Source organism: Pseudomonas sp. 13B_2.1_Bac1 (genome assembly GCF_025466155.1).
Classification (GTDB): domain Bacteria; phylum Pseudomonadota; class Gammaproteobacteria; order Pseudomonadales; family Pseudomonadaceae; genus Aquipseudomonas; species Aquipseudomonas aylmerensis.
In genome coordinates this window covers 1-44,068 of the sequence record NZ_JANLOH010000048.1, presented here as the reverse complement: position 1 = coordinate 44,068, position 44,068 = coordinate 1, and the positions used below count along the sequence as shown (strand labels likewise).

The following is a 44,068-nucleotide window of genomic DNA, read 5'->3' as shown; positions in this document are numbered from 1 at the left end:
TGATTACAGGTGAGACCGCGGCGCCTCTATCGCAGGCAAGCCAGCTCCCGCACTTTGAAGTGTGAATACAGCCAAATGTGTGTGTGTGGCTTGCCTGCGATGGCGCCAGCTCGACCTGCTGCCCTACACCGAAAACCGCGCCACCATCGAATTCAGGTCCACCGCCAAGCGCGACAACTCCTGGCTCGCCGCGCTGGTCTGGTTCGCGCCGGTCGATGTCTGGTGCGCCAGGTCGCGAATGTTCATCAAATTGCGATCCACCTCCCGCGCCACCGCCGCCTGTTGCTCGGACGCACTGGCGATCACCAGGTTGCGCTCGTTGATCAGGGTAAACGCCGAGGCTATTTCCTCCAGTGCCATCCCCGCCGACTTGGCGATATCCAGAGTGGAACGCGCGCGACTGTTGCTCTGTTGCATCGAACTGACCGCCTGATCGGTGCCCTGCTGAATGCCGCTGATCATCTGCTCGATTTCCTGGGTCGACTGCTGGGTACGGTGGGCCAGGGCGCGCACTTCATCGGCCACCACCGCAAACCCGCGCCCGGCATCCCCGGCCCGCGCCGCCTCGATGGCCGCATTCAGTGCGAGCAGGTTGGTCTGCTCGGCAATCGAACGGATCACGTCCAGCACCTTGCTGATGCCATAGACCTTTTGCGCCAGGTCCTCGACCTGCGTCACGTTGTCGGTCACGTCAGTGGCCAGCGCCTCGATGGACACCACCGTCTGGTGCACCTGCTCACGCCCTTGCTGGGCAATGCGGTCGGACTCGCGCGAGGCCTGGGAAGTGGCCACGGCGTTACTCGCCACTTCCTCCACCGCTGCCGTCATCTGGTTGACGGCCGTGGCGGCCTGTTCGATTTCCTGGTTTTGCTGATGCAGCCCGCGCGTGGCATCCTCGGTGACACAACTGAGTTCCTCGGAAGCCGACGCCAGCTGGTTCGATGACTCGGAAATACGCCGGATGGTGTCGCGCAGGTTCTCCTGCATGCCCTTGAGCGCCTGCTGCAGGCGCGCCGGTTCGTCGTTGCCGGTGACGCTTATGTTGCCGGTGAGATCGCCACTGGCAACGCCCTGGGCGACCTTCAACGACTGCGCCAGTGGCAACACAATGCTGCGCGTCAGCCACACCGCCAGCCCGATGGTGATCAACGCCGTGAGCACGATCATGCCGATCACCCAACTGCGCGACTGGCTGAACACACTCTGCGCCAGGCTTGCCGCCAGGTTGGCGTTGGTCTTATTCAGGTTGACCAGGTCGCGCAGGGTCGCGGCCATCTCATCGGCGAGTTGATTCATCTCGCCGTTGACCACCTTGACGGCGTCCTCCAGCTGATTGGCCCTGGAAAAACCCATCACCTGTTCCTGGCGTTGCAGGTATTGCTGTTCCTGGACCTTGAAGCGGTCAAACAGCGTGCGCTCCTCGGGCAGCACGATCAGCGCTTCGTACAGGGTCTGCGCGTGATGCAAGCCGCTCTTGAGGTCATTGAGCTTGCGCTCGTTCTGCGCCAGCGCCTCGGGCTCGCGGTTAAGCAGCAAGCGCAAGGTCAGCGCGCGCACCCGCAGCAGGTCCTGGCTCATCTCCCCCACCGCCATCACGCTGGGCAGCCAGTTGTTCTCCACCTGATCCGATTGCTGGCGCATATTGGCCATCTGCAACAGGGCAAAGCCGCCCAGGGCAAACACCATCAATGCCAATACGCCAAAGCCCAAGCCGGCGCGTGGGGCGATATTCAAACTGCGAACATTCATTGCGTAGGTTCCTTCCAGAAGCGCTGCATCCACCTGCAGCCGGTCTCCTGAACGTTATCGGCGTCCTCGCCCGATTGCGTAAGACCAAAACGCGATATCAACGAGGAGGCAAATCGCGAGGCGCTTTAGGCAGGATGGCCAGGAAGTTATCCCGCGCCACCTTGTGGGCAATGTCCTCTGGGAGCGCGTCGAGGAAGGGCTCGAAGCGGTGCATTTCCTTACCCAGCTTGTTGAAACGCCCTACCACGTCCGACCCCAGCATAAAGCGCTCCGGGAAGCGCTCCACCAACGCTGTCCACTCTGGCCGAGGCTTGTCCGCGTCATCCAGCAAGTAAGGCGTGAGCATGCTCCAGGACAGGTCGATGTACAGGTTGGGATAGGCCTCCAGCAGCCGACTCAAGGTGGGCAGTAAAAAATCCATCTGCACTTGGTGGCGATGGATTTCCTTGCTGGTGCCGGCATGCGCCCAGATAAAGCGCGTGTGCGGGTGGTTGCGCAGTGACTCCTCCACCTCGGCCAGGTACAGCGGGTTACGTTCGCGCTTGGAGGTGATATTGGAGTGCAGCATCACCGGCAGGTCGTTCTCGGCCGCCAGGTGATAGATGCGGGTCATGGCTTCGTTATTCGCGCGCGGGGTATCGCCGGAGGTCAGGGCGGTCAGGTCGTCGTGGCGGGTGAACACCTCGCCGATGCCCTGCCACAGCCCGGGATTGAGGTCGAGCATGCGCTGGATGTGCGCGGCAGAGTTCTTGTCGTTGGGGTTGAAACCACTGAGGAAAGGATGAAAATGCTGGCGCTGTTCAGGCGTCAGTTTAGTCACCGCCGCCGCAACGATCACATCGGTGGCACTGTACCAATAGGCATCGGCGTCATCACCGGCGTAGTAGCGCGGGCGCTTGGGTTCGTCTTCGTGCCATTTCTTCGCCACCGGGATACCGGAAATCATCACGTGCTCGATGCGGTTATCGGCCATGGCCTTGAGCAGCTTGTCCATGCCTGCCGTTTCCTGGAAAAAATCCACGTAATGCAGGTGCGCGTCGCTGTAGGCATAGTCACGCGCGTGGACGGCCAGGCTGGTGGCAGCGAGTAACAGGGCAAGACTCAGGCGGGTCCAGGGCACGATAAAACCTCGATAGGGGCTGACTCTGGTAGACCTTGCGCGCCTTGCCGGGGTTCAGCCGGCAAAAATCGCGGAACACCGAAGTGCCAGCATGCTCTATAACTGCATGACCTTCATCCTGCCACCCTGTGAGGTTTGCCATGCCAGTTACCGTCAATACGTTGAACGCCGACAACTTCCGTCACAGCGTCAACATCAACAACCACGAGCTGTTTACCGACCTGCCCAAGAGCCTGGGCGGGGACGATTCGGCGCCCTCCCCCCACGACTACTTCGATGCCGCGCTGGCCTCGTGCAAGGCCTTGACCGTCAAGCTCTACGCCCAGAAAAAAGACATCCCGCTGACCGGCGTGACCGTGGAAGTCAGCCATGACGCCAGTGAAGAGCAAAAGGGTAAATACAAGCTCGCCGTCAAGCTGACCCTCAAGGGCGTGCTGACTGACGAGCAGCGCGACGAACTGCATCGCGTGGCGGATCGCTGCCCGGTGCACAAGCTGATGACCACGGCCGAAGTCACTATCGAGACAACATTGTCGGAAGGCGCCTTTAGCCAATAGCGGCAACCTCCCGTCGGGCGGGTTATGCTCAAAGCCACCTAACCCGCTCAGACTGGGATGCACCATGACCACCCTCACCGTGATCCGCCCGCGCCCCGAAGATGTCGAAGGCCAGCCCATCCTGCGCCCGCTGCCTTCGCGGGAATGCCGCAGCGTCGGGCCTTTTGTGTTTTTCGACCATATGCTGCCCACCCGCTACGCACCGGGCAGCGGCATGAATATCCGCCAGCACCCGCATATCGGCCTGTCGACCCTCACCTACCTGTTCGACGGCGCACTGCAGCACAAGGACAGCCTGGGTTCGGACCAGGTGGTGCAGGCCGGCGATGTCAGCTGGATGACTGCCGGCAGCGCAATTGCCCACGTCGAGCGCACGCCCGAGGCGCTCAAGGCCAGTGGCTTCAGCCTGCACGGGCTGCAAGTGTGGTTGGCCTCGCCCAAGGACCACGAAAGCGGGCCCGGGCACTACAGCCATCACCCAGCCGCGAGCCTGCCGGTGAGTAACAATCTGGGTGTGACGATCCGCATGATCGCGGGCAGCGGCTTCTGCCTGAAATCGCCGGTGCCGGTGCTGTCACCCACGCTGTATGCCGAGGTGCAGATGCAGACGGCCACCACCCTGCTGATCCCGGATGAGCATGAGGAACGCGCCGTGTATGTGCTGGACGGTGAAGCGCAGTTGGAAGGCGAGGTGCTGGAGGTCAATAGCCTGGTGGTGCTGGAGCCCGGGCAGGCAATGACGTTGTTTGCCGACAGTGATTGCCACTTGGTGGTGTTTGGCGGCGCGCCACTGGATGGGCCACGGCGGATCAACTGGAATTTTGTCGCGAGCGATCCGGCGCTGATCGAGCAGGCCAGGCAGCGCTGGGCGGCTGGGGATTGGCCGACGGTGCCGGGAGAAACCGACAGGATCGAGTTGCCTGTCAGATAGCCTTCGCAGGCAAGCCAGCTCTCACATTCAACTGTGTTGTGGGAGTGGGCTTGGCCGCTAAGACGCCCTGACAGGCGCTCAAGTTTTAGCCCTTGAACACTTCATCCAGCAAGTTATGCATCGACTGGAAAGCCCGCGCAGCGGTCTTCGCGTCGTACATCATCTTGCCCGGCACATTGGCATGCGGGTCGGTAAAGGAATGCACCGCGCCGCCGTAGCTCAGCAGTTGCCAATCCACACCGGCCGCGTTCATTTCATCTTCAAAGGCCGGCAGTTGCTCTTTCGGCACCAACGGGTCGGAAGCACCGTGCAGCACCAGCACGGAACCCTTGATGTTCTTCGCGTCCGCCGGGTTCGGCGTGTCGAGGGTGCCGTGGAACGACACGGCAGCCTTGAGCGGCGCACCGGTACGCGCCAGCTCCAGAGAGCAGCAGCCGCCGAAACAAAAGCCAAAGGTGGCCAGTTTCGAGGTGTCCACTGCTGCTTCGGTCTGGCCTTGCAGTTGCTCAAACGCTGCTTGCATGCGCTTGTTCAACAACGGGCGGTCATTTTTCAGCGGCATCATCGCAGCACCGGCTTCATCGCCGTTGGATGGGCGCACCGTTTGCCCGTACAGGTCGGCGATCAGCACCACATAGCCTTTGCTGGCGACGGTCTTGGCGATTTCTTCGGCCCCCGCACTCACACCCATCCAGTTTGGCGCCATCAGCAGACCCGGCAGCGGGCCTTTGTGGCTGGCATCGAATGCCAGGCGACTTTCATAAGACTGGCCATCAATCTGATAGACCACGGAACGCACAGTGACTTGGCTCATCATTTACTCCAGTTGAGGTGTGTAGGCGCACGCTTGCTCGGGAAGAACGTCAACAATAGCGCGAGCATCCTGAATGAACGCAGTGCCATCGAGCTTTTCATCGACAGGCGTGCACCTGCAGTGAAGCGCTACAAATGAAAAAACCCGCCGAAGCGGGTTTTTCTACAACGGTGTTAAACCGACAGTTCCACCAACAGCTTGTTCAGTCGGCGCACATAGGCGGCCGGGTCTTTCAGGCTGTCGCCAGCGGCCAGGGCCGCCTGGTCGAAGAGGATGTGCGACAGGTCGCCAAAACGCTCTTCGCTCTGCTCGCCGTCGAGTTTCTCGATCAGCGGGTGAGCCGGGTTGAATTCGAAGATCGGCTTGGAGTCCGGTACCTTCTGGCCGCTGGCTTCCAGGATCTGACGCATCTGCATGCCCAGGTCCTGCTCGCCGATAGCCAGGATCGCCGGGGAATCGGTCAGGCGGTGGGAAACCCGCACCTCGCTGACCGCGTCGCCCAGGGACGCCTTGATCCGCTCAACCAGGCCTTCTTTGGACTTGGCGACTTCTTCGGCTTCTTTCTTCTCTTCTTCGGAGTCGAGGTTACCCAGGTCCAGGTCACCACGAGCCACGTCGACGAAGGATTTGCCGTCGAACTCGTTGAGGTAGCTCATCAGCCACTCATCGATACGGTCGGTCAGCAGCAGCACTTCGATGCCTTTCTTGCGGAAGACTTCCAAGTGCGGGCTGTTCTTGACCTGCGCGTAGGTTTCGCCGGTGAGGTAGTAGATCTTGTCCTGGCCTTCCTTGGCGCGTGCCAGGTATTCGGCCAGGGCAACGTTCTGCTCGCCGTCGTCGCCTTGGGTGGAGGCAAAACGCAGCAGGCCGGCGATTTTTTCCTTGTTGGCAAAATCTTCCGCCGGGCCTTCTTTCATGACCTGGCCGAAGTTTTTCCAGAAGCCCTTGTATTGCTCAGGCTCGTTCTTCGCCAGTTTTTCCAGCATGTCGAGCACGCGCTTGGTCAGCGCCGACTTCATCGAGTCGATGATCGGGTCTTTTTGCAGGATTTCCCGCGACACGTTCAGCGACAGGTCGTTGGAGTCGACCACGCCCTTGATGAAGCGCAGGTACAGCGGCAGGAAAGACTCCGCCTGGTCCATCACGAATACGCGCTGTACGTAGAGTTTCAGGCCTTTTGGCGCTTCACGCTGGTACAGGTCGAACGGCGCGCGGGCCGGCACATAGAGCAGCGAGCTGTATTCCAGCTTGCCTTCGACCTTGTTGTGGCTCCAGCTCAGCGGGTTTTCGTAGTCGTGACCGATGTGCTTGTAGAACTCCTGGTATTCCTCGTCCTTGATCTCGGTACGCGGACGGGTCCACAGCGCGCTGGCGCGGTTGACCACTTCCCATTCCTGGGCAGGCGCTTCTTCGCCTTCGGCGGCCGCTTGTTCTTTCGGCAGCTCGATTGGCAAAGCGATGTGGTCGGAGTACTTCTTGACGATGTTGCGCAGGCGCCAGCCATCGGCGAATTCATCTTCACCGGACTTGAGGTGCAGGACGATGCGCGTGCCGCGATCAGCCTTGTCGATCGTGGCGATTTCGAATTCGCCCTCGCCTTTCGAGGACCAATGCACGCCTTCGCTGGCGTCGAGGCCGGCGCGGCGGCTGAACACTTCCACCTTGTCGGCGACGATGAAGGCCGAGTAGAAGCCCACGCCGAACTGGCCGATCAGGTGCGAATCTTTCTTCTGGTCGCCCGAGAGGTTTTTCATGAAGTCGGCGGTGCCGGATTTGGCGATGGTCCCCAGGTGGGTAATCGCGTCTTCGCGGCTCATGCCGATGCCGTTGTCTTCGAGGGTGACGGTCTTGGCGTCCTTGTCGAAGCTCACGCGGATTTTCAGTTCGGCGCCGCCTTCCAGCAATTCAGGCTTGGACAGGGCTTCGAAACGTAATTTGTCGACAGCGTCAGAGGCGTTCGAGATCAATTCGCGAAGGAAGATTTCCTTGTTGGAATACAGCGAATGGATCATGAGGTGCAGCAGTTGCTTCACCTCGGTCTGGAAGCCCAGGGTTTCCTTTTGAGTTTCCACACTCATGGTCATCAAACTCCAATTGGATGGCAGTGGCCGCGCCCTTGAGGGTTGGCGGCGGGTTGTCATCAAAGTTGGGGGCTAAGAGCGGGATTTCAAGGGCGGTCGACTTCCTCAATCTTGAAATGCGCGCGGGCGGTGGCGATGGGCTCTGCCTGCGTGCTTTGCCAGGCGGTGATCGCCACATTCGCCACCCGTCGGCCCTGGCGCCACACCTGGCATTTGGCGTAAGTGTCGCGAAACTGCCCGGCACGCAGGTAATCAAGAGAGAAATCGATGATTTTCGGGAAGCCCGGCGCGCCGGTGAACACCAGCAGATGCAACGCGGCAGACAACTCCATGAAGCCTGCGATGACCCCGCCATGCAGCGCCGGCAATATCGGGTTACCAATATTGTCCTTGTTGGCCGGCAGGCGGAACAGCAACTCATCCCCAAGCCGGGTGCATTCGATACCGATCAGCTTGGCGTAGGGGATCAGTTCGAGCAGCGCTGCGTAATCGCCGCGTTCATGGGCCTGCTCCAGGCGCGTCTTGAATCGATGGGTCATGCCTGCTCTCCCTTGATTGTGTTGCTCAACCCTTGCGCCCCTTTGAGGCGCTTGCCCATGCGCATGAACGTGCCGACGACATGGGCGATGGGCTGCTGTGGATCATCCTGGTAGGCAAAGCCGCGCGTGAAGATCACATCGGTGGTCACCCGGTAGCATTGGGCAAATCCATAGACGGGCTGGTGCGGTGCGGCGGGGTGCATGTAGTCGATACGCAGGTCGAGGGTCGGGCACACCTCGAACTCCGGCAACACGCACAGGGTGGCCATGCCGCAGGCGGTGTCCATCAGGGAGGTCAATGCGCCACCGTGAATGACGCCGGTCCGCGGGTCGCCGACCAGTTGTGGCGCATAGGGCATGAGCAGCGTGATGCCCTCCTCGCTGGCCTGATGAGCGGTGATACCCAGCACCTGACAATGGCGCAAGGCTGATACAAAGCGCGACGCACGCTCTAACAAGGGATTTTCGGTCATTCGTTGAAGACTCTTATTAGTGATGATCGGTGCAATAGCCGGCGGGCAGGAAAGTTCCTTTGCGCCGATGGTTTATATATCTGTGGAATTAAAGGAACTAATGCAGAACGCCCATGCTCGAAAGGCCAGTAGATATCTTCAATAAGGAGAAACACCCCATGCGCAAGACTTTAGCTATTTCCATGATGTTGGCCGCTGCCCTCGGTCTCGCTGCCTGCGATAAGAAATCCGAAGACAAAGCCCAAGACGCCGCCGCACATTCCGAGCAAGCTCAAAAAGATATGGCGAAGGCTCAGGATAAAGTGAACGACGCTGCGAAAGAAAACGCCGATGCTGCCAAAGCTCAGGCTGAATCGAACGAAGCCGCCGCGAAAGAAGCAGCACCTGCTACCCCTGCCAGCGGTTCTTGATACCGCGGCTTGAAATAGCTTGGCTGCAAAAAGAAAGCCCGCTTAGATAGCGGGCTTTACTTTGCCTGGTGTTTTTATTTCAAGGTTACTTAAGCCGACTCTTTAACCGCCTCCGGCGGCGGTGTGTCCGTCTGGGTATACACCATCACTTGCAGTACGTCGGAATGAAACTCGCGACGGTACAGCACGACCACCACTCCGGCACTCATCAACATGAACAACCAGGGGCTGACAAACCACGCCAGCATGGTCATGCCGAAGTAATAAGCGCGCAGGCCGAAGTTGAACTGGTTGGCGGCCATGGAGATCACCCGCGCCGCGCGTAGCGCAAACGCCTTGCGCTCCTGCTCCGACACATGCCGCTCCCCCACCATCGGCGCCGAGCCGACCAGCACTGCCGCAAAGTTGTACTGGCGCATGCACCAACTGAACGTGAAGAACGCATAGACGAACACCAGGGCCAGGCACAGCAGCTTGATCTCGGACATGCCCTGTGACGCCTGCTGCACCATGGGAATGTCAGCCAGCAGCGAGACTGCGCGCTCTGAGGCACCGAGCACGGTGAGAATGCCGGCCAGGATGATCAAGGTGCTGGAGGCAAAGAACGAAGCGTTGCGTTCCAGGTTGCCGATCACACTGGCGTCGGCGATGCGGTTGTCGCGCAGCAGCATGCGGCGCATCCAGTCTTCGCGATACAGATGCAGCACACTGGCCAGGCACGCGGTGTCCCGGGCCTTCCAGGTGGCATAGCGGGTGTAGCCGCCCCAGCACAGGACAAACCAGAGGGCGGCAAGCAGGTGGATCTGATTGGTTTCGACGAACGACATGGTGGTCCTATTAAACGGTGGTTGGTTGAACACAAGCCGGCTCCTACGGGATCGTGTTGCAAACACATAAAAAATGCCCCGTATCGATTGATACGGGGCATTTCCATGTAGCGTGAAGCCGGCTTTTTAAGCGAGCGCTTCGCTGCGCTTGCCCAGCATGCGATCAATCACGAACGCCACGCCCAAGGTCATCACCGAAGGCACCAACCATGCCAGGCCCTGCTCGCTCAATGGCAGGTGCGCCAGTTGCGACGGCATCCAATCGGCCAGGCCAGCACCCTTGAGTGCGTCGATGCAACCGAAAATGAACGACACCAGCATCACCGGACCGACGATACGACCCTGTTCCTGCCAGAAATCTTTGCAGAAGCTCAAGGCCACCAGCACGATGCACGGCGGGTAGATCGCGGTGAGCACCGGGATCGAGAACGCAATCAGCTTGGTCAGGCCCAGGTTCGACACGAACAGCGAGAACAGCGCGAGGATCACCACCAGGGCCTTGTAGGACAGTGGCAGGATGCGGCTGAAATACTCGGCGCAGGCGCAGGTGAGGCCCACCGCAGTGACCAGGCACGCGAGGGAGATCAGCACCGCGAGGAAGCCGCTGCCCAGCGAACCGAACGTGTGCTGCACGTAGGCGTGCAATACCGCAGCGCCGTTACTGGCACCGGCAGCCACCGCATGGCTGCCCGATCCGAGGCGGAACAGACTGATGTAGACCAGTGCCAGGCCGACGCCGGCAATCAGGCCGGCAATGATCGCGTAGCGGGTGATCAGCTTGGGCGACTCGACACCACGGGAACGGATCGCGTTGACGATCACGATGCCAAACACCAGCGCGCCCAGGGTGTCCATGGTCAGGTAACCATTGATAAAGCCCTGGGAGAACGGCGCAGCCACGTACTCAGGGGTAGCCACGCCCACTTCGCCAGCCGGCAGGGCAAACGCGGCGATGCCGAGGATGGCCAGCGCGATGATTTTCAGCGGCGCGAGAAAACGCCCCACGGTGTCCAGCAGTCGGCCCGGATAGAGGGAGACGAAGAACACCACCAGGAAATACACCGAGCTGTAAAGAAACAGTGCCAGCGGACTTTCACCGGTCAACGGCGCCAGGCCGACTTCAAACGACACGGTTGCGGTACGCGGGGTGGCGAACAGCGGCCCTACCGCCAGATACGCCGCCGCCGCGAGCAGGCCACCGGCGATCTTGCCGATCGGGCTGCTCAAAGCGTCCATGCCGCCGCCGACCTTGGCCAGGGCGATCACGGTGACCACCGGCAGGCCCACCGCAGTGATCAGGAAACCCAGCGCTGCCATCCAGACGTGAGGCCCGGACTGCAAACCAACGATTGGCGGGAAGATGATGTTGCCAGCGCCCACGAACAGGGCAAATGTCATGAAGCCCAGCGCCAGGACATCCTGGCTTTTCAACACTTTCATTTGAGGAAATACCACACTACTGAATCGGAATTTAGAGAGGGATTCCCTATGGATGAGGGAAATACTGCCGGCCCTGATGGGGACCGACCGGTCTAGCGCGCAGCTTCCTTTTGGGATGCGGACGCATAAAGAGGCGGCTAGATTACAGAATTAGCCTGACGAACGCACTGTTGCGGGGCGGACTGTCCGATAAGCGACACTTTGATGTCGCATCTGTATATCTAAATGCTGGAATGCAATCGAATGTGGGAGCGGGCTTGCTCGCGAATGCGGTGTATCAGTTGATACATTCAGTACTGACCCACCGTATTCGCGAGCAAGCCCGCTCCCACATTTTGATTTTCACAACCTGCAGAAGCACAAAGGCCACCCGAAGGTGGCCTTTGCGTGGTGAAGCGTCAGCTAAGCGCGAGGCTTACTTGACAGCCCAACCGGTCAGCTCGGCCAGGGCCTTGCCGATGTCTGCCAGCGAACGCACGGTTTTAACGCCTGCGTCTTGCAGTGCAGCGAATTTCTCGTCTGCAGTGCCTTTGCCGCCAGAGATGATTGCGCCAGCATGGCCCATGCGCTTGCCCGCAGGAGCAGTCACACCAGCGATGTAGGAAACAACCGGCTTGGTCACGTGTGCCTTGATGTAGGCAGCCGCTTCTTCTTCAGCCGAACCGCCGATCTCACCGATCATGACGATCGCTTCGGTCTTCGGGTCTTCCTGGAACAGCTTCAGGATGTCGATGAAGTTCGAGCCTGGGATCGGGTCACCGCCGATGCCGACGCAAGTCGACTGACCGAAACCGGCGTCAGTGGTCTGCTTCACAGCTTCGTAGGTCAGGGTGCCGGAACGCGAAACGATACCGACTTTACCTGGCAAGTGAATGTGACCTGGCATGATGCCGATCTTGCATTCGCCTGGGGTGATCACGCCTGGGCAGTTAGGGCCGATCAGGACTACGCCCAGCTCGTCGCACTTAACTTTAGCGTCCAGCATGTCCAGGGTAGGAATGCCTTCGGTGATGCACACGATCAGCTTGATGCCGCCGAATGCTGCTTCCAGGATCGAGTCCTTGCAGAAAGGAGCTGGAACGTAGATCACGCTGGCGGTGGCGCCAGTGGCTGCTACAGCGTCTTTCACGGTGTTGAACACTGGCAGGCCCAGGTGCTCGGTGCCGCCTTTGCCCGGAGTTACGCCGCCAACCATCTTGGTGCCGTATTCGATGGCTTGCTGGGTGTGGAAACTACCTTGCGAACCGGTAATACCCTGGCAGATAACTTTGGTGTCTTTATTGATCAGGACGCTCATTATTTGCCCTCCGCAGCTTTGACAACTTGTTGAGCAGCGTCGGTCAGGCTGGTAGCCGCGATGATGTTCAAACCGCTTTCTGCCAGTACTTTAGCGCCCAGTTCAGCGTTGTTACCTTCAAGGCGAACAACAACCGGGATTTTAACGCCAACTTCTTTCACTGCACCGATGATGCCTTCGGCAATCATGTCGCAACGAACGATGCCGCCGAAGATGTTGACCAGTACTGCAGCGACGTTGGAGTCGGACAGGATGATCTTGAAGGCTTCGGTAACGCGTTCTTTGGTAGCACCACCGCCCACGTCGAGGAAGTTGGCTGGTTTGCCGCCATGCAGGTTGACGATGTCCATGGTACCCATGGCCAGGCCAGCACCGTTGACCATGCAACCGATATTACCTTCCAGGGCTACGTAGTTCAGTTCGAACTTGGCAGCGTGCGCTTCGCGCGGATCGTCTTGCGACGGATCGTGGAAAGTCTTCAGCTTAGGCTGACGGTACATGGCGTTGGCGTCGATGTTGATCTTGGCGTCGAGGCAGTGCAGATCGCCGTCAGCCTTGATCACCAGCGGGTTCACTTCCAGCAGGGCCAGATCGTGATCCTGGAACAGTTTGGCCAGACCAACGAAGATCTTGGCGAACTGGGCAACTTGCTTGCCTTCCAGACCCAACTGGAAAGCCAGCTCGCGACCCTGGAATGGCTGAGCGCCAACCAGTGGATCGATAGTGGCTTTCAGAATTTTTTCTGGGGTTTCGTGAGCGATCTTCTCGATGTCCACGCCACCTTCGGTGGAAGCCATGAACACGATGCGACGGCTCGAACGGTCAACGACAGCGCCCAGGTACAGCTCTTTAGCGATATCAGTGCACGATTCAACCAGGATCTTGGTGACTGGCTGGCCATTGGCATCAGTCTGGTAAGTCACCAGACGCTTGCCCAGCCACTGCTGTGCGAAGGCCTTGGCGTCTTCTTTGCTGCGAACCAGCTTAACGCCGCCCGCTTTACCGCGACCACCGGCGTGGACCTGGGCTTTGACAACCCACTCGCTGCCGCCGATTTTGTCGCAAGCTTCTGCTGCTGCTTCCGGGGTGTCTACTGCGTAGCCCTTGGAAACTGGCAGGCCGTATTCAGCGAACAGCTGCTTACCCTGATACTCGTGAAGATTCATGCTTTTTACCGTCTTCGTTAGGTACTGCGCATTCGGCGCTGCGCTCATTATGAGTGCCGCGCCACCTGTGACTGCTGCTTGCGCAACTTGCAGGGCTCAAGGCCCGTAAAGCTGCGCAAGGCTGCGTCCAGCGGATATTCCGCGGTGAGTCTTGCGCGCAAGGCTCACGACGGGCAACTCCGCCGTGGTTTCTTATTATCTCGCTTAGCGCTTCTTGCGGTTGGCGATGTGGATGGCGCCGCCATTCACTGCCAACGCTGCTTCGTGCAACGCTTCGGACAGGGTCGGATGGGAGAAGACCATCATGCCCAGGTCCTCGGCACTGGTGCCGAATTCCATACCGATTGCGCCTTGCTGAACCAGTTCTGCAGCGCTTGGGCCGATCACGTGGACGCCCAATACGCGGTCAGTCTTGGCATCAGCGATGACTTTGACAAAACCACCGGTGTCGTTGGCTGCCATGGCACGGCCAGAAGCGGCAAACGGGAAGGTGCCGACGTTAACTTCAACGCCTTCAGCTTTCAACTGCTGTTCGTTCTTGCCGACCCATGCAATTTCCGGGTGGGTGTAGATAACCGACGGGATCAGGTCGTAGTTCATCTGGGTTTTGTGGCCCTTGATGCGCTCGACAACCATGATGCCTTCTTCGGAAGCCTTGTGCGCCAGCATCATGCCACGCACCACGTCACCAATGGCGTACACGCCAGGAACGGTGGTTGCGCAGTGATCGTCAACGTGGATGAAACCACGCTCGTCGATGTTCACGCCGCTGTCGGAAGCCAGCAGGTCGGTGGTCACCGGACGACGACCCACGGCTACGATCAGCTTGTCGAAAGTGATGGTCTGTTCGCCATCCTTGTCGGTGTAGGTCACGACAACTTCTTCGCCGTTGACCTTGGAGCCGGTCACGCGTGCGCCCAGCTTGATGTCCAGACCTTGCTTGGTCAGGGTTTTCAGGGCTTCTTTGGACACCGCAGTGTCGGCAGCCAGCAGGAACGTGTCCAGGGCTTCCAGCACGGTCACTTCAGAACCCAGGCGGGACCAGACCGAACCCAGTTCCAGGCCGATCACGCCAGCGCCGATCACGCCCAGGCGTTTTGGAACCGATTGGAATTCCAGGGCGCCGGTCGAATCAACGATCACGTTCTGGTCGACTGGAGCCGGTGGAATGTCGATTGGGCGCGAACCTGGTGCCAGGATCACGTTCTCGGCTTCGATGACTTCAACCGAGCCGTCTGGCTTGGTGATTTCAACTTTCTTGCCGGCCAGCAGTTTGCCGTGGCCTTGCAGGGAAGTAACGCCGTTGGCCTTGAACAGGGTCGCAACGCCGGAAGTCAGGCCTTTGACGATGTTGGCTTTACGGCCGACCATTGCTGGCACGTCCATGGTCACGCCAGCATGGTTGATGCCGTGGATCGCGAAGCCGTCTTGGGCTTCGTGGAATTTCCAGGAGCTGTCCAGCAGCGCCTTGGAAGGAATGCAACCAACGTTCAGGCAGGTACCGCCCAGTGCCAGTTTGCCTTCCTTGTCGGTGTATTTTTCGATGCAAGCAGTCGAGAGGCCCAGTTGTGCGGCCTTGATGGCGGCAACGTAGCCGCCAGGACCTGCACCAATCACTACAACGTCAAATTTCTGTGTCATGAAAATAGATCCTCTATTCAGCGACAAGCTTCAAGCGACAAGCTGCAAGCCAAGCTGCTTTTTCCTACAGCTTGTAGCTCGCAACTTGCAGCTGCGTCTTTAGATGTCCAGCAGCAGACGAGCCGGGTCTTCCAGCAGGTTCTTGATGGTCACCAGGAAAGTCACGGCTTCTTTACCATCGATCAGGCGGTGATCGTAAGACAGTGCCAGGTACATCATTGGGCGGATCACGACTTGGCCGTTGATGGCCATCGGACGCTGGATGATGTTGTGCATGCCCAGGATCGCGGCTTGTGGCGGATTGACGATCGGGGTCGACATCATCGAACCGAAGGTACCACCGTTGGTGATGGTGAAGGTACCGCCGGTCATCTCGTCGATGGTCAACTTGCCGTCACGGGCTTTCTTACCGAAGGTCGCGATGCCGCCTTCGATTTCAGCCAGGCTCATCAGCTCGGCGTTACGCAGTACTGGAACCACCAGGCCACGGTCGCTGGACACGGCAACGCCGACGTCTGCGTAGCCATGGTAAACGATGTCGTTGCCGTCGATGGAAGCATTGACAGCCGGGAAGCGTTTCAGCGCTTCAGTGGCCGCTTTCACGAAGAACGACATGAAGCCCAGGCGCACGCCGTTGTGGGACTTCTCGAACAGGTCCTTGTACTTCGAACGCAGGGCCATGACTTCAGTCATGTCGACTTCGTTGAAGGTGGTCAGCATCGCCATGTTCGACTGTGCTTCAACCAGGCGCTTGGCCACGGTGGCACGTACGCGGGTCATCGGCACACGCTTCTCGGTGCGGTCGCCAGCAGCGAACACAGGCGCAGCAGCAGCCGGGGCAGCAGCCTTGGCAGGTGCGGCAGCCGGTGCGTTTTTCTTGGCTTCAACAGCGGCAACCACGTCTTCCTTGGTCACACGGCCGTCTTTGCCGGTGCCGTTGATGGAAGCCAGGTTGATGCCGTTCTCTTCAGCCAACTGACGCGCAGCCGGTGCAGCGATTGGATCTTCGCCACCCGCAGCCGGAGCAGCGGCGGCAGCTGGAGCAGCAGCCGGTGCAGCAGCGGCTGGAGCGGCGGCGGCAGCACTGCCCTCTTCGATCGAGCCCAGAACCTGGTTCGACAGCACGGTAGCGCCTTCTTCGGCAACGATTGCGCCCAGTACGCCGTCAGCTTCGGCCAACACTTCCAGCACGACTTTGTCGGTCTCGATGTCGACGATCAGGTCGTCACGCTTGACGGCTTCACCTGGTTTCTTGTGCCAGGTGGCAACGGTGCCATCGGCAACCGATTCCGGGAATGACGGGGCTTTGATTTCGATAGCCATTATCTGTGGGTCCTTAAAATTCGGTTTCAGTCAGCGCGAAGGCGTTAAACAGTGAAAGCATCTTGCAGCAGTTTTTCCTGCTGCTCGGCGTGCATCGACGCATAACCACACGCAGGTGCAGCAGAAGCATCACGACCGGCGTACTCCAGGCCCAGGGCCTTGTTGTGGTTACCGATGCTGCGACGCAGGTGATGCTGGCTGCTGTACCACGCGCCCTGGTTCATCGGTTCTTCCTGACACCACACCACGTTGGTGAGGTTGGTGTAAGGCGCGATGGCCTCCATCAGGTCGTCTTCCGGGAACGGGTAAAGCTGCTCGATACGCACGATGGCGATGTCTTCGCGGCCTTCTGCACGGCGTTTTTCCAGCAAGTCGTAGTAGACCTTGCCGCTGCACAGGATCAGGCGAGTGACCTTGGCGGCGTCCAGCGTGTCGATTTCTGGAATCACGGTCTGGAACGAGCCGTCAGCCAGATCTTCCAGGGTCGAGATGGCCAATTTATGACGCAGCAGCGACTTCGGCGTCAGTACTACCAATGGCTTGCGCAGCGGGCGAATCACCTGGCGACGCAGCAAGTGGTAGATCTGGGCCGGGGTAGTCGGCACGCACACCTGGATGTTGTGCTCGGCGCACAGCTGCAGGTAACGCTCCAGACGGGCCGAGGAGTGCTCCGGACCCTGACCTTCATAACCGTGTGGCAGCAGCATGGTCAGACCGCACAGACGGCCCCACTTGTGCTCGCCGCTGGTGATGAACTGATCGATAACCACCTGGGCACCGTTGGCGAAGTCGCCGAACTGGGCTTCCCAGATCACCAGCGCGTTCGGCGTGGTGGTCGAGTAACCGTATTCGAACGCCAGTACGGCTTCCTCGGACAGGAACGAATCGTACAGGTCGAAACGCGGCTGGCCTTCGTACAGGTGTTGCAGCGGTACGTAGGTGCTGGCGTCTTTCTGGTTGTGCAATACCGCGTGACGGTGCGAGAACGTACCACGGCCGATGTCCTGGCCGGTCATGCGGATCGGGTGACCTTCGAACGCCAGGGTCGCGTACGCCATGGTTTCGGCGTAACCCCAGTTGATCGGCAGGCCGCCAGCTTGCATCTTCTGACGGTCTTCGTAGATCTTCGAGACCTGGCGCTGTACGACGAAGCCCTCTGGAATTTCCAGCAGCTTGGCAGACAGTTCCTGCAGGGTCTTCAAGTCGAACGAGGTATCGTGACGTGCAGTCCAGGCGTGGCCCAGGTAAGGACGCCAGTCCACGAACAGCTCTTTGTTCGGTTCCTTGACCAGGCTTTTCACTACGTGCAGACCGTTGTCCAGCGCGTTGCGGTATTCGTCGACTTTCGCCTGAACACGCGCATCGTCAACCACGCCGGCCTTGGTCAGGCTTTCGGCGTACAGCTCACGGGTGGTGCGCTGCTTGGTGATCTGCTGGTACATCAACGGCTGGGTGCCGCTTGGTTCATCGGCTTCGTTGTGACCGCGACGGCGGTAGCAAACCAGGTCGATCACCACGTCACGCTTGAACTGCATGCGGTAGTCGATGGCCAGTTGGGTCACGAACAGCACGGCTTCCGGATCATCACCATTCACATGGAGGATCGGCGCCTGGATCATCTTGGCAACGTCGGTGGCGTACTCGGTGGAACGCGCGTCCAACGGGTTGCTGATGGTGAAGCCCACCTGGTTGTTGATGACAATGTGAACGGTACCGCCCGTCTTGAAGCCGCGAGTCTGCGACATCTGGAAGGTTTCCAGAACCACGCCCTGACCGGCGAATGCCGCGTCACCGTGGATGGAAATCGGCAGCACCTTCTCGCCGGTGGTGTCGTTACGACGATCCTGGCGAGCACGTACCGAACCCTCGACCACTGGAGAAACGATTTCCAGGTGGGATGGGTTGAACGCCATGGCCAGGTGAACTTCACCGCCGGTGGTCATCACGTTGGACGAGAAACCCTGGTGGTACTTAACGTCACCGGAGCCCAGTTCGACCTTCTTCTTGCCTTCGAACTCGTCGAACAGCTCGCGCGGGTTCTTGCCGAAGGTGTTGACCAACACGTTCAGGCGACCACGGTGAGCCATGCCGATCACGATTTCCTTGGTGCCGTAGGAACCGGAACGCTGGATCAACTCGTCGAGCATCGGAATCAGGCTTTCGCCGCCTTCCAGGCCGAAACGTTTGGTGCCCGGGTATTTGGTACCCAGGTATTTCTCGAGACCTTCAGCTGCGGTCACGCGCTCCAGCAGGTGGCTGCGCACGTCGGCAGACAGCACCGGACGGCCACGCACGCCTTCCAGGCGATGCTGGAACCAGTGGCGTTGCTCGGAATCGGTGATGTGCGTGAACTCAGCGCCAATGGTGCGGCAATATGTCTGCTGCAACGCTTCGTGAATTTCGCGTAGGCTCGCTTCCTCTTTGCCGATGAACAGGTCGCCGGCACGGAAGGTCGTATCAAGATCGGCATTGGTCAAGCCGTAATGATTGATCGACAGGTCAGCAGGTGCAGGACGCTGCCAGAGCCCCAGCGGGTCAAGCTGGGCCGCCTGGTGGCCACGCATCCGGTAGGCCTGGATCAGTCGCAATACTTCAACTTGCTTCTTCTCGTGCTCACTGCTCACGCTGCCGGCGGAGACCGGTTGGGCGCGGCGCTGGTTCTTTGCCAGCAGCACAAACTGATCGCGAATTGTTGCGTGCGATACATCGGTGGCAGCGTTGCCGTCTGAAGACAACGTCTGAAATTTGGTGCGCCATTCTTCTGGCACAGCGTTAGGGTCGTGCAGGTAGAGCTCATAAAGCTCTTCCACATAGGCAGCGTTACCACCTGAAAGATAGCCGCTGTTCCACATGCGCTGCATCACGCTTTCTTGCATGCTTGGTCACCCTCGATTTGGGGACACCACCGGCGAAAACACCGAGTTTGCTTGCAAAAGGCCAAGTGCAGCGACCAAAACAAGCCACTTAGGATCACGCTGATAGTTCGGGTACCAACCCGAATGCCCCTGCTTGTCTCATTTCTTCAAAATAAGAGCCGCGGCTTTGTAAGTCGCTGCTCAAGTTAAAACTACGGCGCCGGTTGAAGCCTGCGCCGTAGCATTTACGGGCACAACGGTCCTGCTTTTACTACAACGTCGTTACACGCCGCTCTGCAGCAGCATGTTACGGATGTGACCAATGGCCTTAGTCGGGTTCAGGCCTTTGGGACATACGTTGACGCAGTTCATGATCCCGCGGCAGCGGAATACGCTGAACGGGTCATCCAGCGAAGCCAGACGCTCGGACGTCTTGGTGTCACGGCTGTCTGCCAGGAAGCGATACGCTTGCAGCAGGGCAGCTGGACCCAGGAACTTGTCCGGGTTCCACCAGAAGGATGGGCACGACGTCGAGCAGCAAGCGCACAGGATGCACTCGTACAGACCGTCGAGCTTTTCACGCTCTTCCGGGGACTGCAGACGCTCGATGGCCGGAGCCGGAGTATCGTTCTGCAGGAACGGCTTAACTTTCTCGTATTGCTTGTAGAAGATGCTCATATCGACGACCAGGTCACGGATAACCGGCAAACCTGGCAGAGGACGAACGATCAGCTTGTTGCCTTTGACGACAGCGGACAGTGGCGTGATGCACGCCAGGCCGTTTTTGCCGTTGATGTTCATGCCGTCGGAACCGCACACACCTTCACGGCAAGAGCGACGATAGGAGAAACCTTCGTCCTGCTCTTTGATCAGTGCCAATACATCCAGCACCATCAGGTCTTTACCACCGGTATCGACCTGGAATTCCTGCATGAACGGCGCAGCGTCCTGATCAGGGTTGTAGCGGTAAACACTGACTTTCAACATGGCAGCCACCCTTAGTAAGTCCGAATCTTCGGTTCAAACGTCGGAACCGTCTTCGGCGAGAAGTTCACAGCACGCTTGGCAACGCGCTTGTCACCCGGGAAGTACAGGGTGTGGCACAGCCAGTTTTCGTCGTCGCGATCTTCAAAGTCTTCACGAGCGTGAGCACCACGGGATTCTTTACGAACCTCGGCGGCGATCGCAGTCGCTTCAGCCACTTCGAGCAGGTTTTGCAGCTCAAGAGCTTCGATACGAGCGGTGTTGAAGGCCTGACTCTTATCGTTGATCTTGACGTTGGCGATGCGTTTGCGCAGGTCAGCCAGCTGGGCAATACCCTTCTGCATGTATTCGCCGGTACGGAATACACCGAAGTAGTTCTGCATGCAGCTTTGCAGCTCGCGACGCAGGGTCGCCACGTCTTCGCCATCGGTACGCTCGTTCAGAGCGTTCAGGCGCGCCAGGGCGGCCTCGATGTTGGCGTCGGTCGCGTCATCGTATTCGATGCCGTCGGTCAGCGCTTTTTCCAGGTGCAGGCCAGCAGCACGGCCGAATACCACCAGGTCGAGCAGCGAGTTGCCGCCCAGGCGGTTGGCACCGTGAACCGATACGCAAGCCACTTCGCCTACGGCGAACAGACCGTGGATGATTTCGTCCTGGCCTTCGGCGTTCTGGGTGATCGCCTGGCCATGAATGTTGGTCGGCACGCCGCCCATCATATAGTGGCAAGTCGGAACAACCGGCACCGGAGCAACCACCGGATCAACGTGAGCAAAAGTCTTGGACAGCTCGCAGATACCTGGCAGGCGGCTGTGCAGCACTTCTTCGCCGAGGTGATCGAGCTTGAGCAGTACGTGGTCGCCGTTCGGGCCACAGCCGTTGCCGGCGATGATTTCCTTGACCATCGAACGGGCAACAACGTCACGACCCGCCAGGTCTTTCGCGTTCGGAGCATAACGCTCCATGAAACGCTCGCCGTGCTTGTTGATCAGGTAACCACCTTCACCACGGCAACCTTCGGTAACCAGTACGCCCGCGCCGGCGATACCGGTCGGGTGGAACTGCCACATCTCGATGTCTTGCACCGGCACGCCAGCACGCAGGGCCATGCCAACGCCGTCACCGGTGTTGATCAGGGCATTGGTGGTCGACGCGTAGATACGACCTGCACCGCCGGTCGCCAGAACAGTTGCCTTGGCGCGGATGTAGGTGGTTTCACCGGTTTCGATGCAGATGGCGATCACACCGACGAACTCGCCTTGCGCGTTCTTGACCAGGTCAACCGCGTAGTACTCGTTCAGGAAGGTGGTGCCGGCTTTCAGGTTGCCCTGATAAAGGGTGTGCAGCAGCGCGTGACCGGTACGGTCGGACGCAGCGCAGGTACGGGCAGCCTGGCCGCCTTTACCGTAATCCTTCGACTGGCCGCCGAATGGACGCTGGTAGATACGACCTTGCTCGGTACGCGAGAACGGCAGACCCATGTGGTCCAGCTCGAATACGGCGGCCGGGCCTTCCTGACACATGTATTCGATAGCGTCCTGGTCACCGATGTAGTCGGAACCCTTGACGGTATCGTACATGTGCCAGCGCCAGTCATCGTTCGGGTCGGCAGAAGCGATGGCGCAGGTGATGCCACCCTGGGCCGAGACGGTGTGGGACCGCGTCGGGAACACCTTGGTGATCACGGCAGTCTTGTGACCGCCCTGGGCCAGCTGCAGCGCTGCGCGCATGCCAGCACCGCCGCCACCAATAATGATGGCGTCGAATGAAATAGTTGGAATGTTAGCCATGAATCAGATACCCCAAAGAATCTGCACACCCCAGACGAAGTAAGCGAACATCGCGACGCCGCATACTGCCTGGAAGAGGAAACGTACTGCAGTCGCGGACTTGCCCAGCGCCATCGGCGTCAGGTAGTCGGTCGCGATGGTCCACATGCCGACCCAGGCGTGTGCGCCCAGGGCTACAAGTGCCAGCAGACTGAAGATTCGCATCGCATTGTGGGAAAACAGGCCGTGCCATTGCTCATAGCCAATGCCCGGGTTTGCGACGAGGTATCCGATCAGGAAAATGAAATAAGCCGCGAGAACGACCGCAGACACACGCTGTGCCATCCAGTCATAGAGGCCCGAACGCGACAGATTCGTAACGCTGGTTACCATATCCAAACTCCTGCCAGAACGATCAGCACCACGGAAATGGCGATGATGATTTTCGAGCCCAGGCGGCCGCCTTCCAGCGTCTCACCGATGCCCATATCCATGATCAAGTGGCGCACACCGGCTACCAGGTGATACAGCAGAGCGGACAGGAGGCCCCATGCTACGAACTTGGCCAGCGGGCTGGTCAAGCATGCCTTCACCTCGGCGTATCCTTCCTCGGAACCCAGGGATTTGCTCAATGCATAAAGCATGATGCCCAAGCCCAGGAACAGGATGATGCCGGAAACACGGTGCAGGAACGACGTAACGCCGGTGATGGGGAGTTTGATGGTCCTTAGGTCTAGGTTTACAGGTCGTTGGCTATTCACGGCTTTTTTTCACACTGAAGAGCCCCTAACAATCAGGGCAAAGTTGTTGGGGAGTGCACTGGTCAGGTAAGCACCACCCAGGGAGTGCGACCCCCAATGAAAGCAAGCCCAAAAGCCCTTGGCGGTCGGTGGCCGAGTATAGACAGTTAGGTTACTAATGACAACGCGCGCTCCTCACCCTAATAGCTGATTGCGCTGGCGGGATAAAAGGCGTAAATGGCAGTCAATTTCGAGGAAAAAGTACGGTTAAAGCCTTCTGGAGCAAGACTTTAGGCAAATTGACATCTGAATTTATCTCACTATAGTGGTGCGGGCCCTGCGTGGGGGGTCTGTCTGATGATTTGAAGCATAAATAGGAGGCCACATGGCTGACAAAAAAGCGCAGTTGATCATCGAGGGCGCAGCCCCCGTCGAGCTGCCCATTTTAACCGGCACCGTTGGTCCCGATGTTATCGACGTACGGGGCCTGACGGCCACGGGCCGTTTCACATTCGACCCAGGCTTCATGTCGACCGCCTCTTGCGAGTCGAAGATCACCTATATCGATGGCGATAATGGCATTCTGCTGCACCGGGGCTACCCGATCGAGCAGCTGGCTGAGAAATCGGACTACCTGGAAACCTGCTACCTGCTGCTAAATGGCGAATTGCCAACAGCCGAGCAGAAAGCGCAGTTCGTCAGCACCGTGAAGAACCACACCATGGTTCACGAGCAGTTGAAGACCTTCTTCAACGGCTTCCGTCGCGACGCCCACCCGATGGCCGTCATGTGCGGTGTGGTCGGCGCCCTGTCGGCCTTCTATCACGACTCCCTGGACATCAATAACCCGCAGCATCGCGAAATCTCCGCGATCCGCCTGGTTGCCAAGATGCCGACCCTGGCCGCGATGGTTTACAAGTACTCCATGGGCCAACCCATGATGTACCCGCGCAACGACCTGACGTACGCGGAAAACTTCCTGCACATGATGTTCAACACTCCGTGCGAGATCAAACCGATCAGCCCGGTGCTGGCCAAGGCAATGGACCGGATCTTCATCCTCCACGCCGACCACGAGCAGAACGCCTCCACCTCTACCGTACGCCTGGCCGGTTCTTCGGGTGCCAACCCGTTCGCCTGTATCGCCGCCGGTATCGCCGCACTGTGGGGCCCTGCCCACGGCGGTGCGAACGAAGCCGTATTGACCATGCTCGATGAAATCGGCGATGTCTCGAACATCGACACCTTCATCGCCAAGGCCAAGGACAAGAACGATCCGTTCAAGCTGATGGGCTTCGGTCACCGCGTCTACAAGAACCGTGACCCGCGCGCCACCGTGATGAAGCAGACCTGCGACGAAGTCCTGAAGGAACTGGGGATCAAGAACGATCCGCAACTCGAACTGGCCATGCGCCTGGAAGAGATCGCCCTGACCGACCCGTACTTCATCGAACGCTCGCTGTACCCGAACGTCGACTTCTACTCGGGGATCATCCTCAAGGCGATCGGCATTCCAACCAGCATGTTCACCGTGATCTTCGCCCTGGCGCGGACCGTGGGCTGGATCTCCCACTGGAAAGAAATGCTCTCCAGCCCGTACAAGATTGGCCGCCCGCGCCAGCTGTACACCGGCTACGAGTCGCGTGACATCACCAAGCTGGAAGATCGCAAGTAAGCAGCTGACTGCCTCCTTGCACTGAATAAGGCCTCCTCTGGAGGCCTTATTTGTTTCCGCTGCCCCCAACAGCCCCTCCCCCACTGCAGGAGCCGGCTTGACGGCGATGATGCCCGCAAGGACAGCGCCAGGCTCCAGGCTACCATCGCCGCAAACCGGCACCTGCAATGGGTCGTGGCTGATCGTTCCAACGTTCTGCGGGGTGAATGCCTCACGTGACAGTCAGCCTCACCGTGCACAGGGGTGAAAACGGCCTAGCCAGACCGTTTTATTGCTGCAGGATTTGAGAAACAGTTTTGTCGTATCCGTTACCAATAAAAGCAAAAAAATGCCCCGATCTCGCGACCGGGGCATTTTTTTGTAACAGCTACAGCGATTAGTGGTTAACCGCCCCACTCGCTCCCAGGCCAGTCTGCGAACGCACAAACTGCGGGAAGTACAGCGCACGCTCTTTCTCTGCCGCCGCCGACTTGTCGGTGATGGAGAAGAACCAGATGCCCACGAACGCGATGATCATCGAGAACAGCGCCGGGTATTCGTACGGGAAGATGGCTTTTTCATGGTGCAGGATCGAGACCCAGATGGTCGGGCCCAGGATCATCAGGCCAACCGCACTGACCAGGCCCAGCCAGCCGCCAATCATGGCGCCACGGGTGGTGAGGTTCTTCCAGTACATGGAAAGCAGCAGTACCGGGAAGTTACAGCTGGCGGCAATCGAGAATGCCAGGCCGACCATGAACGCGATGTTCTGGCTTTCGAACAGGATACCCAAGCCGATCGCCAATACAGCCAGGGCGATGGTGGTGATCTTCGACACGCGAATCTCATCCTTCTCGTTGGCCTTGCCTTTCTTGATCACGCTGGCATACAGGTCATGGGACACCGCCGAAGCACCCGCCAGGGTCAAACCGGCAACCACTGCCAGGATGGTGGCAAACGCCACGGCCGAGATAAAGCCCAGGAAGATACTGCCACCCACCGCGTTGGCCAGGTGCACTGCCGCCATATTGTTACCGCCGAGCAAGGCGCCTGCAGCATCCTTGAACGCCGGGTTGGTGCTGACCAGCAGGATCGCGCCGAAGCCGATGATAAAGGTCAGGATATAGAAGTAACCGATGAAGCCTGTGGCATACAGCACGCTCTTACGCGCTTCCTTGGCGTCGCTTACGGTGAAGAAGCGCATCAGGATGTGCGGCAGGCCAGCGGTACCGAACATCAGCGCAAGCCCCAGGGAGAATGCCGAGATCGGGTCTTTGACCAAGCCGCCAGGGCTCATGATCGCCTCACCTTTAGGGTGAACCTTGATCGCTTCGGCGAACAGCGTGTTGAAGTCGAAGTTGACGTGCTTCATCACCATCAGCGCCATGAACGAGGCACCGGACAGCAACAGTACGGCCTTGATGATCTGCACCCAGGTGGTCGCCAGCATGCCGCCGAACAGCACATACAGGCACATCAGGATACCGACCAGGATCACGGCGACATGGTAGTCCAGGCCGAACAGCAGCTGGATCAGCTTGCCGGCACCGACCATCTGCGCGATCAGGTAGAACGCCACCACCACCAGCGAGCCACATGCCGACAGGCTGCGGATCTGGGTCTGGCCCAGGCGGTAGGACGCCACGTCGGCAAAGGTGTACTTGCCCAGGTTACGCAGGCGCTCGGCGATCAGAAACAGAATGATCGGCCAGCCCACCAGGAAGCCGATCGAGTAGATCAGGCCGTCGTAGCCGGAGGTGAACACCAGGGCGGAAATACCCAGGAAAGACGCCGCCGACATATAGTCGCCGGCAATCGCCAGGCCATTCTGGAAGCCGGTGATCTTGCCGCCGGCCGCATAGTAGTCGGCCGCCGACTTGTTGCGCTTGGAAGCCCAGTAGGTGATGCACAGGGTGGCACCGACAAACGCGACAAACATCACGATGGCCGAGACGTTCAACGGTTGCTTGTGCACTTCACCGGTCAATGCGTCCGCCGCCCAAAGAGCAGGCGCAAACAGCGACGCGCCGAATATTGCCAGTAGACGCCGGATCATTGCGCAGCCTCCTTGAGAATCGCATTGTTCAGGTCGTCAAACTCGCCATTGGCCCGGCGCACGTAGATGCCGGTCAGGATAAAGGCAGACACAATCAGCCCGACGCCCAGGGGAATGCCCCAGGTAATCGACGAACCGGGGCTGAGCTTGGCCCCCAGCACTTGTGGCCCATAGGCGATCAACAGGATGAAAGCGGAGTAAAGCCCTAGCATGATCGCCGAGAGAATCCAGGCGAACCTTTCCCTTTTTCTGACCAGCTCCTTGAAACGCGGGCTGTTTTGAATCGAGAGGTAAATGCTGTCGTTCATTGTTTTTATCCTCGCAGCACAGCTTTTTTATTATTGGAACGTATCCACTGTATGCGGCTGCGGGACAGGTTCCAGACGACCTTAGTAGTAGAGCGAGATAGCAACTTCGCAAGTTTTTCAGTCAACAAATAAACAACAGCCTGAATGCAGGCAAAAAAAATGTGGGAGCGGGCTTGCTCGCGAAGGCGGTACATCAGTCAATAAATGTGCTGACTGACACACCGCATTCGCGAGCAAGCCCGCTCCCACATCAGGCCTGCTGCGTCACTTCTACAGGGTTAACCCTTATTTACCCACCCACTCGGCCACCCGCTCAGGGTGCTTGGCGACCCAATCCTTGGCCGCTGCGTCAGGCTTGGCGCCCTCTTGAATCGCCAGCATGACTTCGCCGATTTCGTCCTTGGAGGCCCACTGGAATTTCTTCAGGAAGGCTGCGACTTCGGGCGCTTTCTTCTCCAGGCCCTTGCTGCCGATGCTGTTGACGGTTTCAGCAGCACCATAAATCCCTTTTGGATCGTCCAGGAAACGCAGTTTCCACTTGGCGAACATCCAGTGTGGCACCCAACCGGTGACCGCAATGGATTCCTGTTTGTCTTCGGCACGGGTCAGCTCGGCGATCATCGCGGCGCCCGAACTGGCTTGCAGCTTGTAGTCCAGGCCGTAGGCCTTGATCGCTTCGTCGGTCTTGAGCATCACGCCTGAGCCGGCGTCGATGCCGACGATCTTGTTCTTGAAGGTGGTGTCAGTCTTGAGGTCTTCGATGGACTTGGCCTTGACGTACTCCGGTACGATCAGGCCGATCTTCGCATCCTTGAAGTTGGGGCCGTAGTCGACCACCTTGTCCTTGTTCTTGGCCCAGTACTCGCCGTGGGTCACGGGCAACCACGCGGAAAGCATGGCGTCGAGCTTTCCGGTGGCCACGCCCTGCCACATGATCCCGGTGGCGACGGCCTGCAGTTTCACGTCATAACCGAGCTTTTCCTTGATCACCTCTGCCGCCACATGGGTGGTGGCAACGCTGTCCGACCAACCGTCCACGTAGCCGATGCTCAGGGTTTTGCTGTCGGCACTGGCCAGTGTGGAGCTCATCGCAACTACCAGCGTGGCAGCCGCGCCCAAGAGTCGTCGCATCTTCATAGTACTTCCCCGAAAGTGCTGCGCCCGGCGGATGCCGAGCGACGTCAACCTGTTGTTATGTGGTGCACCGCGCCCCCTTCACGCGCATCAATCACGGTAGTGCGCCGCCAGCGGAGAACTGACACTTCGATCATCAACCTGCCGGGACCTCGGACCTGCTCTGTCAGCGACCTCATGCAAGCAAGAAACGACATCACATCGCCAGTAGGAAGTTTTGTAGGACTCGAACCCGGAATCCCGCCCGAACTTTGCATGTCAAAATTATGCAGCCCCACTGGGACGGGGCAAATCCGGGTAAGATGCGCGCCTTTGCTCCTCCAGATAAGCCGACCATGCCCGCGACCGCCCGCTTCCCTGCCCTGCCCTATTGCTTCGCCTTGATCCTCGGCCTGCTGGCCCTCGCTGGCTATTGGTACGGCCTCGGCCGCCCGGTCGTGCTGCCGGATGTCGCCAGCGCCAGCCACAAGCTGCAATGTGCATCCTACACGCCGTTCGACAAAGACCAATCGCCCTTCGACCAGCCGTTCAAGCTGCGTCCCGAGCGCATGGACGCCGACCTCGCCCTGCTGGCCACCCGCTTCGAATGCATCCGCACCTACTCCATGACCGGCCTGGAAGCCTTGCCGGAAATGGCGCGCAAGCATGGATTGAAACTGATGGCCGGCGCCTGGGTCAGCAGTGACCCGGTTGCCACCGAAAAAGAAATCCACGCGTTGATCGCTGCCGCCAACGCCAACCCCGATGTAGTGACATCGGTGATCGTCGGCAATGAAGCCCTGCTGCGCAAGGAGGTCACCGCCAAACAGCTGGTGACGCTGATCCATACCGTCAAAAGCCAGATCAAGCAGCCGGTCACCTACGCCGATGTCTGGGAGTTCTGGCTGCAACACCCGGAAATCGCCCCGGCGGTGGATTTCCTGACGATTCACTTGCTGCCGTACTGGGAAGATGATCCGTCCGGCATCGACCAGGCGCTCAAGCACGTGGGCGATGTACGCCAGACGTTCGGCAACAAGTTTGCCCCCAAGGACGTGTTGATCGGCGAGACCGGCTGGCCGAGCGAAGGCCGCCAGCGCGAAACGGCGGTGCCGAGCCGGGTCAATGAGGCCAAGTTCATGCGGGGTTTCGTCGCCATGGCTGAAGCCAATGGCTGGCATTACAACCTGATCGAGGCCTTTGACCAGCCGTGGAAGCGCGCGAGTGAAGGCGCCGTCGGCGGTTACTGGGGCCTGTTCGATGCCGATCGCCAGGACAAGGGCATCCTCGCCGGCCCGGTGACCAACGTGCCGTATTGGCCGCTGTGGCTGGGGGTGGGCGGGATTATCCTGCTGGGCACGCTGGCGCTCGGCGGTCGCGTGCGCAGCACTCGGGCCGCGTTTGCCCTGCCGCTGCTGGGCGCAGTGGCGGCCTGCTCCATCGGCACCTGGGCTGAACTGACTCGCGTGACCGCGCGTTTCAATGATGAGTGGGTATGGGCCGGGTTACTGGTCGCGCTGAACCTGCTGGTGCTGGCCCACGCTGCGCTGGCCTTGAGCGCGCGCGAAGGTTGGCGCGAGCGGGCGTTCAACTGGCTGGAGCAGCGCGCGGGCTGGCTGGTGGCAATCGCCGGCTTTGCTGGCGCCGTGATGATGCTGGCGCTGGTGTTCGACCCGCGTTATCGCAGCTTCCCGAGTGCAGCGCTGGTATTGCCGGCCTTGGTGTATCTGGTACGCCCGGTGACCGGGCCACGCCGGGAGATTGCCCTGCTGACCTTCATCATCGGCGCCGGCATTGCGCCGCAGCTGTACCGTGAAGGGTTGTTGAACCAGCAGGCATGGGGTTGGGCGGTGGTTAGCCTGCTCATGGTTGTAGCGTTGTGGCGCTGCCTACGAGTGCGTAAGGCGTAATACCGCTTTCGCCGGCCAGCCAGCGCCTACACGTGATCGTAGGCGCTGGCTTGCCGGCGATAGCGCCTATTCAGACAGCCCTGGGCTTGCGTACCAACCGCAACCCCGCGATCACCACCGCAAACACCGCAAAGGTGGTGTTGTACAACGCCAGCGCCGGCAGGCCGAACACCAGCCCCAACACCGCCAAACCCCACCCCGCACGGCCCGGCACGAAGAACGCGAGTACCGACGTCACCAGTGCTGCCCAGCCCAACACCTTGAAGTGAATCATCAAGCCCAGGTTCGAACGCACCTGGCATTCCCAGCGGCTGGCCTCATCCGCGCAGATGCCGACCCACTGGCCATCCTCCATGAAGCCATAACGCGCGGCATAGCTGGCAGCCAGCCACAATGGCAAGGCGATAAGCAGCAAAATCAACGGCAAGCGGCGAGACATGGAGCACTCCGATAGGCAAAAACGGCGCTCAGCTTAATGCGCCGGCGGCCGTTAGCAAGGTGTGTACGCAGATAACTGTTCAACAAAGCGTGCCAAAGTGTATCGTCTGGCTACTATTACCCCGATTCCGACGTTTTTTTCCGACTTTTAGTGCCGAGGGCTGGCACTTCGGTGGCAACGCGGTGGTCATAGCCTGCGAACTTCATTCAGCACGTTTCCTCTTAGGGATAAAGTCATGCTCCGTTCCTTGCGCTGTGCTGCCTTGCTGGGCAGCCTTTTTTTGAGTGCGTCAGCACTGGCCGTCGATATCGACCAAGCCAGCTATGGCTACCCTTTGACCAACCCGTTCGAAGCGACCATCGCGACCACACCGCCTGACCTGCGGCCCAAATTGCCGAGCGACGACGAGATCAACCAGTCCGACTACACCCTGAACATGCGCCCCGAGCGCGAATTCAGCCTGCCGGACAACTTCTGGGCGGTGAAGAAGCTGACTTACCGCATCGCCAAGCAGGACCGTGCCGCCCCGCTGATCTTCCTGATCGCCGGTACCGGTGCGCGGTTTGACAGCAGCATCAACGAATACCTGAAAAAACTTTATTACCAGGCCGGCTACCACGTGGTGCAACTGTCGTCGCCGACCAGCTTCGACTTCATCGCCTCGGCTTCGCGCTTCGCCACCCCGGGCATCAGCCAGGAAGACGCCGAAGACATGTACCGCGTGATGCAGGCCGTGCGTGCACAGAATGCCTCGCTGCCGGTCACCGACTTCTACCTCACCGGCTACAGCCTCGGCGCCCTGGATGCGGCCTTTGTCAGCAAACTCGACGAGACCCGCCGCAGCTTCAACTTCAAGAAAGTGCTGCTGCTCAACCCGCCGGTCAACCTCTACACCTCGATCACCAACCTCGACAAACTGGTCCAGACCGAGGTCAAGGGCATCAACAACACCACCACGTTCTATGAGCTGGTGTTGAACAAGCTCACCCGCTACTTCCAGCAAAAGGGCTACATCGACCTCAATGACGCCCTGCTCTACGACTTCCAGAACTCCAAGCAGCACCTGACCAACGAACAGATGGCCATGCTGATCGGCACCTCCTTCCGCTTCTCGGCCGCCGACATTGCCTTCACTTCGGACCTGATCAACCGCCGTGGCCTGATCATCCCGCCGAAATACCCGATCACCGAAGGCACCAGCCTCACGCCGTTCCTCAAGCGTGCGCTGCAATGCGATTTCGACTGCTACCTGACCGAGCAGGTCATCCCGATGTGGCGCGCCCGTTCCGATGGAGGCAGCCTGCTGCAACTGGTTGACCAGGTCAGCCTGTATGCACTCAAGGATTACCTGCACAACAGCCCGAAAATCGCCGTCATGCACAACGCCGACGATGTGATCCTGGGCCCCGGCGACCTCGGTTTCCTGCGTACAACCTTCGGCGATCGCTTGACCGTCTACCCGCTGGGCGGCCACTGCGGCAACCTCAATTACCGCGTCAACGCCGACGCCATGCTGGAGTTCTTCCGTGGCTAAATATCTTCTGCTGCTTGCCGCCTTGATGTGCGCAGGCGTGGCCAACGCCGACAACAGCAAGGCCCATGCGCCTACCGTGGTGGGCTCCGATGGCTTCAAGGAACCGCTGACCAAGCTCAAGTTCAACCCGGGCCTGGACCAACGCGAGTTCGAGCGTTCGTCGCTGACCGCGCTCAACGTCTACGACCCGCTGGAGTCGTGGAACCGCCGCGTGTACCACTTCAACTACCGCTTCGACCAATGGGTGTTCCTGCCGGTGGTCGACGGTTACCGCTACGTCACCCCGAGCTTCCTGCGCACCGGCGTGAGCAATTTCTTCAACAACCTGGGCGACGTGCCCAACCTGTTGAACAGCCTGCTGCAGCTCAAGGGCCACCGCTCCCTGGAAACCACCGGGCGCCTGCTGCTCAACACCACCATCGGCATCGCCGGCCTGTGGGACCCGGCCACCGCCATGGGCCTGCCGCGCCAGAGCGAAGACTTCGGCCAGACCCTGGGCTTCTATGGCGTGCCAGGCGGCGCGTACCTGGTGCTGCCGATCTTCGGCCCGTCGAACCTGCGTGACACCACGGGCTTGCTGGTCGATTACGGCGCGGAGACCGAGATCAACTTCCTCAACGTGTCCAAAGTCAGCGAAAACCACCCGGAAATCTGGGCCCTGCGCGCGGTCGACAAGCGCTACCAGACCAGCTTCCGCTATGGGCAGATGAACTCACCGTTCGAGTATGAAAAGGTACGGTATATCTATACCGAGTCGCGCAAGTTGCAGATTGCGGAGTAACCGCCGACAAAAAAAGGCCATTCGAATGAATGGCCTTTTTTATTGCGCTGATTTTGCTGACTCAGCTGACACTGTGACCAGGAGGCACACCTGCCGCCTGGAACAGCTGGATTAAGCTTGAACAGCCGTGAATCAGCTTTTCGTCGCTCGCCATACCTTGCCGACCACCGACACCACGGCCAACACCACCGCCCCCGCAATGATCCCCGCCACCGCATTCAGCAAGGTCGGCATCAACCACGCCAAGCCTGCGGTGCTCTGGCTGACCGACTCGATCCAGTGATGCACCACCGGCACGCCATGGGTCAGGATGCCGCCGCCGACCATGAACATCGCCGCCGTACCAATCACCGACAGGCTTTTCATCATGTACGGCGCCGCGCGCAAGATTGCGCCGCCGATGCTGCGCGCCATCTGGCCGGGCTTCTGGGTGAGCCACAGGCCCAGGTCATCGAGCTTGACGATGCCGGCCACCAGGCCGTACACGCCAATGGTCATGACGACGGCAATGCCTGACAGCACGACCACCTGCTGCATCAACGGTGCAGCGGCCACGGTGCCGAGAGTGATCGCGATGATTTCCGCCGAGAGGATGAAGTCGGTGCGGATCGCGCCTTTGATCTTGTCCTTTTCGTACGCCACCAGGTCGGTTGCCGGATCGGCCACGGCCTCGACCAGATGCGCCTGCTCTTCGGTGCGTTTGTGCAGGAAGGTGTGTGCGAGCTTTTCAAACCCTTCGAAACACAGGTAAGCCCCGCCCAGCATCAACAGCGGCGTGACCGCCCAAGGCGCAAACGCACTGATCAACAGCGCCGCCGGCACCAAAATCAGCTTGTTGAGAAACGAGCCCTTGGCCACCGCCCACACCACCGGGATCTCCCGTTCGGCGCGTACTCCCGAGACCTGCTGGGCGTTGAGTGCCAGGTCATCGCCGAGGACCCCGGCGGTTTTCTTGGCGGCCATCTTGGTCATCAACGCCACATCGTCGAGCACCGCGGCGATGTCGTCGATCAGAACCAGCAAACTGCTTCCTGCCATTGGGGGACTTCCTGCCGTGAGAATGCCGCGAATATAACGCGGATCACTGCCGATCTGCTGTTGATCTTGCTCGCCGGATGGGAGCTGGCTTGCCGGCGATGGCGGCCTCCCCGCCTGCGTGATGAGCGGGGCATCAGGGCTGCCAACCACCGCCCAGGCTCTGAATCAACGCCACACTGCCCTGGCTGAGCTGCCCTTGGGTGTCACGCAGGTTCTGTTCGGCTTGCAGCAACACCAGTTGCTGGGTCAACACCGTCTCGCGACTGACCGTGCCCGCAAGCAATTGCGCCTCCTGGCTGCCGAACAGTTGCTGGTTGCGCTGGTAGACCTGCTGGAAGGCATCGGCCTGGGTTTGCAGGTGATTGATCGCCGACAGGTTGTCCTCGACGTTCTGCAAGGCGCTGAGCACCGTGCCACGGTAGTTTGCGGCGATCTGGTCGTAGCTGGCCTCGGCCTGTTTGACCGCGGCCTCACGAGCGCCGCCGTCGAAGATCGTCTCTGCCAGCGCCGGCCCCAGGGTCCAGATGCGGTTGGGCAAGGAGAACAACCCGCCCAAGGCGCTGCCGCGATAACCCAGCTGGGCGGTCAAATCCAGTGTCGGGAAAAACGCTGCCTCAGCCACGCCGATTTTCGCATTGGCCGCCGCCGCCGAGCGCTCGGCCGCCACCACATCCGGGCGCCGTTGCAGCAAGGTCGACGGCAGGGTCAGCGGTGGGCGCGGCACGACAAAGCTGAAGTCATTGCGTGGCGCCACGCTGAATTCACTCGGCGCCATGCCCACCAGCACCGCCAATGCGTGTTCATATTGCTCGCGGTCGCGCTGGGAAGTCTGCAGGTCGGCAATCGAGGTGGTCAGTTGGTCCTGAGCCACCAGCAACTGATCGTTGGTCGCCACGCCTTGGGTGAACTGGGCCTGGATCATGGCCAGCAACTGCTGGTTGATCGCCTGTTGCTGCTGGAGCAGGCGCACGTCGATATCCATCTGGCGAAGCGCCAGGTAGTTACTGGCCACGCTGGAGCTGATGGACAAGCGCACCCCGGCCAGCAACGCATCGGATTGCTGCGCGGCGGCCTGGCTTGACTCGATGCCGCGACGCACCTCGCCCCACAGGTCCGGCTCCCAACTGGCGGTCAACGTCGCGCTGACGCTGTTTTTCACGCCCGTCGACGTGGTGCTGCTGGACGTAGTGCCGTCACCGCCCTCGCCGCGCGAGCCGGACAAGCCCACGCCCACCGTCGGCCAGAGCCCGGCGCGGCTCGACGCCACTTGCGCCTGGGCCAGCCGATACGCGGCTTCAGCGGCAATGATCGACTGGTTGGCCTGGGCCGAGCGCGCCACCAGGTCATTCAACACCGGGTCCTGGTACGCCAGCCACCATTGGCTGTCCAACGCGCCCTGGGGATTGGACGCCGCGCGTTGCCACTGCGCGCCTTCCTTGAAGGTCTGCGGCAGCGGCATCGCAGGCTTTTGATAGTCGGGCCCGACCATGCAACCACCGAGTACCAGGCTTAACAACAGCACGCTATTTGTGAGTTTCATGCGCTTGCTTCCTTACGCCGTCCCAGGCGCTGGGACGCCCGGTCGAGCCACAGGTAAATCACCGGGGTGGTGTACAGCGTCAGCACCTGGCTGAGCAGCAACCCGCCAATAATCGAAATCCCCAGCGGCCGGCGCAGTTCCGAACCATAGCCGGTGCCCAGCACCAGCGGCAGCGCGCCGAGGATCGCCGCCAGGGTGGTCATCATGATCGGCCGGAAGCGGATCAGGCATGCACGGCGAATGGCCGCCTTGGCCGTGAGCCCGAATTCGCGCCGTTCGGTGATCGCGAAGTCGATCATCATGATCGCGTTCTTCTTGACGATGCCGATCAACAAAATCACGCCCACCAGCGCGATGATCGACAGTTCGGTGCCGGTCAGCAGCAACGCGATCAAGGCACCGACACCCGCCGAGGGCAAGGTGGAAAGAATCGTCAGCGGGTGCATCAGGTTTTCATACAGAATGCCCAGCACGATGTACACCGAGAGCAACGCCGCGACGATCAGCAACGGCTCGCTGGCCACCGACGACTGGAACACCTGGGCGGTGCCCGCGAACTGCCCGACCACACTGGCGGGCATGCGCAGTTGCTTCACCGCGTCGTCGACCAAGGCGGTGGCTTGGCCGATGGACGTGCCGGGCGCCAGGTTGAACGAGACCGTCACCGCCGGAAAACTGCCCTGGTGACTGATGGAAATCGCCGTGCGCGCCACCGAATCATCGGCAATCGCCGACAGTGGCACCAAGGTCGACTGCGCCGCCAGGTTGGGCGCGACGACGCTGCCTTTGCTGGCCAGCGCCGCGCTGCCCACCGGCACATAAATGCCCTTGAGCGCCGACGGGTCGGTCCAGTATTCGGGGGCGATTTCCATCACCACGTGGTACTGGTTGGCGGCACGGTAGAGGGTCGAGACCTGGCGCTGGCCAAAGGCGTCGTACAGCGTCTGGTCGACGGCCGACATGCTCACCCCGAGCCGCGCCGCCGTGTCGCGGTTGATGCCGACATTGGCCAGCAGGCTGTTGTCCTGCTGGTCGGTGTTCAGGTCGGTCAACTGCGGCAGCTTGCGCAACACAGCCACCACCTTCGGCACCCACTCGTCCAGGGATGACTGGTCATCGGCGGTGAGCGTGTATTGATATTGCGCGCCGCTCTGGCGGCCGCCCACAGTGATGTCCTGGGCCGACTGCAGAAACAGCTTGGTGCCGGGCAAGTCACCGAGGGCGTGGCGGATTTGCCCGATCACCTGGGTGGCGTCGTCCTTGCGCTCGCCCAGTGGCTTGAGCAGCACGAACATCTGCGCACTGTTGACCGCCCCACCGCCACCGCCGCCGCCACCGACAAACCCGGCGGCGGTTTCCACATTGGGGTTGGTCATGACCTTGCGGTTGATCTCGGTGAAGTCCTTCTGCATCGCCCCGTAGGAAATACTCTGGTTGGCCAGGATGCTGCCCTGCAGGCGGCCGGTGTCTTCCTGGGGAAAAAAGCCCTTGGGCACCAGCACATACAGCACCCCGGCCAGCACAATCACCAGCACCGTGACCAGGCCCATCAGGATCGAATGCTCGATGACCCACCCCAGGGTCCGGTCATAGAAACGGTGAAAACGCGAATCCGGGTGTTCATCGCCTTCGTGCACCTCCTTGGGCGCGCGCAGCAACACGCTGGCGAGCATCGGCGTGACCGTCAGCGAGATCAGCATCGAGATGACGATCGCCACCGACAGCGATACCGAAAACTCACGGAACAGCCGCCCGACAATCCCGCCCATCAACAGCAGCGGAATGAACACCGCGACCAGCGACACGCTGATGGTCAGCACGGTGAAGCCGACCTCCTTGGCGCCATTCAGCGCGGCCTGGACCCGGCTCTCGCCTTTCTCCAGGTGGCGCATGATGTTTTCCACCACCACGATGGCATCGTCCACCACAAACCCGGTGGAAATGGTCAGCGCCATCAACGACAGGTTATTCAGGCTGTAGCCGAGGAAGTACATCGCGCCGAAGGTGCCGAGCAACGACAGCGGCACCACGATCGCCGGCACCAGCGTGCTGCGCCAGTCGCGGAAAAACCCGAACGTGACCAGCGTCACCAGCAGGATCGACGCCAGCAGGGTCACTTCCACATCATGCAGCGAGGCGCGGATGGTGGTGGTGCGGTCCATCAACAGGTTGAGCTTGATCGACGCCGGGATCGAGCTTTGCAGAAACGGCAGCGAGGCTTTTACCGCGTCCACCGTGTCGATCACATTCGCGCCGGGTTGCTTGAACACCACCAGCAACACCGCCGGCTTGCCGTTGGACAGGCCGAAGTTGCGCAGGTCCTGCACGTCTTCGCGCACATAGCCGAGGTCCGCGATGCGGATCAGGTCGCCGTTGTGTTCCTTGACCACCAACGGGCCATAGTCGTCGGTGTTGAGCAGCATGTCATTGGCGCCAATCCCGTAGGAGCGGTCACCGATTGCCACGTTGCCCTTGGGCAGGTTGGCATTCGAGGCACTGATGACCTGGCGCACCTGCTCCAGGCTGACGCCGTACCGGTTGAGGCGATCCGGGTTGAGCTCCACGCGCACCGCTGGCAGCGCACCGCCGCCGACCGTCACGTCGCCGACGCCGGTGGTCTGCAACAGTTTCTGCTCCAGCAGGGTCGAGGCCACGTCGTACATCTGCCCCGGCGTGGCGCTGTCGGAGGTCAGGCTGATGATCATGATCGGCGAGTCGGCTGGGTTGACCTTGCGATAGGTCGGGTTGCCGGACAGGTCACTCGGCAGGTTGGTGCGCGCCGCGTTGATCGCTGCCTGCACGTCGCGCGCGGCGCCGTCGATATCGCGGTTGAGGTCAAACTGCAGGGTGATGCGGGTGGAGCCGAGGCTGCTGGCGGAGGTCATTTGCGTGACCCCGGCGATCTGCCCGAACTCGCGCTCCAGCGGCGTGGCCACCGAGCTGGCGACGGTATTGGGGTCGGCGCCGGGCAACGAGGCACTGACGCTGATGGTGGGGAAATCCACCTCCGGCAACGGCGCCACCGGCAACAGCATAAAGGCCAGCGCGCCGAACAGCGCCAGCCCCGCCGCCATCAGGGTGGTGGCGATGGGGCGATGGACAAACGGCGCGCTGAGGTTCATTGCGCCGGGTCCGCTTCAACCGGGCGCCGGCTGAAGCGCTGTTCCAGCCCGTGCATGGCGAGGAAGATCACCGGGGTGGAAAACAGCGTCAGCAACTGGCTGAGCATCAGCCCGCCAATGATCGCGATGCCCAGTGGATGGCGCAGTTCCGAGCCGATACCGGTGCCCAGCGCCAGCGGCACCGCGCCGAACAGCGAGGCCATGCTGGTCATCAGGATCGGCCGAAACCGCAACTCCGCCGCCTGCCGGATCGCCGCCACCGGGGTCAGCCCGCCCTCGCGCAGCAGTGCCAGGGCGAAGTCGACCATCATGATGCCGTTCTTCATGACGATGCCGATCAACAGCACGATGCCGATCAAACCGATGATGTCGAACTGCGTGCCAGTGACCAGCAGCGCAAGCAACGCGCCGAGGGCGGCCGAAAGCAACGTCGAGAGGATCGTCACCGGGTGCACGAAGCTCTCGTAGAGAATCCCCAGCATCAGGTACACCACCACAATCGCCGCCACCACCAGGAACACCTGGTTGGACAGCGACGCCTCGAACGTCGCCGCCGCCCCCTCAAGGTTGGCCTGCACCGACAGCGGCAGGCCGACCTTGGCCTCGATGTCCTTGAGCCGGGTCACCGCTGCGCCAAGGGTTTGCCCCGGCGCGAGGTTGAACGACACATCCGCATAGGGAAATTGCCCCAGGCGATTGATGGTCACCGGGGTGCGCACCACCTGCATCGTGGCCATGCTCGACAGCGGCGCCACGCCGCCGGCGGGAATGTCCACGTACAAGCCGGTGAGCAGATCCGGCAGGTTGCGCGGCGGATGATCGGTGGCGATCACCACGTGGTACTGGTTGAGCTGGGTGTAGATCGTCGACACCTGGCGCTGGCCAAACGCGTCATACAGCACATCGTCGATGGCTTGCGGGGTGATGCCCAGGCGCGAGGCGGTGGCGCGGTCGAAGGTCAGCTGGATCTGGTTGCCAAACTGCATCGCCTGGCTTTGCACGTCGGTGAACATCGGGTCCTGCTTGATCGCCGCGAGCAGCTTGTTGGTCCACTGCTCCAGCTCATCCGGGTCGGTGGCTTGCAGGCCCAGGCGATAGCTGGTGGTGGACACCGTGGCGTCCAGCGTCAGGTCCTGCACCGAGTGCAGGTACAGGCGGATGCCGGCATCGTCGGCGTTGGCATCGGCGAGGCGGCGGATCACTTCGGTGCTGCTGTCGCGCTCGCCTCGGGGCTTGAGGTTGATCAGCAGGTTGCCCTGGTTGATGGTCGGGTTGGTCTGGTCGATGCCGACGAAGGACGACAGGCTCTGCACCGCCGGATCCTTGAGAATCCGCGCGGCCAGGCGCTGCTGCTCCACCTGCATCTGCTGGAACGAAATGGTCGGCGCCGCCTGGGAAATCCCCTGGATCAGGCCGGTGTCCTGATCAGGGAAAAAGCCCTTGGGCATCAGCACCAGTGTCACCAGGGTCAGGGCTGCGGTGAGCACCACCGAGATCAACGTAAGCGTGCGGTGCGCCAGCACCCAATCGAGGCCCCGCACATAGTGCGTGTTGATGCGGTCGAAGAAATCCACCCGGTGTTCCTGCTGCCGGTGCTTGAGCATCCGCGCGCACATCATCGGCGTGAGCGTCAGGGAAATCAGCGCGGAGATCACGATAGTCACCGCCACGGTCATGGCGAATTCGCGGAACAGCCGCCCGACCACATCGCCCATGAACAGCAACGGGATCATCACCGCGATCAGCGCAATCGACAGCGAGATGATCGTGAAACCGATCTGCGCCGAGCCCTTGAGGGCCGCCTCCAGCGGCGAGTCACCAGCCTCCAGGTAGCGCGTGATGTTTTCGATCATCACGATCGCGTCATCCACCACGAAACCGATGGCGATGGTCAGCGCCATCAGCGTCAGGTTGTTGAGGGAAAAGCCCAGGGCATAGGCCACCGCCAGCGTACCCACCAGCGTCAGCGGGATGGTCACCGCCGGAATGATCGTCGCCGCGACGTTGCGCAGGAAGATGAAAATCACGATCACCACCAGCGCGATGGCCATGGCCAATTCGTACTGCACATCGGTGACCGACGCGCGGATGGTCTGGGTGCGGTCGGTGAGCACGTCGACCTTCAATGTGGCAGGCAGACTGGCGCGCAGCTTGGGCAGCAATTGCTGCACGCGATCGACCACCTGGATCACGTTGGCGCCAGGCTGGCGCTGGATATTCAACACAATCGACGGCGTACTGTTGGTCCAGGCGGCCTGGCGCGGGTTTTCGGCGCCCTGGGTCGAACTGGCGATCTGCGACAGGCGAATCGGCGCGCCGTTCTTGTAGGCGATCACCAGGTCGCGGTACTCCTCGGCCGATTGCAGTTGGTCGTTGGCGCCGATGGAATACGCCTGGAACTTGCCGTCGATATTGCCCTTGGCCTGGTTGACGTTGGCGGTGCCGAGCGAGGTGCGCAGGTCATCCAGGGACAGGCCGAGACTGTTCAGCGCCGAGGTATTGGCCTCGACCCGCACCGCCGGGCGCTGGCCGCCGCTGATGGTGACCAGGCCGACGCCGGTGATCTGCGAGATTTTCTGCGCCAGGCGCGTGTCGGCCAGGTCTTCGATCTTGGTCAGCGGCAGCACATCGGAGGTCAGCGAGAGTGTCAGCACCGGCGCGTCCGCCGGGTTGACCTTGCTGTAGACCGGCGGGTACGGCAGGTTCGCCGGCAGGAAGGTACCGGCCGCGTTGATCGCCGCCTGCACTTCTTGTTCAGCGACATCCAGGGACAACGACAAGTCGAATTGCAGGGTCACCACCGAGGCGCCGTCGGAGCTGGTGGAGTTCATCGACTTGAGCCCCGGCATCTCGCCAAGCTGGCGCTCCAGCGGCGCGGTGATCGAGGAGCTGACCACATCCGGGCTGGCGCCGGGGTATTGGGTGAAGACCTGGATGGTCGGGTAATCGACCTCGGGCAACGCCGACACCGACAGCAAGTGGTACCCGAGCAACCCGAGCAAGAGCACGGCCACCATCATCAGCGTGGTTGCCACCGGGCGTTCGATAAAGGGCCGCGAGACATTCATGACCGGCAGCTCCTTACTGGGCGACGACTTTTACCGGCGAACCGTCGTCAAGTTTATCGGCACCTTCGGTGACCACCTGCTCGCCAGGCTTGACGCCGGTGTCGAGGATCGCCGAGACATCGCCCATCGACGGCCCGGTCTTGACGTTGCGCAGCGCGGCTTTGTCGCCGTTGACCACAAACACGAAATCCCCCTTGCTGCCGTGCTGGATCGCCCGGGTCGGCACCACGGCGACCTGGCTCAAGGTGTCGGCCTTGAGACGCGCGTTGACGAATTGGTTGGGGAACAGCGCATCACCTGCGTCGTCGAACTGCGCCTTGACCTTGATCGTGCCGGTGCTGGTGTCGACCTGGTTATCCAGGGCCAGCAGGCTGCCAGTGGCCAGCAGGGTCTTTTTATTGCGGTCGTAGGCCAGCACGGTCACGCTGCCACGGGCCATGGCCTGGTCGATGCTGCCCAGGTCATCTTCGGGCACGGCAAACACCACCGTGGCCGGGTTCATCTGGGTAATGACCACAATGCCGGTGGTGCTGGTGGTGGTCACGTAGTTGCCGGGGTCGACCAGGCGCAGGCCAACTACGCCATCGACCGGCGAGGTGATGGTGCAGTAGCTCAGTTGCACGTCGAGGTTTTGCACATTGCCCTGGTCGGCGGCGACGGTGCCCTGCTGCTCCTGCACCAGGGCGGCCTGGGTATCGAGGGTTTGCTGGCTGGTGGAGCCGGCCTTGACCAGGTCGCGATAACGGGCCAGGTCGCGCTGGGCATTGCTCAATACCGCCTGGTCATGCGCCAGCGTGCCCTTGGCCACAGCCAATTGCGCCTTGAGCGCACGGTCGTCGATGCGGGCGATGACCTGGCCCTTGCTGACGTGCTGGCCTTCCTTGAATTCGACGCTGCTGAGGATGCCGTCGACCTGGCTGACCACCGTGACGCTGCGTGTCGGGGTCACGGTGCCGAGGGCGTCGATGTACACCGGCACATCCTGCAAGGCGACGGGCACCACGGCCACCGGTTCACCTGTGGCTGCAGGCTTGCCCTTGTGCTGCGCGGTGAAGAAATGGAGACCCAGGACAATCGCCAGTACCACCAGGACGACGCCCGCCAGCCAGGCGAACGTGCGTCGTTTGCTTTTCTCCACGGTTTCTCTCTCGAACGCCGAAATCAGGATAGACCGACCGCTGCAATGAGTCGGTGGCTGACCTGAACTCTAGCAGCGCGCCCGGCCTATGCCTGTACAACCTTGAATGCGTTCAGCATCAAGACAGACAATCTGGCGCAAGCCCCCGGCCTGCAAGGCCTGGAGTAGGATTCTTGAGCGCTGCGCAAGGCCGGTGCTACCATGCGCAACCGCCTGTCCTGGCAAGGAAAACCCTGGTTTATGAGCACCATTCGCGAGCGCAACAAAGAAAAGATCCTGCGGGCGGCCAGCGAGGAGTTTGCCGACAAGGGCTTCGCCGCGACCAAAACCAGCGACATCGCCGCCAAGGCCGGGCTGCCCAAGCCCAATGTCTATTACTACTTCAAGTCCAAGGACAACCTCTATCGCGAGGTGCTCGAAAGCATTATCGAGCCGATCCTGGCAGCGTCCACGCCGTTCAACCCCGAGGGTGAGCCGTCGGTGGTACTGAGCAACTACATCCGCTCGAAAATCCGCATCTCCCGCGACCTGCCTTTCGCCTCCAAGGTATTCGCCAGCGAAATCATGCACGGCGCACCGCACCTCAGTGCCGACCAGGTTGAACAGCTCAACGCCCAGGCCAAGCACAACATCGACTGCATCCAGAACTGGGTAGATCGCGGCCTGATCGCCGCCATTGACCCCAACCACCTGATGTTCAGCATCTGGGCAGCGACGCAGACCTATGCGGATTTCGATTGGCAGATCTCGGCGGTGACCGGAAAGGCCAAATTGGACGAGGCGGACTATGAAGCGGCGGCGCAGACGATCATCCGGTTGGTGCTCAAGGGGTGTGAGCCGGACTGATAGAGGGGGGTGTTTGCATCGCAGGCAGCCAGCGCCTGCATTTCTGCGGTGTTGAACACAAAATGTTTGAATCCCTCCACCCCCAGTGGGAGCGGGCTTGCTCGCGAAAGCGGTCTTCCAGACACATCCTGCCAAAAGCCTGGCGCCCAGTATTGATCGGCGAGATCTAGCCTCTCAGGACACCATTTGAAGAGAGGCCAAGGATGCCTGATTTAGCCACTTCACACCGCCTGCGTATCGGGCGGTTCAGCGAACCGAACCGTGTCTACCTGATCACCACCAACACCCACGAACGCCTGCCGATATTTCGCGACTTCCACCTCGGCCGCCTGGTGGTCGGGCAATTCCGGCTCGCTCAGTACCAAGGGCTGGCCAACTCCCTGGCCTGGGTGGTGATGCCAGACCATTTCCACTGGCTGATCGAACTGCAAAAAGGCTCCTTGGGAGACCTGATGTGCCAGGTGAAATCCAAAAGCACCCGCACGGTTAACGGGGCCAGCGGTCGCAAAGGCAGGCTTTGGCAAACCAGCTTTCATGATCGTGCGTTACGAAAGGAAGACGACCTGGTGAAAATGGCCAGGTATGTGGTGGCTAATCCATTGCGGGCCAACTTGGTAGAACGAATCGGCGACTATCCGCTGTGGGATGCGATCTGGGTTTAGCGCCGAGACCGCGTCGCCGCTTTCGCGAGCAAGCCCGCTCCCACATTTGGACCGCAGTCCGAATGTGGGAGCCGGGTTGTTGGGGGGATTGGGGTGATCCGTTGTGGGAGGTGATCTGGGTTTAGTGCCGAGACCGCGTCGCCGCT

Annotated in this window: 35 protein-coding genes and 1 pseudogene; 9 read left to right on the top strand and 27 right to left on the bottom strand. The window is 60.5% G+C overall.

Annotation, left to right across the window (positions count from 1 at the left end; all coding sequences use genetic code 11):
* Positions 1-123: 123 nt before the first annotated feature.
* The 3 genes and pseudogenes from NTD80_RS31330 to NTD80_RS11125 all read right to left on the bottom strand — a co-directional run bounded on the left by NTD80_RS31330 (position 124) and on the right by NTD80_RS11125 (position 2,869).
* Positions 124-987, bottom strand: coding sequence for a methyl-accepting chemotaxis protein (locus NTD80_RS31330; RefSeq protein ID WP_404940335.1), 864 nt, complete (start codon positions 985-987; stop codon positions 124-126).
* Positions 979-1,749 (bottom strand): annotated as a pseudogene (locus NTD80_RS31325) (MCP four helix bundle domain-containing protein); the annotation flags it as partial. The pseudogene NTD80_RS31325 and the gene NTD80_RS31330, both read right to left, overlap by 9 nt.
* A 97-nt stretch (positions 1,750-1,846) precedes the next feature.
* Entirely contained in the window at positions 1,847-2,869 is a 1,023-nt protein-coding gene (locus tag NTD80_RS11125; RefSeq protein WP_262133577.1) for an amidohydrolase family protein, read from the bottom strand.
* A gap of 140 nt (positions 2,870-3,009) precedes the next feature.
* Here NTD80_RS11125 and NTD80_RS11120 point away from each other — a divergent pair, with 140 nt between their 5' ends.
* Positions 3,010-3,426, top strand: coding sequence for an OsmC family protein (locus tag NTD80_RS11120; RefSeq protein WP_065901531.1), 417 nt, complete (start codon positions 3,010-3,012; stop codon positions 3,424-3,426).
* Between the two features lie 64 nt (positions 3,427-3,490).
* Complete coding sequence (locus NTD80_RS11115; protein ID WP_262133575.1) at positions 3,491-4,357, top strand: pirin family protein; 867 nt, start codon at positions 3,491-3,493, stop codon at positions 4,355-4,357.
* Between the two features lie 85 nt (positions 4,358-4,442).
* Here NTD80_RS11115 and NTD80_RS11110 read toward each other — a convergent pair whose 3' ends face one another.
* The 4 genes from NTD80_RS11110 to NTD80_RS11095 form a co-directional block, all read right to left on the bottom strand.
* Positions 4,443-5,171, bottom strand: a complete 729-nt coding sequence (locus NTD80_RS11110; protein ID WP_065901536.1) for a dienelactone hydrolase family protein — start codon at positions 5,169-5,171, stop codon at positions 4,443-4,445.
* A gap of 173 nt (positions 5,172-5,344) precedes the next feature.
* Complete coding sequence (htpG, locus tag NTD80_RS11105; protein WP_065901927.1) at positions 5,345-7,249, bottom strand: molecular chaperone HtpG; 1,905 nt, start codon at positions 7,247-7,249, stop codon at positions 5,345-5,347.
* Positions 7,250-7,338: 89 nt separating this feature from the next.
* Positions 7,339-7,791 carry a PaaI family thioesterase gene (locus NTD80_RS11100; RefSeq protein ID WP_262133573.1) on the bottom strand — a complete coding sequence of 151 codons (453 nt, stop codon included), beginning with the start codon at positions 7,789-7,791 and terminating at the stop codon, positions 7,339-7,341.
* A complete protein-coding gene (locus tag NTD80_RS11095; protein ID WP_065901542.1) occupies positions 7,788-8,264 on the bottom strand; it encodes a PaaI family thioesterase in 477 nt (158 codons plus the stop codon). Before NTD80_RS11095 ends, NTD80_RS11100 begins: the two co-directional genes overlap by 4 nt.
* Before the next feature lie 158 nt (positions 8,265-8,422).
* On the opposite strand from NTD80_RS11095, the gene NTD80_RS11090 reads away from it, so the two are divergent.
* Entirely contained in the window at positions 8,423-8,674 is a 252-nt protein-coding gene (locus NTD80_RS11090; RefSeq protein WP_065901929.1) for a hypothetical protein, read from the top strand.
* 89 nt (positions 8,675-8,763) lie between these two features.
* Here the strand turns inward: NTD80_RS11090 and NTD80_RS11085 are convergent, their stop codons facing one another.
* The 11 genes from NTD80_RS11085 to sdhC all read right to left on the bottom strand — a co-directional run bounded on the left by NTD80_RS11085 (position 8,764) and on the right by sdhC (position 22,734).
* Positions 8,764-9,501 carry a DUF599 domain-containing protein gene (locus tag NTD80_RS11085; protein ID WP_065901545.1) on the bottom strand — a complete coding sequence of 246 codons (738 nt, stop codon included), beginning with the start codon at positions 9,499-9,501 and terminating at the stop codon, positions 8,764-8,766.
* Between the two features lie 126 nt (positions 9,502-9,627).
* Complete coding sequence (brnQ, locus tag NTD80_RS11080) at positions 9,628-10,941, bottom strand: branched-chain amino acid transport system II carrier protein (protein ID WP_262133571.1); 1,314 nt, start codon at positions 10,939-10,941, stop codon at positions 9,628-9,630.
* A 415-nt stretch (positions 10,942-11,356) separates the two neighbouring features.
* Complete coding sequence (gene sucD, locus NTD80_RS11075; protein ID WP_003172813.1) at positions 11,357-12,238, bottom strand: succinate--CoA ligase subunit alpha; 882 nt, start codon at positions 12,236-12,238, stop codon at positions 11,357-11,359.
* Positions 12,238-13,404 carry an ADP-forming succinate--CoA ligase subunit beta gene (gene sucC, locus NTD80_RS11070; protein ID WP_003190011.1) on the bottom strand — a complete coding sequence of 389 codons (1,167 nt, stop codon included), beginning with the start codon at positions 13,402-13,404 and terminating at the stop codon, positions 12,238-12,240. Before sucC ends, sucD begins: the two co-directional genes overlap by 1 nt.
* Positions 13,405-13,608: 204 nt before the next feature.
* The gene (gene lpdA / locus NTD80_RS11065) at positions 13,609-15,045 is read right to left on the bottom strand and encodes a dihydrolipoyl dehydrogenase (RefSeq protein WP_065901549.1); all 1,437 of its coding nucleotides are present in this window, start codon (positions 15,043-15,045) and stop codon (positions 13,609-13,611) included.
* Positions 15,046-15,144: 99 nt separating this feature from the next.
* Positions 15,145-16,368: a 2-oxoglutarate dehydrogenase complex dihydrolipoyllysine-residue succinyltransferase gene (gene odhB / locus NTD80_RS11060; RefSeq protein WP_262133569.1), complete on the bottom strand. Its 1,224-nt coding sequence runs from the start codon at positions 16,366-16,368 to the stop codon at positions 15,145-15,147.
* A gap of 44 nt (positions 16,369-16,412) precedes the next feature.
* On the bottom strand, positions 16,413-19,244 hold the full coding sequence (locus NTD80_RS11055; protein WP_065901555.1) for a 2-oxoglutarate dehydrogenase E1 component: 2,832 nt from the start codon (positions 19,242-19,244) through the stop codon (positions 16,413-16,415).
* Between the two features lie 261 nt (positions 19,245-19,505).
* Positions 19,506-20,210, bottom strand: coding sequence for a succinate dehydrogenase iron-sulfur subunit (locus tag NTD80_RS11050; protein ID WP_003172807.1), 705 nt, complete (start codon positions 20,208-20,210; stop codon positions 19,506-19,508).
* A gap of 11 nt (positions 20,211-20,221) precedes the next feature.
* Positions 20,222-21,994, bottom strand: a complete 1,773-nt coding sequence (sdhA, locus tag NTD80_RS11045) for a succinate dehydrogenase flavoprotein subunit (protein ID WP_065901559.1) — start codon at positions 21,992-21,994, stop codon at positions 20,222-20,224.
* A gap of 3 nt (positions 21,995-21,997) precedes the next feature.
* On the bottom strand, positions 21,998-22,366 hold the full coding sequence (gene sdhD, locus NTD80_RS11040; RefSeq protein ID WP_003172805.1) for a succinate dehydrogenase, hydrophobic membrane anchor protein: 369 nt from the start codon (positions 22,364-22,366) through the stop codon (positions 21,998-22,000).
* The gene (sdhC, locus tag NTD80_RS11035) at positions 22,360-22,734 is read right to left on the bottom strand and encodes a succinate dehydrogenase, cytochrome b556 subunit (protein WP_003172804.1); all 375 of its coding nucleotides are present in this window, start codon (positions 22,732-22,734) and stop codon (positions 22,360-22,362) included. Before sdhC ends, sdhD begins: the two co-directional genes overlap by 7 nt.
* Positions 22,735-23,098: 364 nt before the next feature.
* Here sdhC and gltA point away from each other — a divergent pair, with 364 nt between their 5' ends.
* Positions 23,099-24,388, top strand: a complete 1,290-nt coding sequence (gene gltA / locus NTD80_RS11030; RefSeq protein ID WP_014717728.1) for a citrate synthase — start codon at positions 23,099-23,101, stop codon at positions 24,386-24,388.
* 376 nt (positions 24,389-24,764) lie between these two features.
* Here the strand turns inward: gltA and NTD80_RS11025 are convergent, their stop codons facing one another.
* The 3 genes from NTD80_RS11025 to NTD80_RS11015 all read right to left on the bottom strand — a co-directional run bounded on the left by NTD80_RS11025 (position 24,765) and on the right by NTD80_RS11015 (position 27,868).
* On the bottom strand, positions 24,765-26,423 hold the full coding sequence (locus NTD80_RS11025) for a cation acetate symporter (RefSeq protein WP_065901564.1): 1,659 nt from the start codon (positions 26,421-26,423) through the stop codon (positions 24,765-24,767).
* Complete coding sequence (locus NTD80_RS11020) at positions 26,420-26,731, bottom strand: DUF485 domain-containing protein (protein ID WP_016972153.1); 312 nt, start codon at positions 26,729-26,731, stop codon at positions 26,420-26,422. Before NTD80_RS11020 ends, NTD80_RS11025 begins: the two co-directional genes overlap by 4 nt.
* A gap of 285 nt (positions 26,732-27,016) precedes the next feature.
* Entirely contained in the window at positions 27,017-27,868 is an 852-nt protein-coding gene (locus NTD80_RS11015) for a glycine betaine ABC transporter substrate-binding protein (RefSeq protein WP_065901566.1), read from the bottom strand.
* A gap of 332 nt (positions 27,869-28,200) precedes the next feature.
* Here NTD80_RS11015 and NTD80_RS11010 point away from each other — a divergent pair, with 332 nt between their 5' ends.
* A complete protein-coding gene (locus tag NTD80_RS11010) occupies positions 28,201-29,754 on the top strand; it encodes a glycosyl hydrolase family 17 protein (protein ID WP_065901567.1) in 1,554 nt (517 codons plus the stop codon).
* A 70-nt stretch (positions 29,755-29,824) separates the two neighbouring features.
* Here NTD80_RS11010 and NTD80_RS11005 read toward each other — a convergent pair whose 3' ends face one another.
* Positions 29,825-30,193 carry a hypothetical protein gene (locus tag NTD80_RS11005; RefSeq protein WP_262133563.1) on the bottom strand — a complete coding sequence of 123 codons (369 nt, stop codon included), beginning with the start codon at positions 30,191-30,193 and terminating at the stop codon, positions 29,825-29,827.
* A 235-nt stretch (positions 30,194-30,428) separates the two neighbouring features.
* On the opposite strand from NTD80_RS11005, the gene NTD80_RS11000 reads away from it, so the two are divergent.
* A complete protein-coding gene (locus NTD80_RS11000) occupies positions 30,429-31,727 on the top strand; it encodes a serine/threonine protein kinase (RefSeq protein ID WP_065901569.1) in 1,299 nt (432 codons plus the stop codon).
* Positions 31,720-32,508, top strand: a complete 789-nt coding sequence (locus NTD80_RS10995; RefSeq protein ID WP_065901571.1) for a VacJ family lipoprotein — start codon at positions 31,720-31,722, stop codon at positions 32,506-32,508. The genes NTD80_RS11000 and NTD80_RS10995 overlap by 8 nt, the downstream gene beginning before the upstream one ends.
* Before the next feature lie 132 nt (positions 32,509-32,640).
* On the opposite strand, the gene NTD80_RS10990 is transcribed toward NTD80_RS10995, so the two are convergent.
* From NTD80_RS10990 to NTD80_RS10970, 5 genes are all read right to left on the bottom strand, one after another.
* Positions 32,641-33,546 (bottom strand): DUF808 domain-containing protein, encoded by a 906-nt coding sequence (locus NTD80_RS10990; RefSeq protein WP_262133562.1) that lies wholly within the window; start codon positions 33,544-33,546, stop codon positions 32,641-32,643.
* A 133-nt stretch (positions 33,547-33,679) separates the two neighbouring features.
* On the bottom strand, positions 33,680-35,086 hold the full coding sequence (locus NTD80_RS10985) for an efflux transporter outer membrane subunit (RefSeq protein WP_262133560.1): 1,407 nt from the start codon (positions 35,084-35,086) through the stop codon (positions 33,680-33,682).
* A complete protein-coding gene (locus NTD80_RS10980) occupies positions 35,083-38,208 on the bottom strand; it encodes an efflux RND transporter permease subunit (protein WP_262133558.1) in 3,126 nt (1,041 codons plus the stop codon). The genes NTD80_RS10985 and NTD80_RS10980 overlap by 4 nt, the downstream gene beginning before the upstream one ends.
* A complete protein-coding gene (locus NTD80_RS10975) occupies positions 38,205-41,276 on the bottom strand; it encodes an efflux RND transporter permease subunit (protein ID WP_106804697.1) in 3,072 nt (1,023 codons plus the stop codon). Before NTD80_RS10975 ends, NTD80_RS10980 begins: the two co-directional genes overlap by 4 nt.
* Before the next feature lie 13 nt (positions 41,277-41,289).
* Positions 41,290-42,414, bottom strand: coding sequence for an efflux RND transporter periplasmic adaptor subunit (locus NTD80_RS10970; RefSeq protein ID WP_106804698.1), 1,125 nt, complete (start codon positions 42,412-42,414; stop codon positions 41,290-41,292).
* Between the two features lie 240 nt (positions 42,415-42,654).
* Between NTD80_RS10970 and NTD80_RS10965 the strand changes: the two genes are divergently transcribed.
* Together NTD80_RS10965 and NTD80_RS10960 are read left to right on the top strand one after the other, a co-directional pair.
* The gene (locus NTD80_RS10965; protein WP_065901582.1) at positions 42,655-43,260 is read left to right on the top strand and encodes a TetR/AcrR family transcriptional regulator; all 606 of its coding nucleotides are present in this window, start codon (positions 42,655-42,657) and stop codon (positions 43,258-43,260) included.
* Between the two features lie 203 nt (positions 43,261-43,463).
* Positions 43,464-43,922 (top strand): REP-associated tyrosine transposase, encoded by a 459-nt coding sequence (locus tag NTD80_RS10960; RefSeq protein ID WP_106804700.1) that lies wholly within the window; start codon positions 43,464-43,466, stop codon positions 43,920-43,922.
* The last annotated feature ends 146 nt before the right edge of the window (positions 43,923-44,068 follow it).

Coding starts and splice junctions, on each gene's coding strand:
- NTD80_RS31330 (WP_404940335.1), bottom strand. CDS start 987: ATGCAGGAGAACCTGCGCGACACCATCCGGCGTATTTCCGAGTCATCG.
- NTD80_RS11020 (WP_016972153.1), bottom strand. CDS start 26,731: ATGAACGACAGCATTTACCTCTCGATTCAAAACAGCCCGCGTTTCAAG.
- NTD80_RS10960 (WP_106804700.1), top strand. CDS start 43,464: ATGCCTGATTTAGCCACTTCACACCGCCTGCGTATCGGGCGGTTCAGC.
- gltA (WP_014717728.1), top strand. CDS start 23,099: ATGGCTGACAAAAAAGCGCAGTTGATCATCGAGGGCGCAGCCCCCGTC.
- htpG (WP_065901927.1), bottom strand. CDS start 7,249: ATGAGTGTGGAAACTCAAAAGGAAACCCTGGGCTTCCAGACCGAGGTG.
- NTD80_RS11100 (WP_262133573.1), bottom strand. CDS start 7,791: ATGACCCATCGATTCAAGACGCGCCTGGAGCAGGCCCATGAACGCGGC.
- brnQ (WP_262133571.1), bottom strand. CDS start 10,941: ATGAAAGTGTTGAAAAGCCAGGATGTCCTGGCGCTGGGCTTCATGACA.
- NTD80_RS11000 (WP_065901569.1), top strand. CDS start 30,429: ATGCTCCGTTCCTTGCGCTGTGCTGCCTTGCTGGGCAGCCTTTTTTTG.
- NTD80_RS11110 (WP_065901536.1), bottom strand. CDS start 5,171: ATGAGCCAAGTCACTGTGCGTTCCGTGGTCTATCAGATTGATGGCCAG.
- NTD80_RS11025 (WP_065901564.1), bottom strand. CDS start 26,423: ATGATCCGGCGTCTACTGGCAATATTCGGCGCGTCGCTGTTTGCGCCT.
- NTD80_RS11090 (WP_065901929.1), top strand. CDS start 8,423: ATGCGCAAGACTTTAGCTATTTCCATGATGTTGGCCGCTGCCCTCGGT.
- sdhA (WP_065901559.1), bottom strand. CDS start 21,994: ATGGCTAACATTCCAACTATTTCATTCGACGCCATCATTATTGGTGGC.
- NTD80_RS10975 (WP_106804697.1), bottom strand. CDS start 41,276: ATGAATGTCTCGCGGCCCTTTATCGAACGCCCGGTGGCAACCACGCTG.
- lpdA (WP_065901549.1), bottom strand. CDS start 15,045: ATGACACAGAAATTTGACGTTGTAGTGATTGGTGCAGGTCCTGGCGGC.
- NTD80_RS11015 (WP_065901566.1), bottom strand. CDS start 27,868: ATGAAGATGCGACGACTCTTGGGCGCGGCTGCCACGCTGGTAGTTGCG.
- NTD80_RS11010 (WP_065901567.1), top strand. CDS start 28,201: ATGCCCGCGACCGCCCGCTTCCCTGCCCTGCCCTATTGCTTCGCCTTG.
- sucC (WP_003190011.1), bottom strand. CDS start 13,404: ATGAATCTTCACGAGTATCAGGGTAAGCAGCTGTTCGCTGAATACGGC.
- NTD80_RS11120 (WP_065901531.1), top strand. CDS start 3,010: ATGCCAGTTACCGTCAATACGTTGAACGCCGACAACTTCCGTCACAGC.
- sucD (WP_003172813.1), bottom strand. CDS start 12,238: ATGAGCGTCCTGATCAATAAAGACACCAAAGTTATCTGCCAGGGTATT.
- NTD80_RS10980 (WP_262133558.1), bottom strand. CDS start 38,208: ATGAACCTCAGCGCGCCGTTTGTCCATCGCCCCATCGCCACCACCCTG.
- NTD80_RS11050 (WP_003172807.1), bottom strand. CDS start 20,210: ATGTTGAAAGTCAGTGTTTACCGCTACAACCCTGATCAGGACGCTGCG.
- NTD80_RS10965 (WP_065901582.1), top strand. CDS start 42,655: ATGAGCACCATTCGCGAGCGCAACAAAGAAAAGATCCTGCGGGCGGCC.
- NTD80_RS10985 (WP_262133560.1), bottom strand. CDS start 35,086: ATGAAACTCACAAATAGCGTGCTGTTGTTAAGCCTGGTACTCGGTGGT.
- sdhD (WP_003172805.1), bottom strand. CDS start 22,366: ATGGTAACCAGCGTTACGAATCTGTCGCGTTCGGGCCTCTATGACTGG.
- NTD80_RS10990 (WP_262133562.1), bottom strand. CDS start 33,546: ATGGCAGGAAGCAGTTTGCTGGTTCTGATCGACGACATCGCCGCGGTG.
- NTD80_RS11005 (WP_262133563.1), bottom strand. CDS start 30,193: ATGTCTCGCCGCTTGCCGTTGATTTTGCTGCTTATCGCCTTGCCATTG.
- NTD80_RS11095 (WP_065901542.1), bottom strand. CDS start 8,264: ATGACCGAAAATCCCTTGTTAGAGCGTGCGTCGCGCTTTGTATCAGCC.
- NTD80_RS11055 (WP_065901555.1), bottom strand. CDS start 19,244: ATGCAAGAAAGCGTGATGCAGCGCATGTGGAACAGCGGCTATCTTTCA.
- odhB (WP_262133569.1), bottom strand. CDS start 16,368: ATGGCTATCGAAATCAAAGCCCCGTCATTCCCGGAATCGGTTGCCGAT.
- NTD80_RS11115 (WP_262133575.1), top strand. CDS start 3,491: ATGACCACCCTCACCGTGATCCGCCCGCGCCCCGAAGATGTCGAAGGC.
- NTD80_RS11085 (WP_065901545.1), bottom strand. CDS start 9,501: ATGTCGTTCGTCGAAACCAATCAGATCCACCTGCTTGCCGCCCTCTGG.